The 54770-nt window shown below is 67.5% G+C and carries 59 protein-coding genes, 1 tRNA gene and 1 pseudogene (1 of these 61 running past the window's edge); 29 read left to right on the top strand and 32 right to left on the bottom strand.

All coding sequences use genetic code 11. The annotated features are described in order from the left end of the window. Positions 1–571 carry the 3' portion of a lytic transglycosylase domain-containing protein gene (locus JSE7799_RS03315; protein WP_083480210.1) on the top strand. 38 nt of this gene lie to the left of the window's left edge, so only the last 571 of its 609 coding nucleotides appear in the window; its start codon lies off the left edge, out of view; it ends in the stop codon at positions 569–571. Positions 572–632: 61 nt separating this feature from the next. On the opposite strand, the gene JSE7799_RS03310 is transcribed toward JSE7799_RS03315, so the two are convergent. From JSE7799_RS03310 to denD, 8 genes are all read right to left on the bottom strand, one after another. Further along, entirely contained in the window at positions 633–1412 is a 780-nt protein-coding gene (locus tag JSE7799_RS03310; protein WP_055662332.1) for a hydroxypyruvate isomerase family protein, read from the bottom strand. Further along, complete coding sequence (gene otnC / locus JSE7799_RS03305; RefSeq protein WP_055662331.1) at positions 1412–2056, bottom strand: 3-oxo-tetronate 4-phosphate decarboxylase; 645 nt, start codon at positions 2054–2056, stop codon at positions 1412–1414. Before otnC ends, JSE7799_RS03310 begins: the two co-directional genes overlap by 1 nt. Next, the gene (gene otnK, locus JSE7799_RS03300; RefSeq protein WP_055662330.1) at positions 2053–3300 is read right to left on the bottom strand and encodes a 3-oxo-tetronate kinase; all 1248 of its coding nucleotides are present in this window, start codon (positions 3298–3300) and stop codon (positions 2053–2055) included. The genes otnC and otnK overlap by 4 nt, the downstream gene beginning before the upstream one ends. Continuing rightward, positions 3300–4184 (bottom strand): L-threonate dehydrogenase, encoded by an 885-nt coding sequence (gene ltnD / locus JSE7799_RS03295; RefSeq protein ID WP_055662329.1) that lies wholly within the window; start codon positions 4182–4184, stop codon positions 3300–3302. Before ltnD ends, otnK begins: the two co-directional genes overlap by 1 nt. A 3-nt stretch (positions 4185–4187) precedes the next feature. Further along, entirely contained in the window at positions 4188–5468 is a 1281-nt protein-coding gene (locus tag JSE7799_RS03290) for a TRAP transporter large permease (RefSeq protein ID WP_055662328.1), read from the bottom strand. After that, a complete protein-coding gene (locus tag JSE7799_RS03285; RefSeq protein ID WP_055662327.1) occupies positions 5465–5968 on the bottom strand; it encodes a TRAP transporter small permease in 504 nt (167 codons plus the stop codon). Before JSE7799_RS03285 ends, JSE7799_RS03290 begins: the two co-directional genes overlap by 4 nt. Positions 5969–6045: 77 nt before the next feature. Next, on the bottom strand, positions 6046–7014 hold the full coding sequence (locus tag JSE7799_RS03280; protein ID WP_055662326.1) for a TRAP transporter substrate-binding protein: 969 nt from the start codon (positions 7012–7014) through the stop codon (positions 6046–6048). 61 nt (positions 7015–7075) lie between these two features. Further along, complete coding sequence (denD, locus tag JSE7799_RS03275) at positions 7076–8068, bottom strand: D-erythronate dehydrogenase (protein ID WP_055662325.1); 993 nt, start codon at positions 8066–8068, stop codon at positions 7076–7078. Between the two features lie 397 nt (positions 8069–8465). Between denD and JSE7799_RS03270 the strand changes: the two genes are divergently transcribed. Beyond that, a complete protein-coding gene (locus JSE7799_RS03270; RefSeq protein WP_055662324.1) occupies positions 8466–9212 on the top strand; it encodes a FadR/GntR family transcriptional regulator in 747 nt (248 codons plus the stop codon). 195 nt (positions 9213–9407) lie between these two features. Here the strand turns inward: JSE7799_RS03270 and JSE7799_RS03265 are convergent. Further along, positions 9408–9484 (bottom strand) — tRNA-Lys (locus tag JSE7799_RS03265). 131 nt (positions 9485–9615) lie between these two features. Between JSE7799_RS03265 and dapF the strand changes: the two genes are divergently transcribed. The 3 genes from dapF to JSE7799_RS03250 are packed head-to-tail and all read left to right on the top strand — an operon-like array spanning position 9616 to position 12224. Beyond that, on the top strand, positions 9616–10434 hold the full coding sequence (dapF, locus tag JSE7799_RS03260; RefSeq protein ID WP_055662345.1) for a diaminopimelate epimerase: 819 nt from the start codon (positions 9616–9618) through the stop codon (positions 10432–10434). Beyond that, positions 10427–11680: a tRNA (N(6)-L-threonylcarbamoyladenosine(37)-C(2))-methylthiotransferase MtaB gene (gene mtaB / locus JSE7799_RS03255; protein WP_055662323.1), complete on the top strand. Its 1254-nt coding sequence runs from the start codon at positions 10427–10429 to the stop codon at positions 11678–11680. Before dapF ends, mtaB begins: the two co-directional genes overlap by 8 nt. Before the next feature lie 40 nt (positions 11681–11720). Further along, entirely contained in the window at positions 11721–12224 is a 504-nt protein-coding gene (locus tag JSE7799_RS03250) for a fasciclin domain-containing protein (RefSeq protein WP_055662322.1), read from the top strand. Positions 12225–12249: 25 nt separating this feature from the next. Here the strand turns inward: JSE7799_RS03250 and JSE7799_RS03245 are convergent, their stop codons facing one another. Continuing rightward, positions 12250–13593, bottom strand: a complete 1344-nt coding sequence (locus JSE7799_RS03245) for a sodium:calcium antiporter (protein WP_306455390.1) — start codon at positions 13591–13593, stop codon at positions 12250–12252. A 92-nt stretch (positions 13594–13685) separates the two neighbouring features. On the opposite strand from JSE7799_RS03245, the gene JSE7799_RS03240 reads away from it, so the two are divergent. From JSE7799_RS03240 to JSE7799_RS03215, 6 genes are all read left to right on the top strand, one after another. After that, positions 13686–14288 (top strand): glutathione S-transferase, encoded by a 603-nt coding sequence (locus JSE7799_RS03240; RefSeq protein WP_055662321.1) that lies wholly within the window; start codon positions 13686–13688, stop codon positions 14286–14288. A gap of 38 nt (positions 14289–14326) precedes the next feature. Continuing rightward, on the top strand, positions 14327–14758 hold the full coding sequence (locus JSE7799_RS03235) for a GNAT family N-acetyltransferase (RefSeq protein WP_055662320.1): 432 nt from the start codon (positions 14327–14329) through the stop codon (positions 14756–14758). A 187-nt stretch (positions 14759–14945) separates the two neighbouring features. After that, positions 14946–15527, top strand: coding sequence for a ubiquinol-cytochrome c reductase iron-sulfur subunit (gene petA, locus JSE7799_RS03230; RefSeq protein WP_055662319.1), 582 nt, complete (start codon positions 14946–14948; stop codon positions 15525–15527). Between the two features lie 12 nt (positions 15528–15539). Next, positions 15540–16901 (top strand): cytochrome b, encoded by a 1362-nt coding sequence (locus JSE7799_RS03225; protein ID WP_055662318.1) that lies wholly within the window; start codon positions 15540–15542, stop codon positions 16899–16901. A gap of 14 nt (positions 16902–16915) precedes the next feature. After that, the gene (locus tag JSE7799_RS03220; RefSeq protein ID WP_055662317.1) at positions 16916–17704 is read left to right on the top strand and encodes a cytochrome c1; all 789 of its coding nucleotides are present in this window, start codon (positions 16916–16918) and stop codon (positions 17702–17704) included. Between the two features lie 115 nt (positions 17705–17819). Continuing rightward, positions 17820–18263, top strand: a complete 444-nt coding sequence (locus JSE7799_RS03215) for a hypothetical protein (RefSeq protein WP_055662316.1) — start codon at positions 17820–17822, stop codon at positions 18261–18263. Between the two features lie 54 nt (positions 18264–18317). Here the strand turns inward: JSE7799_RS03215 and infB are convergent, their stop codons facing one another. The 4 genes from infB to rimP all read right to left on the bottom strand — a co-directional run bounded on the left by infB (position 18318) and on the right by rimP (position 23802). Next, a complete protein-coding gene (gene infB / locus JSE7799_RS03210) occupies positions 18318–20792 on the bottom strand; it encodes a translation initiation factor IF-2 (RefSeq protein ID WP_055662315.1) in 2475 nt (824 codons plus the stop codon). Next, the gene (locus JSE7799_RS03205) at positions 20789–21370 is read right to left on the bottom strand and encodes an RNA-binding protein (RefSeq protein WP_370736638.1); all 582 of its coding nucleotides are present in this window, start codon (positions 21368–21370) and stop codon (positions 20789–20791) included. Before JSE7799_RS03205 ends, infB begins: the two co-directional genes overlap by 4 nt. Positions 21371–21439: 69 nt before the next feature. Next, on the bottom strand, positions 21440–23215 hold the full coding sequence (gene nusA / locus JSE7799_RS03200) for a transcription termination factor NusA (protein WP_055662313.1): 1776 nt from the start codon (positions 23213–23215) through the stop codon (positions 21440–21442). A gap of 2 nt (positions 23216–23217) precedes the next feature. Then, positions 23218–23802: a ribosome maturation factor RimP gene (gene rimP, locus JSE7799_RS03195; RefSeq protein WP_055662312.1), complete on the bottom strand. Its 585-nt coding sequence runs from the start codon at positions 23800–23802 to the stop codon at positions 23218–23220. Positions 23803–23969: 167 nt separating this feature from the next. Between rimP and JSE7799_RS03190 the strand changes: the two genes are divergently transcribed. Beyond that, positions 23970–25508, top strand: coding sequence for an FAD-dependent oxidoreductase (locus tag JSE7799_RS03190; protein WP_055662311.1), 1539 nt, complete (start codon positions 23970–23972; stop codon positions 25506–25508). Positions 25509–25512: 4 nt separating this feature from the next. On the opposite strand, the gene JSE7799_RS03185 is transcribed toward JSE7799_RS03190, so the two are convergent. Further along, positions 25513–25776 carry an I78 family peptidase inhibitor gene (locus JSE7799_RS03185; protein ID WP_222101697.1) on the bottom strand — a complete coding sequence of 88 codons (264 nt, stop codon included), beginning with the start codon at positions 25774–25776 and terminating at the stop codon, positions 25513–25515. Between the two features lie 61 nt (positions 25777–25837). Here JSE7799_RS03185 and JSE7799_RS03180 point away from each other — a divergent pair, with 61 nt between their 5' ends. From JSE7799_RS03180 to JSE7799_RS03170, 3 genes are read left to right on the top strand one after another with little or no spacing between them, the layout of a single operon-like run. Continuing rightward, positions 25838–26950, top strand: coding sequence for an S-(hydroxymethyl)glutathione dehydrogenase/class III alcohol dehydrogenase (locus JSE7799_RS03180; RefSeq protein WP_055662309.1), 1113 nt, complete (start codon positions 25838–25840; stop codon positions 26948–26950). Continuing rightward, on the top strand, positions 26947–27309 hold the full coding sequence (locus tag JSE7799_RS03175; protein ID WP_055662308.1) for a hypothetical protein: 363 nt from the start codon (positions 26947–26949) through the stop codon (positions 27307–27309). Before JSE7799_RS03180 ends, JSE7799_RS03175 begins: the two co-directional genes overlap by 4 nt. 34 nt (positions 27310–27343) lie before the next feature. Next, entirely contained in the window at positions 27344–28048 is a 705-nt protein-coding gene (locus tag JSE7799_RS03170) for an NYN domain-containing protein (RefSeq protein ID WP_055662307.1), read from the top strand. A 77-nt stretch (positions 28049–28125) separates the two neighbouring features. On the opposite strand, the gene arsC is transcribed toward JSE7799_RS03170, so the two are convergent. The 5 genes from arsC to JSE7799_RS03145 are packed head-to-tail and all read right to left on the bottom strand — an operon-like array spanning position 28126 to position 30854. Continuing rightward, complete coding sequence (gene arsC, locus JSE7799_RS03165) at positions 28126–28521, bottom strand: arsenate reductase (glutaredoxin) (RefSeq protein ID WP_055662306.1); 396 nt, start codon at positions 28519–28521, stop codon at positions 28126–28128. A 54-nt stretch (positions 28522–28575) separates the two neighbouring features. Beyond that, positions 28576–29031, bottom strand: a complete 456-nt coding sequence (locus tag JSE7799_RS03160; protein ID WP_055662305.1) for a MarR family winged helix-turn-helix transcriptional regulator — start codon at positions 29029–29031, stop codon at positions 28576–28578. Beyond that, a complete protein-coding gene (locus JSE7799_RS03155) occupies positions 29028–29858 on the bottom strand; it encodes a carbon-nitrogen hydrolase family protein (RefSeq protein WP_055662304.1) in 831 nt (276 codons plus the stop codon). Before JSE7799_RS03155 ends, JSE7799_RS03160 begins: the two co-directional genes overlap by 4 nt. Further along, positions 29858–30115, bottom strand: a complete 258-nt coding sequence (gene grxC, locus JSE7799_RS03150; RefSeq protein WP_055662303.1) for a glutaredoxin 3 — start codon at positions 30113–30115, stop codon at positions 29858–29860. The genes JSE7799_RS03155 and grxC overlap by 1 nt, the downstream gene beginning before the upstream one ends. Positions 30116–30155: 40 nt before the next feature. Further along, entirely contained in the window at positions 30156–30854 is a 699-nt protein-coding gene (locus tag JSE7799_RS03145) for a ComF family protein (protein WP_055662302.1), read from the bottom strand. Between the two features lie 55 nt (positions 30855–30909). On the opposite strand from JSE7799_RS03145, the gene JSE7799_RS03140 reads away from it, so the two are divergent. Beyond that, on the top strand, positions 30910–31743 hold the full coding sequence (locus JSE7799_RS03140) for a methyltransferase domain-containing protein (protein ID WP_055662343.1): 834 nt from the start codon (positions 30910–30912) through the stop codon (positions 31741–31743). 2 nt (positions 31744–31745) lie between these two features. Next, positions 31746–32804 carry a ferrochelatase gene (gene hemH, locus JSE7799_RS03135; protein WP_055662342.1) on the top strand — a complete coding sequence of 353 codons (1059 nt, stop codon included), beginning with the start codon at positions 31746–31748 and terminating at the stop codon, positions 32802–32804. A gap of 37 nt (positions 32805–32841) precedes the next feature. Here the strand turns inward: hemH and JSE7799_RS21945 are convergent, their stop codons facing one another. The 4 genes from JSE7799_RS21945 to JSE7799_RS03115 form a co-directional block, all read right to left on the bottom strand. Then, positions 32842–32970, bottom strand: coding sequence for a hypothetical protein (locus JSE7799_RS21945; protein WP_055662301.1), 129 nt, complete (start codon positions 32968–32970; stop codon positions 32842–32844). Positions 32971–33102: 132 nt separating this feature from the next. After that, the gene (gene mutT / locus JSE7799_RS03125) at positions 33103–33510 is read right to left on the bottom strand and encodes an 8-oxo-dGTP diphosphatase MutT (protein WP_055662300.1); all 408 of its coding nucleotides are present in this window, start codon (positions 33508–33510) and stop codon (positions 33103–33105) included. Next, positions 33507–34844, bottom strand: coding sequence for a bifunctional glutamate N-acetyltransferase/amino-acid acetyltransferase ArgJ (gene argJ, locus JSE7799_RS03120; RefSeq protein WP_083480206.1), 1338 nt, complete (start codon positions 34842–34844; stop codon positions 33507–33509). Before argJ ends, mutT begins: the two co-directional genes overlap by 4 nt. 3 nt (positions 34845–34847) lie before the next feature. Further along, on the bottom strand, positions 34848–35687 hold the full coding sequence (locus JSE7799_RS03115) for a peptidylprolyl isomerase (RefSeq protein WP_055662299.1): 840 nt from the start codon (positions 35685–35687) through the stop codon (positions 34848–34850). Positions 35688–35868: 181 nt separating this feature from the next. On the opposite strand from JSE7799_RS03115, the gene secA reads away from it, so the two are divergent. Then, a complete protein-coding gene (secA, locus tag JSE7799_RS03110; RefSeq protein ID WP_055662298.1) occupies positions 35869–38580 on the top strand; it encodes a preprotein translocase subunit SecA in 2712 nt (903 codons plus the stop codon). 16 nt (positions 38581–38596) lie between these two features. Here secA and JSE7799_RS03105 read toward each other — a convergent pair whose 3' ends face one another. Both JSE7799_RS03105 and leuC read right to left on the bottom strand, forming a co-directional pair. Beyond that, on the bottom strand, positions 38597–39490 hold the full coding sequence (locus tag JSE7799_RS03105) for an NAD-dependent epimerase/dehydratase family protein (protein WP_055662297.1): 894 nt from the start codon (positions 39488–39490) through the stop codon (positions 38597–38599). 4 nt (positions 39491–39494) lie between these two features. Beyond that, a complete protein-coding gene (gene leuC, locus JSE7799_RS03100; protein WP_055662296.1) occupies positions 39495–40898 on the bottom strand; it encodes a 3-isopropylmalate dehydratase large subunit in 1404 nt (467 codons plus the stop codon). A gap of 338 nt (positions 40899–41236) precedes the next feature. On the opposite strand from leuC, the gene JSE7799_RS03095 reads away from it, so the two are divergent. From JSE7799_RS03095 to JSE7799_RS03065, 7 genes are all read left to right on the top strand, one after another. Further along, complete coding sequence (locus JSE7799_RS03095; protein WP_055662295.1) at positions 41237–42574, top strand: mechanosensitive ion channel family protein; 1338 nt, start codon at positions 41237–41239, stop codon at positions 42572–42574. A 72-nt stretch (positions 42575–42646) separates the two neighbouring features. After that, positions 42647–43099, top strand: coding sequence for a ribosome silencing factor (gene rsfS, locus JSE7799_RS03090; RefSeq protein WP_503089878.1), 453 nt, complete (start codon positions 42647–42649; stop codon positions 43097–43099). A 7-nt stretch (positions 43100–43106) separates the two neighbouring features. Further along, positions 43107–43568 (top strand): 23S rRNA (pseudouridine(1915)-N(3))-methyltransferase RlmH, encoded by a 462-nt coding sequence (rlmH, locus tag JSE7799_RS03085; protein ID WP_055662293.1) that lies wholly within the window; start codon positions 43107–43109, stop codon positions 43566–43568. A 32-nt stretch (positions 43569–43600) separates the two neighbouring features. Next, positions 43601–45112, top strand: coding sequence for a 2,3-bisphosphoglycerate-independent phosphoglycerate mutase (gene gpmI, locus JSE7799_RS03080; protein WP_055662292.1), 1512 nt, complete (start codon positions 43601–43603; stop codon positions 45110–45112). Then, a complete protein-coding gene (locus JSE7799_RS03075; protein WP_055662291.1) occupies positions 45109–46227 on the top strand; it encodes a murein hydrolase activator EnvC family protein in 1119 nt (372 codons plus the stop codon). The genes gpmI and JSE7799_RS03075 overlap by 4 nt, the downstream gene beginning before the upstream one ends. Then, positions 46224–47564, top strand: a complete 1341-nt coding sequence (locus JSE7799_RS03070; protein ID WP_055662290.1) for a S41 family peptidase — start codon at positions 46224–46226, stop codon at positions 47562–47564. The genes JSE7799_RS03075 and JSE7799_RS03070 overlap by 4 nt, the downstream gene beginning before the upstream one ends. A gap of 37 nt (positions 47565–47601) precedes the next feature. Continuing rightward, the gene (locus JSE7799_RS03065; protein WP_055662289.1) at positions 47602–48078 is read left to right on the top strand and encodes an RNA pyrophosphohydrolase; all 477 of its coding nucleotides are present in this window, start codon (positions 47602–47604) and stop codon (positions 48076–48078) included. Between the two features lie 120 nt (positions 48079–48198). Here the strand turns inward: JSE7799_RS03065 and JSE7799_RS03060 are convergent, their stop codons facing one another. Next, positions 48199–48465 carry a hypothetical protein gene (locus JSE7799_RS03060; protein ID WP_055662288.1) on the bottom strand — a complete coding sequence of 89 codons (267 nt, stop codon included), beginning with the start codon at positions 48463–48465 and terminating at the stop codon, positions 48199–48201. 337 nt (positions 48466–48802) lie between these two features. After that, positions 48803–49111 (bottom strand): hypothetical protein, encoded by a 309-nt coding sequence (locus JSE7799_RS03055; RefSeq protein WP_055662287.1) that lies wholly within the window; start codon positions 49109–49111, stop codon positions 48803–48805. Between the two features lie 161 nt (positions 49112–49272). Here JSE7799_RS03055 and JSE7799_RS03050 point away from each other — a divergent pair, with 161 nt between their 5' ends. From JSE7799_RS03050 to JSE7799_RS03035, 4 genes are all read left to right on the top strand, one after another. Beyond that, complete coding sequence (locus JSE7799_RS03050; RefSeq protein WP_055662286.1) at positions 49273–50538, top strand: acetylornithine deacetylase/succinyl-diaminopimelate desuccinylase family protein; 1266 nt, start codon at positions 49273–49275, stop codon at positions 50536–50538. 38 nt (positions 50539–50576) lie between these two features. Further along, on the top strand, positions 50577–51212 hold the full coding sequence (locus tag JSE7799_RS03045) for an endonuclease III domain-containing protein (protein WP_055662285.1): 636 nt from the start codon (positions 50577–50579) through the stop codon (positions 51210–51212). Between the two features lie 60 nt (positions 51213–51272). Then, positions 51273–52727, top strand: coding sequence for an ABC transporter substrate-binding protein (locus JSE7799_RS03040; protein ID WP_055662284.1), 1455 nt, complete (start codon positions 51273–51275; stop codon positions 52725–52727). A 72-nt stretch (positions 52728–52799) separates the two neighbouring features. Then, entirely contained in the window at positions 52800–53507 is a 708-nt protein-coding gene (locus JSE7799_RS03035; RefSeq protein WP_055662283.1) for a TspO-related membrane protein, read from the top strand. 66 nt (positions 53508–53573) lie between these two features. Here the strand turns inward: JSE7799_RS03035 and JSE7799_RS20855 are convergent, their stop codons facing one another. The 4 genes and pseudogenes from JSE7799_RS20855 to JSE7799_RS03025 form a co-directional block, all read right to left on the bottom strand. Beyond that, positions 53574–53738, bottom strand: coding sequence for a hypothetical protein (locus tag JSE7799_RS20855; protein ID WP_186201829.1), 165 nt, complete (start codon positions 53736–53738; stop codon positions 53574–53576). Then, positions 53735–53854 (bottom strand): MrpF/PhaF family protein, encoded by a 120-nt coding sequence (locus JSE7799_RS21230; protein ID WP_222101696.1) that lies wholly within the window; start codon positions 53852–53854, stop codon positions 53735–53737. Before JSE7799_RS21230 ends, JSE7799_RS20855 begins: the two co-directional genes overlap by 4 nt. Beyond that, complete coding sequence (locus JSE7799_RS21520; protein ID WP_245624787.1) at positions 53833–54069, bottom strand: MrpF/PhaF family protein; 237 nt, start codon at positions 54067–54069, stop codon at positions 53833–53835. The genes JSE7799_RS21230 and JSE7799_RS21520 overlap by 22 nt, the downstream gene beginning before the upstream one ends. Positions 54070–54499: 430 nt before the next feature. Next, a pseudogene (locus JSE7799_RS03025) lies at positions 54500–54770 on the bottom strand (transposase); the annotation flags it as partial.

Raw genomic sequence — 54770 nt, 5'->3', positions numbered from 1 at the left:
CGCCTGCGCCGCGCCTCCCGAACCGCAGGTGAGCCGCGCCGCCACCGCGACCCATACCCTCTATCCCGGCGAGACGCCGGAGGTCCGCAAGCTGGTGAACAAGTGGGCGGATCACTACGCCATCCCGCGAAGCCTTCTGCACCGCGTCATCCAGCGCGAGAGCGACTACCGCCCCGGCGCGCGCAACGGCCCCTATTGGGGGATGATGCAGATCCTGCCCGCCACGGCGCGCAATATGGGGATGCGGGGCGATCCGGCGCAGCTTCTGGATGCCGATACCGCCCTCAAATACTCCGCCCGGTATCTGCGCGGGGCGTGGATGGTCTCCGATGGGGACGAGAAAGCGGCAATGATGTGGTACGCACGGGGCTTCTACTACGAGGCCAAGAAGCGCGGCCTGCTGCGTGCGACGGGCCTGCGCGGGGAGTTGTGGCAGAGCTACGACCAAGGCGCGGCGAAGATGCCGGCCATCGGTCCGCGCGGGCGTCTGTTGCCGGAGGCGCCGGCCGCGCCCGAATGCACGCGCGCCAGCGGTCTGGCCGGTCTGGTGGGCGCGAAGACCTGTTCCTGACCAGGCCCTGCTCTGTTGCGGACGAAGCCCGCGGCGGCTTCGTCCTCCGCGCTCCCGGCGTTCAGCCGTCGCGGAAGGCCGAAAGCCAACTCAGCCCCGCGGCGGTGCTTCCCGCCCCGGCGCGGGGTCTGTATTCGGCGCCGACATGCCCGCCATAGCCCATTTCTGCCAGTTCCCGCATCAGCCACGAATAATTCACCTCTCCCGCGTCGGGCTCCCCGCGATCGGGAACCGCGGCGATCTGGACATGGCCGATCCTCGGCATCAGGCGCCGGAGCGTGCGCGCCAGATCGCCCTGCATGATCTGCATGTGGTAGCAGTCGAACATGAGCCCGAGCGCGTCGTGCTGCACCGCATCGAGGACGCGTTCGGCATGATCCGTCCCCGACAGGTGATAGCCCGGCACGTCGCGCGTGTTGATCGGCTCGATCAGGATGCGAAGATTCCGCGCGGCGGCGAGGTCGCAGGCGAACCGCAGATTGGCGCAGAAGCAGGCATCGGCCGCCTCCCCGCCATCGGTGCGGCCCGCCATCACGTGGACGGCGTCCATGCCTGCGGCGGCGGCATAATCCACCGCCCGCGCGATTTCCCGGCGCGCGTCGTCCTGCCGGCCGGGCAGGGCGCAGAGGCCGAACTCCCCCGCGTCCCGGTCGCCGGGCCAGGTGTTGAGAGCAAGCATCCGCAGGCCGGTCTCATCAAGAGCCGCGCGCAGGTCGGCCACGGGCGTCTCGTAGGGAAAGTGACACTCGACGGCGTCGAAGCCCGCTTGCGCCGCGGCGCGCACCGCATCGGGCAAGGCGAGGTCGGTGAAGAGAAAGCCGAGATTCGCGGCGTAACGCATCAATCCCACTCCAGATCGTATCTGCGGATGACGGCGTCGATCTGCGCCGTGTCCAGAGGTCGCGCGCCGCTGCCCCGCAACAGAAGCGCCAGCTTTGCCGTCTCCTCCAGCTCCTCCATCGCGAAGACGGCCGCCTCGAGATCCCTAGAGGCGACGACGGGGCCGTGATTGGCCAGCAGGACGGCCGCCCGGCGCCCGGCCAGCCCGCGCACGGCATCGGCGGTCGCGGGATCGCCCGGCACGAAGAACGGCAAGAGCGCCACCTTGCCCACACGCATCACCGAATAGGCGGTCAGCGGGGGCAGCGCGTTGTCCGGATCCGTCTCCGGCAGCATCGACAGGGCGACCGAATGCGTCGAATGCAGATGCACCACCGCACCGGCCGACGCCCGCGTCTCGTAGAACGCGGCGTGGAGCGGCATCTCCTTGGTCGGCGCGTCGCCCGAGATGTGCCGGCCATCGGCGTCGAATTGCGACAGGCGCGCGGGATCCAGCCGCCCCATGCTCACGCCCGTGGGCGTCACCAACAGGCCCCCGTCTTCGGTCCGTGCCGAGATGTTGCCGGACGCGCCACCCGTCAGGCCCCGCTCGAAAATCGACGCGGCCCAGTGGCAGATGTCCTCGCGCAGCTTCGTGTCGTTCATGCGGCCTCCATCATGCGCACGGCCTTGGCGAAGAAGTCGGGGCTGCCGAAATTGCCGGATTTGAGCGCCAGGACCAGATCCGCGCCGGCGCGCATCATGGGCACGCCGGGGTCGATCTCGGGGCCGATTTCGAGCCGGTCGAGGGAGAGCCCCTCGACCACCGCGCCCGACGTCTCGCCCCCCGCCGTCACGAGGCGCGTCACCCCGGCCGCCACCAGCGCGCGGGCCGTCTCGGCGAAAAGGGCTTCGATCGCGCCGGCCACCGCCGCACGGCCATGGCGATCCTGCGCCGCGCGCACGGCATCGGGATCGGCGGAGGTGTAGATGAGCGGCACGCCTTCCTGCGTCCGCGCCCATTCCGCCAGCTCCGCCGGAGAGATCCGGCCCGCCATCACGTCGTCGGCGTGAACCTCGCGCGCGGGATCGGTCTCGGCATGGCGGGCCACCTGCGCCCGCGTGGCCCGGGAGCACGATCCCGACAGGATCGCCGCCGGCCCGCTCTGGCCGGACCACGCCCCGGCCGTGTCCGCCAACAGACCCGCATCGCGAAACACCCCCGGCAGGCCCAGAGCGATGCCCGAGCCGCCGGTCACCAGCGGCAGCCCGGCGGTCGCCCGGCCCAGCACCTCCAGATCCGCATCGCGGATGGCATCGGCCACCAGCAGGCGATGGCCCGCCGCATCCTCGGTCCGCATTCGGGCGCGAACGGCATCGGCGCCTGCGGCGACGTCGGCGAAGGGAACGTGGCCGACCGTTCCGCCGACTTGCCGCGACAGCCACCGGCGCAGGTCGGGATCGGTCATCGGCGTGAGGGGATGGGCCTCCATCCCGCTCTCGCTCAGGAGGCGGTCGCCGACGAACAGGTGCCCCTGATAGACGGAGCGTCCCGTGGCCGGAAATGCCGGACAGACGAGCACGCGGCGCGCGCCGAGGGCATTCGCCAAGGCCTCTGCCACGGGCCCGATATTGCCTTCGGGCGTCGAGTCGAAGGTGGAGCAATATTTGAACAGGAATTGCCGGCACCCCTGCGCCCGCAGCCAGTCGAGCGCGGCGAGCGACTGGCGCACGGCTTCGGCCACCGGCACGGAGCGGGATTTGAGCGCGACGATGCCCGCCTCCACATCCGCGGTGGCCGGTCCCTCCGGTACGCCCACATATTGCACGCACCGCATGCCCCGCCGCGTCAGTGTGTTGCCAAGGTCGGACGAGCCGGTGAAATCGTCGCCGATACAGCCCAGAAGCATCAGGCCTCTCCGGGCAGGATCACGCCGCCCTTCGCCGCGACATGCTTGGTCAGGGCGGCATCGTCTTCTGCACCCAGCCCCGCGGCCGAGGCATCCCGAAACTGCGCCAGCGCGGCCGCGGCCACCGGCAGGGGCAGCCCCGCTTCCGCCGCAATCGCCCCGACGATGCCGAGATCCTTGGGCCAGATATCGACACTGGAGCGCGGGGCGTAGTCGCCCTCGATCACATGCGGAGCGCGGTTCTCGAACATCCAGGACGTGCCGGCCGAAGCCGAGATCACTTCGAATGTGCGGCCGAGCTCCAGACCTTGCGACGTGGCGAAGGCCAGCGCCTCGGCCATGGCGGCGATATGGGTGCCCGCCAGAAGCTGGTTCACCGCCTTCATCGCCGAACCCGGTCCGGCGTGGTCACCCAGATCGTGAACCGTCTCGGCCATCGCGTCGAGCAGGGGCGCGGCCGCGCGGAACGCCGCGCGTCTGCCGGACGCCATGACCGACAGCCGTCCCTCGGCCGCCTTTGCCGCCCCGCCCGAGATCGGCGCGTCGAGATAGAGCAGGCCGGATCGCGCCGCCGCCGCCTCCATCTCGATCGCGAAGGCGGGGGCGACGGTTGCGCAGGACACGATCGCGCCGCCGGGCCGCAGGCGCGCGGCCAACCCGTCGGGCCCGAACAAAACGCCACGCGTCTGCTCGGCGTTCAGGACGACGCAGATCAGCGCATCGGCCGGACCGGATTCCGCCGTCAGCGCCCGACCGCCCGCCTCGGTCAGCCGGGCCATGCGGTCGTCGGAAAGGTCGGTGCCGTGCACCTCGTGCCCGGCCCGCAGGAGCGACAGCGCCATGCCCAGCCCCATCGACCCCAATCCGGCGAAATGAACGATCATGCGTCAGCCTCCCGTGATGAGTTGCACCGGCCAGAGCGAGACGGCGGGAACATAGGTGATGACCATCAGCGCGGCGAAGACCGTCAGGACGAACCACAGAAGCTGCGGGATGATCTTCTCGACCGGCAGGTTGGCGACCTGACAGGCGGCGAAGAGGTTCACGCCCAGCGGCGGCGTGATCATGCCAAGCGCCAGGTTGACCACGACGATCAGGCCGAAATGCACCGGATCGACCCCGTAGCCGACGGCGATCGGCGTCAGGATCGGCGCGAGCACGAGGATCGCCGCCGATGTCTCGATGAACATGCCCACGATCAGCAGCATCAGGTTCACGACCAGAAGAAAGGCAATCCTGCTTTCGAAGACGCCCTGAAACCACGAGGCGATGTCGTTGGGCAGGCCGGACCGGGTGATCAGGAACGAAAACAGCGCCGCCGCCGAAATGATGATCATGATGGCCGAGGTCGAGATCACCGTCTGCGTCAGGATCGCCGGCAGGTCGCGGACGCGAAGCTCCCGGTAAAAGGCCATTCCCACGACGAGGGCCGCCGCGACGGCCACGGCGCTGGCCTCGGTTGGCGTGAAGATGCCGGAATAGATCCCGCCAAGGATGACGACCGGCACCAAGAGCGCGGGCAGGGCGGCGGCGAACGCGCGCCCAAGGCCTTCGCGCCCCGCGCCGTCCTCGCGCCCGATCCCGCGTATCCGGCAGAGGATGAGCACCAGCGCCATCAGCGACGCCGCGATCAGAAGCCCCGGCCCGAGCCCGGCGATGAAGAGCTTGCCGACCGACGTATCGGTCGAGACGCCGTAGAGGATGAGCGGGATCGACGGCGGGATCAGGACGCCCAGTTCGGCCGACGACGCCTGGATCGAGGCGGCGAGCGGCCGGGGATAGCCATGCGTGACCATGGCCGGGATGAGGATCGCGCCGATGGCGAAGGTGGTCGCCACGCTGGAGCCCGACACCGAGGCGAAGAGCATGCAGGTCAGGACGCAGGTGCAGGCCAGCCCGCCTTGGACGCCGCCGACGATGGATTTCGCCAGCGCCACCAGCCGCTGCGAGATGCCGCCCGCCGACATCAGGTTGCCGGCGAGGATGAAGAGCGGGATCGCCATGAGCGGAAAGCTGTCGATGCCGGTAAACATCCGCTGCGCCACCAGAAGCAGCGGCAGGCGTCCCTGCGCCTCGATGCCGATGACCGAGGCTAGGCCGATCGCGACGGCGATCGGCACGCCGAGCAGGAACAGGATGGCCAGTGACAGGCCGAGCGCTGCGTTCATGCGTCCGCCCCGGCCGTCGCGGGCCAGTCGCCTCTGGCGCCGCGGATCATCGCGGCGACGATGGAGATCATGATGAAGGCGGATCCCGTGGGTAAAGCGGCATAGACCCAGGCGATCGAGATCTCGAGCGCGGCGAGGTTCTGAGACATCACGCGGCCCGTCATCAACCATCCCTGCCATGCGAGGATCGCGAAGAAGACGAGCGAGGCTCCGTGCGCCACCAGAAAAAACCCCAGCCCCAGCCGGCGCGGCAGGTTGTTCATGATGACGTCGACCGAGATCATGGCCCCGTGGCGGAACGCGGCGGCCACGCCCAGAAACACCGACCACACCATCGCCGACCGGGTGATGACCTCAGACCAGGTGGAGGGCGCGTCGAACACGAAACGCGTCACGACCTGATACAGGGCCAGACCCGCGGCGATCGCCAGAAAGGCGATGGCGGCGCGCAGGGCGATGCCGGTGGTGATGTTCTCGAGCCGCAGGAATATGCGCGTCATATCGGGTGCCGCCGTCGTGGTGTTCGAACCGGCCGGCGCGGGGGGGCGCGCCGGCCGGTCATCCTGTCAGCGTGCGATCACTCGAATGCCTTGATCCGGTCGACCATGTCGGTGCCGTATTCGTCGGTATAGATCGCGTAGGACGCTTCGGCCTTTTCGGCGAAGGGCGCCTTGTCGATATCGGTGATGACCTCCATCCCGTTCTCGCGCAGCAGGGCCACGCCCTCCGCCTCCAGCCGGTTGACCTCCGCGCGCGTGGCGGCGGCGCTGGCATCGGCGGCCTCCTGGAACCAGCCCTTTTCCTCCTCGCTCAACCCGTCGAACAGGATCGGCGAGGCCAGCACCACCGCCGGGGAATAGACATGTCCGGTCAGCGAGACGTGATCCTGCACCTCCCAGAATTTCGACGCGGAGATGACGGTGATCGGATTTTCCTGCCCGTCCACGACGCCCTGCTGCAGGGCGGTGAAGAGTTCGGGAAAGGCCATCGGCGTGGGCGCCGCGCCGAGATCGCTGAACGCCTCCATGTGAACGCGGTTCTCCATCGTCCGCAGCTTGAGGCCCTCGAGATCCTCGGGCGTCGTCACGGCACGCTGCGAATTGGTCACGTGGCGGAACCCGTTCTCCGTCCAGGCCAGTCCGACCAGTTCGTTCTCCCCGATCCTATCGAGCAGTTCCTGACCGATCTCGCCGTCGAGCACGCCGCGCGCGTGGTCGTAATCGCGAAACAGGAACGGCAGGTCGAGGACGTAGACCTCGGGCACGAAGTTGCCCAGAGGACCGGTCGAGGTGACGACCACGTCGAGCGAGCCGATCTGAAGCCCCTCGATCATGTCACGCTCGCCGCCGAGCTGGCCTGCGGGCGCCTGCTCGCCGGTCCATTCGCCGCCCGACAGCTCCTCCAGCGTGTCGATGAAGGCCTGCGCGCCGATGCCGTAATGCGATTGCGGCGACAGCGAATGGCCGACCACGATCGATTGCTGCGCCGTCGCCGTCCCCGCCGCGAGGGTGGCCGCCGCGGCAAGCCCGGTCATGAGATGTTTCATTGTGTTCTCCTCCCTTGGTTTCTTCGAAGCGTGGAGCGCGACAATGTCGCGGGTCCGCCGGTCATGCGGCCGGGGCTCCCGGTTCCCGGCCGCCCATCTCGTCCTCCAGATAGACGTCGATGATCTGGCGGAACGACGTCTCCGCGCGAAATCCGGCCTCGCGGGCGCGGGCCGTGTCGAAGTCGCGCGGCCAGCCGGCGACGATGCGAGCCACGTCGGGGTCGGGTTCGCGGCGGATACGTGCGATCGCGTCCTCCCCCGCGACCTCGCGTAGCGCCTCGATCTGGTCTGCGACGGTGGCCGACAGGCCCGGCATGGTCAAGCTGCGGCGTTGGCCCAAAACGGAGGTGTCCATCACAGCCGCATGCAAGATGAAATCCACGGCGGCGCGCGGGCTGGCGAACCAGTGGCGCACGTCGTCGCCCACCGGCAGCACCGCGTCCTGTCCGTTCAACGGCTCGCGCAGGATCCCCGAGAAGAAGGACGAGGCCGCCTTGTTCGGCTTGCCCGGACGGATGCAGATGGTCGGAAAGCGCAGGCCCACCCCATCGAGCATCCCGCGCCGGGAATAGTCGTCGAGCAGAAGCTCCCCCATCGCCTTTTGCGCGCCGTAGGAGGTGAGCGGCGTCAGGTGGAAGTCATCCGCGATACGCTCCGGAAAGGGGGCCCCGAAGACGGCCAGCGACGACGCGAAGACAACCCGCGGCATGTAATCTTCCGCCAACCGGATCGCGTCGAACAGCGCACGCGTCCCGTCGAGATTGACGCGGTAGCCCTTTTCCAGATCCGCCTCGGCCTCGCCCGATACCACCGCCGCCAGATGGACGATGACATCGGGGCGTTCCGCGATCAGGCGTTCCGCCGTCCCCGGCTGCGACAGATCGGCGGTGACGCAGGTGCGGGACCCGCCGAACCCGACCGCCACGTCCGGTTCAATCACATCCGCGAGGGTCATCGCGGTGACGGGCACGCCACCCGGCAGACCGCTTTCCGCGACCCGATCGAGAAGCTTGCGGCCGATCATCCCGGCGGCCCCGGTGACGAGAAGATGCATGTCAGCCTTTCGCGATGTGAAAGCGTGGCGCGGCCAAGCCGCCGAAGCGAAGATGCAGGGCGGCCGTCAGCGGATCGGCTGGACCGGACACGGGCTGGGATGGCGGCAACCCGCGCGCTTGCCGGGGCCGGCCGTGTCCGCCGATATCTCGATGTCGATTGTCTATCTCGTCCTCCCAAACGATCCAGCTTTTCCGGGCCGTACAACCGGAGCCGACGCCGCTGCGCCCGATCCATGGCCCCCGGCCGTTGCGGCCTCCCCTCCGCAACTGGTCCGCACGTTAGGCCAATGCGCGGCCCTGTCAACGCCCGGAAGCGGCGTGCACATAGCGGGCAAGCCTCCTGCCCCGCCTGTTGCGAAGTAGCGGGCTCTGCTAATCATGGCGCAGGAGGTGCGGATGGACGCAACGCAACGACAGCCCATGCAAAGCGCCAGCGCGTTGCTCGGCGACGTGCCGCGTCATTCGGTGCGCGAGGTCATCGCCGGCAAGATCGCCGCGCTGATCTCGTCGGGCATCCTGTCGGTCGGCGATGCCCTGCCCGGCGAGCGGGAGCTGGCGGTGTCCCTGTCTGTCAGCCGCGAGACGATCCGCGGCGCGATCGCCATCCTGGCCGAGCACGGCATCCTGCGCGTGGCGCAGGGCATGCGGACCGTCGTGGCGACCACCGACCTGTCGCGCATGGAAGCGCCCGTGCCGATGCCCCGCCTGGAGGGGCCCTACAGTCTCGCATCCGTCCACGAGACGCGGCTTCTCGTGGAGCGCCGGATCGCGGCCGAAGCGGCCCGCCGCGCCACGCCCGGCCTGATTTCCGCGATGCGGCGTTCGCTCGGCGCGCAGGAGGCCTGCGGCGACGATGCCGTCGGATTCCTGCTGGCGGATCGGGAGTTTCACGGACTGCTCTACCGGGCGTCGGAAAACGATGTGTTGGCGGATATCGCGCTGTCGCTGCACAACCACCTGCTCGATCACCGCCGCCGCATCGTCGCCCAGCCCGGCGCCATCGCGATCAGCATCGCCGACCATCAAGCCATCCTGTCGGGGATCGAGGCGCGCGATGTCGAGGCCGCCATCATCGCCGTCGCGACGCACACGACCCGCATCTACGACACCACCCGCAGCTTCCTTGAGGAGCGAACAGGCTGACCGCCCCTTTGCCCGGCGGCGGGCCTGATCCCTCCCCCCCCAAGAAGCATCAGTGCCTCGTGCAAGCCTACCGAGTCCCCGGACTGACTGGTCTTCCATGCAGACCAGCGCGGCGACGCGGCAGCTTGATCGCCGGTCCGAGCGACATGCTCTGCAGAAGCATGATGCCGCAATCCGACGATGATGTGGTGAAAGTGGTGAGCCGGCTCGGATTCGAACCGAGGACCTACTGATTAAAAGTCAGTTGCTCTAACCAACTGAGCTACCGGCCCACGCCGGGCGGCACCTATCGCTCGTCCGCCGGTGGGTCAAGACCATGATGCGCCTTAGCGTGACAGAGAGCGGCATTTTCACCCGCCGGATATCTATGGAAGCGGCGGCGCCTTCCCTATATGGCCGCGGCATGACCCAGCCCGTCCCCACCACCGGCCTGCCCTTCATGAAGATGCACGGGCTCGGCAACGATTTCGTCGTCGTGGATGAACGCCGCACCGGCCCGGCGGTCGACGCGGACCGCGCGCGCGCGCTGGGCGACCGCCACCGCGGCGTGGGATTCGATCAGCTTGCCGTGATCCGCGACGATGCGGAGGCCGATCTGGAGCTTCTGTTCTGGAACGCCGATGGCAGCATGGCGGGCGCCTGCGGCAACGCGACCCGCTGCGTCGCCGCGTGGGAAATGGCTCGGCGCGGGGCGGATTCGCTGACCCTGCGGACCGAACGCGGTCTGTTGCGCGCGGAGGCGCGGGCGGGCGGCCTCGTGGCGGTCAACATGGGCGCGCCGCTCCTCGACTGGCGCGACGTGCCGCTGGCGCGGGAGGTCGACACCCTGCACCTGCCCATCGAGGGCGACCCGGTGGCGACGGGAATGGGCAACCCCCATTGCACCTTCTTCGTGGAGGATGCGGAGACGGTGGACCTGCCCGCCTTCGGGCGCGCGCATGAGCATGATCCCCTTTTTCCCGAACGCACCAACGTGCAGGTCGCCCACCTTGTCGGCCCCGATCACCTGCGGATGCGGGTGTGGGAGCGGGGCGTGGGCGTGACGCTGGCCTCCGGCTCCTCGTCCTGCGCGGTCGCCGTGGCCGCGACGCGGCGGGGGCTGGCGGGGCAGGCGGTGCGCATCGACCTCGATGGCGGGCGGATCGACGTGGACTGGCGCGACGACGGCGTCTGGATGACGGGCGCCGTCGCGCATGTCTTCGACGGGGTCTGGCATGGCTAAGGCGCCGATCCTGTCGAATCACGGATGCCGCCTGAACGCCTACGAGGCCGAGGCGATGCGCGGCCTCGCGGGCGAGGCGGGGCTGGACGACGTGGTCATCGTGAATACCTGCGCCGTCACCGCCGAGGCGGTGCGCAAGGGACGGCAGGACATCCGGCGCCTGCGCCGCGACCATCCCGACGCGCGGATCGTGGTGACGGGCTGTGCCGCGCAGACGGATCCCGACGCCTTCGCCGCCATGGCCGAGGTCGATCATGTCGTGGGCAACGCCGAGAAGATGCGCGCCGCCACATGGCAGGGCCTCGCAACCGGCGCGACGGAGCCGGTGCAGGTCGACGACATCATGTCCGTGACCGAGACGGCCGGCCATCTCATCGACGGGTTTGGCACACGGTCGCGCGCCTATGTGCAGGTCCAGAACGGCTGCGATCACCGCTGCACGTTCTGCATCATTCCCTACGGGCGCGGCAATTCCCGATCCGTTCCCGCGGGCGTGGTCGTGGAGCAGATCGCCCGGCTGGTCGATCGCGGATTCGCGGAGATCGTACTGACCGGCGTGGATCTGACGTCGTGGGGCGCGGATCTGCCGGGGGCGCCGCGTCTGGGCGATCTGGTGGCGCGGGTGCTGAAGCTGACGGCGGTGGCGCGGTTGCGAATCAGCTCCATCGATTCGATCGAGGCGGATGACGCGCTGATGCGCTGCATCGCGGAGGAGGCGCGTCTGATGCCGCATCTCCACCTCTCGCTCCAGCACGGCTCCGATCTGATCCTCAAGCGGATGAAGCGGCGCCATCTGCGCGCCGACGCGATCGCCTTCTGCCACGAGGCACGTCGCCTGCGGCCCGACATGACCTTCGGCGCCGATATCATCGCGGGTTTTCCGACCGAGACCGAGGATCACTTCGCCGATTCGCTGCGGCTGGTGGAGGAGTGCGACCTCACCTGGCTGCACGTCTTTCCCTATTCCGCACGCACCGGCACGCCCGCCGCAAGGATGCCCGCCATCGATGGCGGCACGATCCGCGCACGCGCCGCCCGGTTGCGCGCCGCCGGGGACGCGGCCGTGGCGCGCCACTTGGCCGCACAGATTGGCCGCGATCATGCCGTGCTGATGGAAAACCCGCGCATGGGCCGCACCGCGCAGTTCGCCGAGGTGACGTTCGACGCCGATCAGCCCGAAGGCCGCGTGGTGCCCGCGCGGATAACCGGACAAGACGGAACGCAACTGCGCGGGGTCGCCGCCTGAGCCGCGCCCCGAATTCGCCGCCGCGCAGAGGGAGTGACGCATGACGCACCAAACGGACCGTCGCCATCTCCTGAAGCTCGCTGTCGGTGCCGCAAGCGTTGCCGCGCTTGCCGCCTGCACCTCCGCCTTCGGGGAGGAGGACCTTGTCGAGACCGCCGCCGCCACGGGCAACTTCACCGTCTTCACGGCCGCGCTCGAGGCCGCGGATCTCGCCCCGACGCTCGAGGGGGCGGGGCCGTTCACCCTGTTTGCGCCGACCGACGCGGCCTTCGCGGCGCTGCCCGAGGGGATGCTGGCAAACCTGCTGCGCCCCGAAAATCGCGACCGGCTCGTGGCGATCCTGACCGGTCACGTGGCGCCGGATTATTTCCCGGCCCCGACGCTCGCCGGCACGCGCGGCCGGGTGCCGACCATGGGCTGGGCGCCCCTGACGATCGACGGCACCGGGGGCGGCATCAATGTCCAGGGCGCGCGCGTCGTCATCCCCGACCTGAAGGCGTCCAACGGCGTCATCCACGGCATCGACAGCGTCCTCCTGCCGTAACGAAGCCAAGGCGCACGGGGGGCTGTCAGCGGAAAGCCTGCACCCCGACCGCCCCGAGATAGACCGCGATCAGGAGCACCGTCTCCACCCCGATCCCGCCGGGGCCCTGCTTCTGGCGCCGGATCAGGCCCGCGATGAGGATCGCGGTCATCAGAAGCCCCGTCGCCAGCCAGTACAGATCCTGCTCGTTCATGGCGTTGAAGATCGGCCCCTCGCGGTAGAACCCGTCGGAGATCACAAGGAACATCGTGTCGAACGTGTTGCCGCCGATGATCCCGCCGACCGCGAGCTGAAGCGCGCCGCGCCGCACGGCCGTGACCGTCGTCACCAGTTCCGGCATCGACGTCACCAGCGCCGTCGCCAGCGCCCCGACGAGCGAGGACGACATGCCGAACCGCTCCGTCGCGACCGACGCGGTCGAGGAGATCACCCAGCCCGACAGGGCAAGCAGAGCCGCCAGCCCCGCGAAGGCGAGGGCGGGGCCGCGCCAGTCCCGGCCTGGTTCCTCTTCGTCCTCCGGCTCGTCGGTGCGGGTCTCGGGCGTGCTGATGGGCTCCCACATCGGCGCTTCGCGGACCTGGTGAGAGACGCGGACGCCGTAGAGGTAGCCCGCGGCCATCACGACACTGACCGGATGTACGCCCCAGATCGACCAGGCCGGCATGGCAAAGGCCATCACCGGCAGCGTCAGGAGCGCCATCAGGAGCGCCGCCTGGAACAGGTTGGCCGGTTCGGCGGCGGCATGTTCCAGATTGGCCTTGCGAAGCGTCAGGTCCGCGACGGCCAGAAAGACCGTCTGCGCCGCGATTCCGCCCACGCCGTTCGATACGGCGAGCGAGGCATCCCCGCCCCAGGCCGCCGTCGCCGAGACCGTCAGCCCCGAAAGCGACGTCGCCGCCCCGAGAAAGACCCCTCCCGCGATCGCTTCGCCGAGGCCGGTGCGGTCGGCGATGATGTCCGCCAGCCGGGTCATCCGGAAGGAGGCGACGAAGACGACGATCGAGGCGGCGGCGAACAGGCCCAGCAGGATGGGGTTGGAAAGCTGCGCGAACATGGCGGTCCTCTTGGCGGTGCGGTTTTCCGGCTGGTGCGGAAGCTCGTGTATCCAAAGCCCGGCCGCCGCCAATGTTCCACGAACCGGCCGCGCGGCCTTGCGCGGGGAGGCGGTTTCGGCTCCCCGCGCGGGGCCGGACGCGTCCGGCGCGGTGCGCGATCCGGGCCGCCTTCTCCGGTCGTGGCGCGACGGGAGGGTTCCGGCCATGATGTCGGGGCCGAGGGCGACGCCTTGCAGGGCATCCGGCCCGACAGGCGCCGCGTCGGGCCGTCCGGTGCGGATGGCGGGGCGGGGCGGAAGCCCGTCGCGGCGCATCCGGCGGGGACCGCGTCGGTCGAAGGCTCTGGCATCGGGGCGAAGACCCTGCTTCTCTCGTGCCCGACGCAAAAACCGCCGGAGTGACCGCCATGCAACTTCTCAGCTCTCCCGCCTCGCCGTTCGCGCGCAAGTGCCGCGTCGTGCTTCTGGAGACCGCGCAGCACGACATCGACATCCGCGACGTGAGCGCGAGCCCGCTGGGCGGCGATGCCGACCTCAATGCCGCCAATCCGTCGGGGAAGATCCCCACATTGCTGCGCGAGGAGGGACCCGCGCTTTATGACAGCCGGGTGATCTGCCGGTTTCTCGACAACCGCGCGGGCGCGAGCCTCTACCCAGTGGGCCGCATGTGGGAGGTGCTCAGTCTCGAGGCCAATGCCGATGCGATCATGGAAGCCGCCGTCGGCATGACCTACGAGAAGCGGTTCCGCGGCGAGCGGGATCTGGTCTGGCCGGAATGGCTCGATGCGCAATGGGCCAAGATCGCCCGTTCGCTCGATGCGCTGGAGGCGCGGTCGATGCCGCTGCTGGAGGGGCCGCTCAACGTGGCGCAGATCGCGGTGGGGTGTGCGCTTGGCTATCTTGACCTGCGCCACGGGGACCGGGCCTGGCGCGACGGGCGCGATACCCTCGCCGCGTGGGAGGGTCGGTTCGCCGCCCGTCCGGCCATGGATGCGACGAAACCCGAGTGATTACCCATGGGTAATTCTCGCAAGCCACTGACATGATTATGAAAACTTATCCACAGAATGTAATCGAGCGGGTCGAGGACCTGACCGCGCCGCTGGCGATCCGGACCGAGGTCTTCGTGGAGGAGCAGGGGGTGAGCCTTGCCGAGGAGATCGACGGGCAAGACGGGGCGTGCGTCCACTGGCTTGCGCGGGACGATCGGGGGCCGGTCGCCACGCTGCGGGTCGCGCCGATGGGAACGACCGCCAAGATCCAGCGGGTCGCGGTGTTGCGGCGGGCGCGGGGCACCGGGCGCGGCGCGGCGCTGATGCGGCACGTGATGGCCGCGCTTGCCGCCGAAGGGTTCGTGCGCGCGAAACTCGGCGCGCAGGTCGACGCGATCGGCTTCTACGAGCGTCTGGGCTTCGTCGCGCAGGGGCCCGTCTACGACGATGCCGGCATCCCGCACCGCGACATGACGCGCGATCTCTGAGGGCGCGGCCGGGGCGGGGCGCGAGAAACTGCGATATTTCGCCACCCTGTGCGCGTTTGTCCGCTGGAACTTCCCTTCCCGATTGCGCTATGTGGCGAAGACGCGGGCTGCGGGATTCCCCCTGGCCCCCTCAGGGTAGTCCGAGATGGCGGCGCCGCCGCCGTGACCACGACCGGGAGAAGGCTTCTTGTCAAACGCCGAACATCATCATTCGGGCACGCGCCGCGATTTCCTTTATTACGCGACCGGTGGGGCCGCCATCGTCGTCACCGGCGCCGCCGTCTGGCCGCTGGTGAACCAGATGAATCCGTCCGCCGACGTGCAGGCGCTGGCCTCGATTCCGGTCGACGTCTCGGGCGTCGAGCCGGGGACGCAGCTGACTGTGAAATTCCTGGGCAAGCCGGTCTTCATCCGCCGCCGCACGGTCGAGGAGATCGAGGCGGCGCGTCTGGTCGACGTCGACGACCTGCCCGACCCCTACGCGTTCAACGCGAACATCGACGGGACCGCCCCCGCCCTTGACGTGAATCGCTCTCTCCCCGCCTTCGGTGAGGAGGAAACCACGGGCGAATGGCTCGTCATGGTCGGCGTTTGCACCCATCTGGGGTGTGTGCCGCTGGGCGATGCGGGCGATTTCGATGGCTGGTTCTGCCCGTGCCACGGGTCGCATTACGATACCGCCGGACGCATTCGCCGCGGTCCCGCGCCGCGCAACCTGCCGATCCCGGTGGCGTCGTTCATCGACGAAAACACGATTCAGTTGGGTTGAGGAGAGGCTGATATGGCTGGCATTCCACACGACCATTATGAGCCGAAGACCAGCGGAGAGAAATGGATCGAACGCCGTCTCCCGGTGATCTCGCTCCTCTACGACACGTTGATGATCCCGACGCCCAAGAACCTCAACTGGATGTGGATCTGGGGTATCGTTCTGACCTTCACGCTGGTGTTGCAGATCGTGACGGGCATCGTGCTGGTGATGCACTACACGCCGCATGTCGATCTGGCCTTCTCCAGCGTCGAGCACATCATGCGCAACGTGAACGGCGGATGGGCCCTGCGCTACATCCACGCCAACGGCGCGTCGCTGTTCTTCATCGCGGTCTATGCACACATCTTCCGCAACCTGTATTACGGTTCCTACAAGGCCCCGCGCGAGATCACGTGGATCCTCGGCATCATCATCTATCTGCTGATGATGGGCACTGCTTTCATGGGCTACGTTCTGCCCTGGGGTCAGATGTCCTTCTGGGGCGCGACCGTGATCACCGGCCTGTTCGGCGCAATTCCCTTCGTGGGCGAGTCGCTCCAATCCTGGCTTCTGGGCGGACCGGCGGTCGATAACGCGACGCTGAACCGTTTCTTCTCGCTTCACTACCTGATGCCGTTCCTCATCCTCGGCCTCACGATCGCGAAGATCTGGTCCTTCCACTCGACGGGTAACAACAACCCGACCGGGGTGGAGGTGCGCCGCACTTCGAAGGCCGAAGCCGAGGCGGACACGCTGCCGTTCTGGCCGTATTTCGTGATCAAGGACTTCTTCGCGATGGCCGTGATCCTGCTCGGCTTTTTCGCGGTGGTCGGCTTCATGCCGAACTATCTGGGCCACCCGGACAACTACATCGAGGCCAACGCCCTCGCGACGCCTGCGCACATCGTGCCGGAATGGTACTTCCTGCCGTTCTACGCGATCCTGCGCGCCTTCACGGCCGACGTCTGGATCGTGATTGCGGCGAACTGGCTGACCGGCGGCATCGTCGATGCGAAGTTCTTCGGCGTGCTGGCGATGTTCGGGGCGATCCTGGTCATGGCCTTCGCGCCGTGGCTCGACACGTCATCCGTCCGCTCGGGGCGTTACCGCCCGATGTTCAAGTGGTGGTTCTGGCTGCTCGTCGTCGATTTCTTCCTGCTGATGTGGCTGGGGGCGATGCCGGCGGAGGAGCCTTGGGCGTCGATCTCGCTGATCGCATCGGCCTACTGGTTCGGCTACTTCCTCGTGATCCTGCCGCTTCTGGGCGTGATCGAGAAGCCGCTGGCACGCCCGGCGACGATCGAGGAGGACTTCGTGGCCCATTACGGCGAGACGGGCAGCTTTGCCGGTCAGCGTCTGCCCGGTGAAAAAGCCGCGAGCCCGGCGGAGTGAAGGAGATGCGAGGCATGAAGATGATCAAGACCGCGCTGGCGGCACTCGCATTGTCCGGCACGGCCGCGTTCGCGGCCGAACTGGGCCACGTGACGGATTACGACTTCTCCTTCGAGGGGCCGTTCGGGACCTATGACCAGAACCAGCTCCAGCGCGGGCTGAAGGTCTACACGGAGATCTGCTCCGCCTGTCACGGCCTGAAGTTCGTCCCGATCCGGACGCTGGGTGATGGTGGCGGCCCGGGCTTCTCCCCCGAGCAGGTGCGCGCATACGCATCGCAGATCGAGGTCTTCGATCCCGAACTGGGCGAGCAGGGCGACTTCCGCGATGCCGCGCCGACGGACAACTTCCCGGCGAACAACGCCGTGGGCGCGCCGGACCTGTCGCTGATGGCGAAGGCACGGGCCGGCTTCCACGGCCCGGCCAATCTCGGGATCAACCAGATCGTGAAGGGCATGGGAGGCGCGGAATATATCGCCTCCCTCCTGACCGGCTATACCGGCGAGGAGATGGAGCAGGCGGGCACTGTTCTTTACGAGAACGAGGCCTTCCCAGGCCGCTGGATCAGCATGGCGCCGGTTCTGGGCGACGATTACGTCGAGTTCGACGATGGCGCACCGAGCGATATGGAGAGCGCCGCGAAAGACGTCGCCGCGTTCCTCATGTGGACGGCGGAGCCGAAACTCGCCGCGCGCAAGCAGATGGGCCTGACGGCTGTCATCATGCTCGCCGTGCTGTCTGTGCTGCTCTACCTGACGAACAAGCGGATCTGGGCGCCGGTCAAGGGCCGCAAGGGCGAGTGATCCGCCAGCCGCGTGAATGATCGGGCCGCTCCTTCGGGGGCGGCCTTTTTCGTTGTGGCGACGCGCCGGTCGGGACATATCGGCCGCGCCAGCTCCCAAAGGAGGATCCGCGAAGATGGCCGAGTTCAAACGTACCTACACGACAGGCCGCATGATGGTCGGTGTGGCCGGCTTTGTCGGCTGGATCGTGACGGGGATCGGGCTGCTGACGGTTGCATCGGGCGCGGTTTCCGTCCTCGCCATCGGCAGTGTGACGGGACTGGAGGCGGTGACGGCACTTAGCGGGCTGGCGACCGGAGCGGCTGTCGCGCTTATCGGCTCGTCCGCGATTGCCGGGGCACAGGTCATGCGCGCCGTGTTCGACATCGCTGATATCAGCCGAGCGTCCCTTGCCGCGGGGCAGGGGAGCGTGGGGAGGCCGTCAGCCGCGCCGCTTGGGGCCGGCTTGGCCGGATCGCGGGAAGAGGGCGCAGTCCGCAGCGCTCCCTTTGTCGCGGCGGACAAGCCGGAGCGCGAGGCGCGGCGCGATCCGGTCATCAAGGTCAGAGCGATACGCTGAAACGAGAACGGGGGCCGCGAGGCCCCCGTTTGTTCATTCGCAGCAAGTTGCGGATCAGGCGAGGCTGCGCTCCACCTCTTCACGCTCGAAGATCTCGATCACGTCGCCCTTGCGGACGTCGTCGTAGTTCTCGAACGCCATGCCACATTCCTGGCCCGACTGGACCTCCTTCACTTCGTCCTTGAAGCGCTTGAGCGTCTTCAGCGTGCCCTCGTGGATCACGACGTTGTCGCGAAGCAGGCGAACGCCCGCCGACCGCCGGGCAATGCCTTCGGTCACGAGACAGCCCGCAACGGTGCCCACGCCGGTGACGCGGAAGGTGTCGCGGATTTCGGCGTAACCGATGAAGGTTTCCTTGATCTCCGCCGAGAGCAGACCACTGGCCGCCTTCTTCACGTCGTCCACCAGATCGTAGATTACCGAGTAGTACCGGATTTCGACGCCCTTCTGGTTGGCCGCGGCGCGCGCGGGCGCGTTGGCGCGGACGTTGAAGCCGATGACCGGCGCGCCGGACGCTTCGGCCAGGGTGATGTCGCTCTCGGTGATGGCGCCGACACCGGAATGGAGCACGCGGACGCGCACCTCCTCGTTGCCGACCTTCTCCATCGCCTGCACGATCGCCTCGGCCGAACCCTGCACGTCGGCCTTGACGAGGATCGGCAGCTCGCTGACGCCCTGATCCTCCTTGGCCTTCGCCATCATCTGGTCGAGGGTGGTCGCGGCACCGGCCGCCGCACGCTTGTCCTTGGCGGCGTTGGCGCGGTACTCGGCGATTTCACGGGCCTGCGCCTCGGTCTCGACGACGTTGAGCACGTCGCCCGCCTCGGGCGTGCCGTTGATGCCCAGCACCTCGACGGGGAAGGACGGTCCCGCTTCCTTCACGCGATTGCCGTGATCGTCGACCAGCGCGCGGACCTTACCCCATTGCTCGCCGACGACGAAGATATCGCCCTGACGCAACGTACCGGTCTGCACCAGAACGGTCGCAACCGGTCCGCGGCCCACGTCGAGCTGCGCCTCGATCACCGCGCCCTGGGCGGCCCGCTTCGGGTTCGCCTTCAGCTCCAGGATCTCGGATTGCAGCGCGATCGCCTCGAGCAGCTCGTTGAGGCCCTTACCTGTATGGGCCGAGACCTCGACGTCCTGCACGTCGCCGGACATCTCCTCCACCACGACCTCGTGCTGGAGCAGGGACGTCCGCACGCGATTCGGATCCGCCGCCGGCAAGTCGACCTTGTTGATCGCCACGATCATCGGGACCCCCGCCGCCTTGGCGTGGTTGATGGCCTCGATGGTCTGCGGCATCACCGCGTCGTCCGCCGCCACGACCAGAACCACGATATCCGTCACCTGCGCGCCACGGGCCCGCATCGAGGTGAAGGCTGCGTGGCCCGGCGTGTCGAGGAACGTCAGCATCGTGTCGTTCACTTCGACCTGGTAGGCGCCGATGTGCTGCGTGATGCCGCCGGCCTCGCCGGAGACGACCTTGGTCTTGCGGATCGCGTCCAGAAGCGACGTCTTGCCGTGGTCGACATGGCCCATGATCGTGATGACCGGGGCACGCGGCTCGAGATCCGCGGCAGTGTCCTCCTCGGTCCGGATCACCTGCTCCACGTCGGCCTCGGAGACGCGCTGCACCTTGTGGCCAAACTCCTCGATGATGAGCTCGGCAGTGTCGGCGTCGATCACCTGGTTCTGCGTGACCATCATGCCGTTCTGCATCAGCGCCTTGACGACGGCGGCGACGCGTTCGGTCATGCGGTTGGCCAGCTCGGAGACGACGATCGTCTCGGGAAGCTGCACCGTGCGCGCCACCTTCTCCTGCGGCTGGCTCGGGCCACCGCGGCGCTGACGCTCCTGCTTGCGGCGCATGGAGGCGAGCGAGCGCTGACGTCCGCCCTCGCCACCGCGAAGCGCCTGGTTCACGGTCAGCTTGCCCGACCGGCGATCGGCGTCGCCGCCCTTGGGCTTGCCACCCTCGTCGTCGCGGCGACGCGGGGCGTCGCTGCGGCCGGGGCGGGCGTCGGGGCCCATGTCGCGCTTGCGGGGTTCCGCCGCGGCGGTCGGCTCGGTCGCGACGGGCTCGGCGGGCGCGGGCCGCTCGCGGGCCTCCTGGGCCTCGCGCTGGCGACGCTCGTCCTCTTCGGCGCGCTGGCGAGCGAGCTGGGCACGCTCCTGCTCCTCGCGCTCCTTGGCCTCGATCTCGGCGCGACGGCGATCGCGCTCCTCCTGACGCTCGCGCTCCTCGCGCTCGCGGCGTTCGGTGTCCTCGGCCTCGCGGGCGCGGGCGGCCTGAAGCGCCTTGAGACGGCGTTCCATCTCGGCGTCGGTGGTGCCGCCCTTGGACTTGCCGCCCTGCGCGTTGACCGCAGCCGCCGATTGCGCCTGGGGCTTGGGTACCGAGACGCGCTTGCGCTTCGTCTCAACGACCACGTTATTGGTGCGCCCGCGGGCGAAGCTTTGCTTGACCGTGCCGCTACGCGCGCCGCCGGAAAGGCCGAGGGGTTTCTTGCCGTCCTGATCGCTCATGCGTTTTTCGTATCCTTCTGGACGGCCGATGCGCCGTCCTCGCTGTGTCTGATGCCCTGAAGCCTTGTGGCTTCCTCTACAATACGCCGGGCCAAGGTTCCAGCGGCCACGGCCGCATGCACCACACGCTCCCGCCCGAAGGCGAGGCCCAGCTCGTCCATGGTCAGGAAGCCGATCCAGCGGCCTCCTTGCGGGGTCGAGAGCTTGCCCTTGCCCCGCTCCGATCCGTCGCGGGCCTGGAGGAGAACCCGTGCCTCCTCCCGGTCGAGCATCGCCCTGACCTTCTCATAGCCCGAAACCGCCTGTCCGGCCTTGCGGGCCATGGCGAGCGCGTCCTGCACCCGTCGCAGCAATCCGGCTTCGACCAGATCGACCAGCCCGTCGGGCACCTGCACCTGCCGCTTGGCTCCACGCGAAAATATGCGCTTTGCCACCGCCTTTTCCAAGGGGGCACGTGCGGCCGTGACATAAATTCCCCGTCCGGGAAGCTTTCCGGCGAGGTCGGGATAGATTTGATCGTCAGGACCGACCACGAAACGGATCAGCCCCTCCTTGGGGCCGGTTTCGCCGGTGACGATGCAGCGACGTTCAGGCTCGTCGCGCGATTTTTCTCTGCCGCCGCGGGTCAGGGGAACATACCGGGGCGATCACGCCCCGGCCTCCTCTGGCTGGAGCGCGGCTTCGTCTTCGTCCTCGGCCGGACCGACGACGTCTTCGGGCTCGACCCATCCCAGCATCACGCGGGCGGTCATGATCATGTCCTGTGCCTCCTCCAGCGTGATGCCGAAAGGCTCCAGCAGGCCGTCATCCTTGGTGCGCTCGCCATTCTCGACGGTCCAGCCGCCGGCCAGTTCCCAATCCGCACACGTGGCGAATTCCTCAAGCGTGGTCACGCCATCCTTCGTCAGCGCCTCAAGCATCTGCGGCGACAATCCTTCGAAATTCGCCAGATCGTCCTGCAGGCCGTTGGCACGCGCCGTCTCCAGCGCCTTGGCGTTCTGCGCCTCGAGGTAGTCGCGGGCACGGGCCTGAAGCTCGGTGGCCGTATCCTCGTCCACGCCGTCGATCACCAGAAGCTCGTCGCTCTCGACATAGGCGACTTCCTCGAGATTGGTGAACCCTTCGGAGACGAGGAGCTGCGCGAAGAACTCGTCGAGGTCGAGCGTGTCCATGAAGAGCTTCGTGCGCTCCTCGAACTCGGCCTGGCGGCGCTTCGATTCCTCTTCCTCGGTGAGGATGTCGATGTCGAGACCGGTGAGCTGGCTCGCCAGCCGCACGTTCTGGCCCCGGCGGCCGATGGCGAGCGACAGCTGCTCCTCCGGCACGACGACCTCGATCCGCTCGGCCTCCTCGTCGAGGACGACCTTCGTCACCTCCGCGGGCTGCAGCGCGTTGACGAGGAAGGTCGGCGCATCGTCGTTCCACGGGATGATGTCGATCTTCTCGCCCTGAAGCTCGTTGACCACCGCCTGCACGCGGGAGCCCCGCATGCCGACGCAGGCGCCGACGGGGTCGATCGAGCTGTCGTAGGAAATCACGGCGATCTTGGCGCGGCTTCCCGGATCGCGGGCGCAGGCCTTGATCTCGATGACGCCGTCGTAGATTTCCGGCACTTCCATGCGGAACAACTCGACCATGAACTCGGGCGCCGTGCGGCTGAGGAAGACCTGCGGGCCGCGCTGCTCGCGGCGCACGTCCTTGATGTAGACGCGGACGCGGTCGCCGGGGCGATAGGTCTCGCGCCCGATCTTGTCGTTGCGGCGCAGCGAGCCTTCGCCCGGATTGAGGTCGACGATGACGTTGCCGTATTCTTCACGCTTGACGGCCACGTTGACGATTTGGCCCACGCGGTCCTTGTATTCCTCGAACTGCTTGTCGCGCTCCGCCTCACGGACCTTCTGCAGGATCACCTGCTTGGCCGATTGGGCGGCGATGCGGCCCATATCCACCGGCGGAACCTGGTCGGACAGAAGATCGCCGAGCTGCGGGGGCGTGTCCTGATCCACGCCATCCATGCGCTTGCGGTCGGCCTCGGTCGGGCGGCGCAGGTTGAACACGCGCACCTGGTGCGTTCCGGTCTGCTGGCCTTCCTCGCCGTAGACGGGGACCTTGGTCTGGGTGACGAACATGTCGTTCTTGGAACCGGCGACCGTCTGCTGCGCCGCCTTGGGCGAGATCTCGGCCTTCTCGTTCTCGATCAGGTCGTCTTCGGTGACGGCGCGCACACGGGTGAACGTGGGCTGACCGGTCCTGCGGTCGATGGACACGCGGATGTCCATCTCGCTGCCGTAGCGGGACTTCGCCGCCCGCGCGAGGCTCTCCTCCATGGCCTCGATCACGAGGCCCGGGTCGATCATCTTCTCGCGCGCGACCGCGTCGGCGATCTGGAGCAACTCCAGCTGGTTCGCGGATGTGATGGCCATGGTCAGTCTTCCTCACCGTCCAGATGTGTCTGCACTTCGTCGAACCGGGTCTCGTCGATCTGGCCCGCGTCTTTTCTGTTCTTCAGGACCTCGCGGATCAGATCGTCCGTGAGGATCAGCTTGGCATCCGACAGCCAGTCGAACTTGAGCCCGATCACCGGAGTCTCGGCGCCCCGCTCGATCTCAATCAGGATCTCGTCATCCTCGACACCCTGCAGGACACCCTTGAAGCGTCGCTGCCCGTCAATCAACTCGGTTGTCTCGACGCGTGCCTCGTGACCGGCCCAGGCCTCGAAATCCTTCAGCCGCGTCAGAGGGCGGTCGATCCCGGGCGAGGAAACCTCGAGCGCGTATTCGTCCACGATCGGATCCTCGACATCGAGAACCGCCGAAAGGTCGGTCGAAATCCGGGCGCAATCGTCGACTTCGATGCCGCCCTCGGGCTTGTCCGCCATGACCTGAAGCGTGGCGGTCTTGCCCGCCATCAGCCGCAGGCGCACCAGCTCGAAGCCCATGTCTTCGACGACCGGAGCGGCGATCTCGGCGAGGCGCTTGTCGAGCGCGGTCTTGGCGATGAGGTCGGACATGATTCCCCAGAAGTCAGTCGAGGCACAAAAAAACGGGCGCGCGGCCCGTCGATCTTTCCCGGTGGAGCCCGTCGGGCGCCGCTGTCGAGAGGCGATATAGGCAAGGCGTCCGGAACATGCAAGCGCTGCGGATCGTTTGACCGTCGCACACCCCGCAGGAGCTCCCCATGCCGCAATACGACGTCGCCGCGCTGTCCGACATTCCCGAGGCCACGCCGCATGCCGCGCAGGCCGGGGAGCGTACGATTCTGCTGATCCGCAGGGGAGGGGACGTGACCGCGCTGACCCACGAATGTCCGCATCTGGGCCTGCCGCTCTCGAAGGGCGCGCTGGACGGAGACCGGGTGATCTGTGCCTTCCACCATGCCTGTTTCGATACCGCGACCGGGCGTCAGATGCAGCCGCCCGGCCATGGCGACCTGCAGCGTTTCGACGTGGAGATCCGCGATGGTCGCGTGCTGGTGGATCTGCCCGACGACGCGCCGGCCCATGTCGTGCCGGACCACACGCGCCAGAAGATCGACACGCGCCGCGTCGTGCTGATCGGTGCGGGCGCGGCGGCCGAGGCCTGCGCGCTGCGGCTGCGCGAGGCGGGGTTCGAGGGGGCGGTCGAGATGATCTCTCCCGAGGAACGTGCGCCCTACGACCGCACGATGCTGTCGAAGGGGGTGCTGGCCCGCGGCACGGATCCCGCGAGCCTGACCACGACGGATGCCGACGGGCTGGCCGCGCGCGACATCACGCCGATCAAAGGCACAGTCGCCGCCGTCGAGCCCGGCCGCGTCACGCTCGCCGACGGCACCATCCGGCCCTACGACGCGCTGCTCGTGGCGCCGGGCGGTGCGCCGAACCGGCCGGACCTGCCGGGGGGCGACCTTCCGGGCGTCCATCTCCTGCGCTCCGCCGCCTCCGCGGCCGGGCTTTCCGCGGCGGCGGACGCGGCAAAGCGGGCGGTTCTGATCGGGGGCGGCTTCATTGGAATGGAGGCGGCCCTGTCGCTGACGAAGCGCGGCCTCGACGTCACGCTGATCGTGCAGGAGGACCTGCCGCTGTCGAAAGTGGTCGGAGAGCGGGTCGCCCGCGCCATCCTTGCCGAACATAAAGCGGCGGGTGTCGATATCCGCACCGGCGCTTCGGTCGAGGCGTTCACGGGCGAGGGCCACGTCGCGGCCGTGCGCCTGAAGGACGGCACGGAAATCGAGACCGACCTCGTCCTGCTCGCTATCGGGGTCACTCCCGTCACCGGCGACATCGCCGGGCTGGCTGCGGGAGAAGATGGCGGCGTTGCCGTTGGTCCCGATCTTGGCGTGCCGGGTCTCGATTCTGTCTTCGTCGCCGGCGATTGCGCCCGTGCGCCCACGCCGTTCGGTCCCGCCCGGATCGAGCATTGGCGGGTCGCGCGCCAGCACGGCATTCGCGCCGCCGATGCGATGATGGATCATCTCGGGATCGCCCGCCCGGAGCCTGCCGAGGTCGAGCCCGACATCCCGTTCTTCTGGACCGCGCTCGCCCGGCAATACCGTTACCTCGGACATGCGGAGGGATGGGATGACGTCCTGTTCGACGGCGACCCGGCGGAGGGTCCGTTCCTTGCCCGCTACGTGAAGGACGGCCGTGTCATGGCCGCCGTGACCGCCGGCAAGGATCACGACCTCGCCCGCCTGCATCACCAGATGATCGCGGCGGGCGGCCCGGTCCCGGCGTGACGTGTCAGCCGCAGTAGAGTTCCACGATCCGGCCATCCTCGTCCACGCGGATATTGAGCCGCGTCGGATCGTAATCCATCGTCACCATCGTATCCGGCCCGATCACGCGGTCGTTGAGTTCGGCGGGCAGGGTGACCGCCGCGATATTCGCGCCGACGAGGCCGCGGTAGCCGTCGGCGCCGCATTCGTCGCCGGATTTCCCGGTGGCCTCGTTGCAGGCCCCCAGCATGAGCAGGATCACCATCATTCGCCGCATCGGCACCTCCATCCATTGCATTCGAGGAGGACATGCCGGACGTTGCAAGGCAATAGCACGAAGGAGAATTCCCATGCGCACCAAGGCCGCCGTCGCGATCGAGGCAGGCAAGCCCCTCGAGGTTATGGACGTGGAACTTGACGGCCCGAAGGCCGGTGAGGTTCTGGTCGAGATCAAGGCCACGGGCATCTGCCACACCGATGAATTCACCCGCTCCGGCGCCGATCCCGAAGGGCTGTTCCCCGCCATCCTGGGCCATGAGGGTGCGGGCGTGGTGGTCGAGGTCGGGCCGGGCGTCACGTCGCTTCGCCCGGGCGACCACGTCATCCCGCTCTACACGCCCGAATGCCGGGAATGCGAATACTGCCTCAACCCCAAGACCAACCTTTGCCAGGCGATCCGCTCGACGCAAGGTCAGGGGGTGATGCCCGACGGCACGTCGCGGTTCCGCATGACGGACGGCACGCCGATCCTGCATTACATGGGCTGCTCCACCTTCGCCAACCACACCGTCCTGCCGGAGATCGCGCTGGCCAAGGTCCGCTCCGACGCACCGTTCGACAAGATCTGCTATATCGGCTGCGGCGTCACGACCGGGATCGGCGCGGTGATCAACACCGCCAAGGTGGAGATCGGATCGACGGCCATCGTGTTCGGCCTCGGCGGCATCGGGCTCAACGTGATCCAGGGGCTGCGGCTTGCGGGGGCGGACCGGATCGTCGGCGTGGACCTGAACAATGACAAGAAGGCGATGGCGGAGCGGTTCGGGATGACCGACTTCGTGAACCCGAAGGAGATCGACGGCGATATCGTGCCGTATCTCGTCGCATTGACCGGCGGCGGCGCGGATTACACGTTCGACGCGACGGGCAACGTCACGGTCATGCGGCAGGCCCTCGAATCCGCGCACAAGGGCTGGGGCGAGAGCATCATCATCGGCGTGGCGCCGGCCGGGGCCGAGATCGCCACGCGGCCCTTCCAGCTCGTCACCGGGCGGGTCTGGCGCGGCACGGCCTTCGGCGGCGCGCGCGGACGGACGGACGTGCCGCAGATCGTGGACTGGTACATGGACGGCAAGATCGAGATCGACGCGATGATCACGCACACCATGCCGCTCGACGACATCAACAAGGGCTTCGACCTCATGCACAGGGGCGAGAGCATTCGGTCCGTCGTCGTCTATTGATCCGCATCGCCCTCCTGTCTGCCGCTCTCGCATCGCCCGTGGCGGCGGACGACCTGTTCACCGTCGGCACGGCGGAGGTGGTTCTGTCCTTCGCGCCGACGGATGTGGCGGCCGTCGCCGGGGGCCCCGGCGACGGAGCCGTTTCGGTTCAGTTGACCGAGGATGCGGCACTGCGGTTCGGGGCCTTCACGCGCGATCACCTGGGCGAGCGGATCCGGGTGACGCGCTGTGGCCGCACGATCATGCGGCCCGTGATCCACGATGCGATCTTCGGGGGCACCTTGCTCCTGACCGTGGCGGAGGGCATGTCGGCGCAAACGCTCCGCGACGAGATCGCCGGCGCGGCGCCCTGTCCCTGAAGGCGCCCGCCGCTCAACCGAAAGGCCCGCTACCGTGCCCCAACGCGACCGCCCCCTCCTCGCCGTTCTGATCGACGCCGACAACATTCCCGCCCGGTTCGCCGAAGGCATCCTCAAGGAGATCACCGGGCTGGGCGAGCCGGCCCTGCGCCGCGTCTACGGTGACTGGTCCTCCGGGCAGTTGCGCGGCTGGACGGACAAGGTGCTGGAGCTTGGTCTCGTCGCGCATCAGGAAACCGCCAATACCAAGGGCAAGAACGCCTCCGATATCGGTCTGGTGATCGACGCGATGGATATCCTGCATTCCGGGCGCTTCGACGGCTTCGTGCTGGTCTCCTCGGACAGCGACTTCACCCGCCTGGCCAGCCGCATCCGGGAGGAGGGGCTCGACGTCATCGGCATCGGCGAGGGCAAGGCGCCGGAATCGCTGCGCAACGTTTGCAACCGCTTCATCCTGATCGAGAACATCGTCGACGAGCCGGCCACCAGCAACGTCCCGCCCCCGAAAAAGCGCATGCCGCAGGATGCGCTGCCCCTGATCCTGCGGGCGATGGAGCGGATGGATCAGGACGACGATTGGTACGCGCTCGGGGCGCTGGGCAGCCAGATCGTCGCGCAGATGCCCGATTTCGACACCCGGACCTATGGCAAGCGGAAGCTCTCGGACCTCGTGGCCGATATCAAGCGGCTGGAGACCAAGAAGCAGGGCACGCAACTCATGGTCCGCCGCGTGGACTGAACCCGCTGAGGCGGAGACGGAAAAACCCGGCGCCTCATGGGGCGTCGGGTGTTCCATGCACAGACGAGGCAGGTTGCTCAGCGATGCACGGTCTCGCCGCTCTCCTTGGTGAAAGCGGCGACATCCGTGTCCAGAAGCGTCAGCACCTCTTCGGGCGGGCGGCAAAGTTTCGTCCCCTTCGGCGTGGCGACGATCGGCCGTTCGATCAGAACCGGATGTTCCGCCATCGCGTCGATGATCCGCTCATCCGGCATGTCCGGATCGTCCAGCCCGAGCGTGACATAAAGCGTCTCCTTCCGGCGCAGCAGGTCGCGCGGGCCGATCCGCATCGCCGCGATCAGCGATTCCAGTTCGGGCCGTGACGGCGGCGTCTCAAGGTAGAGGATCACCTCCGGCTCGATGCCGGTCTGACGGATCATCGAGAGCGCGTCGCGTGACTGGCTGCAATCGGGGTTGTGGTAGATCGTGACCATGCTGGCCTCCTGGGAATTGGCATTCAGGGGTCAACGCATGGCGGTGCGCAGGTTTCACTCCGTTTCGCCGAACCGCTGCCGAATCTCGCGCAGGACGGGAATGGCGCTGCGTGTCCGCTCGGTCCCGATCTCCTCCACCGCGTCGGTCAGGATCGGACGGATCGCGTTCAATGCGGCCTCGCGCGCCGCAAGACCGGCGCCGCTGATCGTCACGCGCTTGCGCCGGGCATCGTCCCAATCCGGGCGGACATGGACGTGGCCCGCCCATGCCAGTTTGGTCAACGTGTTCGTCATTGCCCCGCGCGACAGGTGGAAGATGCGGGCCAGTTCCGCCGGCGAACGCTCCTCGCGGTGCTGGGCGAGGTAATTGAGGACGATGAAATGGCTCAGCTCCATTCCCTTGGGCAGCGCCCGGCCAAGCCGTGCGCGCACAAGCTGATCCGCGGTGAGCATCTCGCTGAAGAGGGCGACGGCCAGCTTCGCGGCTTCCCCGTCACGCGCATCCGTCATGGGCCGTCCCAGTGCCGGTCGGCGCCAAGCGACGGCACCCGGGCGCGGGCGCGGGCGGCCTCCTCGGGATCGATCTCGGCGATATACACGCCCGGCTCGGTCCCGGCATCCAGCACGACTTCGCCCCAGGGCGCCACGATCATCGAATGTCCGTGGGTGCGCCGGGCGCGGCCGGAGGTTGCGGCATGCGTCCCCGTCTGGGCGGGCGCAAGGACGAAGCAGCCCGTCTCGATCGCCCGCGCCCGCAGCAGGATTTCCCAATGAGCCGCACCCGTTTCGGGCGAGAACGCCGCGGGGACCGACAGGAACACCGCTCCCCCCTGCGCGAGCCGCCGGTAAAGCGCCGGAAACCGCACGTCGTAGCAGATCGTCATGCCGAGCTTGCCCCACGGCGTCTCCGCCAGCGTCGCCCGCGTGCCGGGCCGGTAGCCTGCGGATTCGCGGTAGGTTTCGGTTTCGCTGACAGTCACGTCGAACATGTGGATCTTGTCGTAGCGCGCGGCGATCCGCCCCTCGGGGTCGATCAGGAAGGAGCGGTTGGCGAATCGCCCCTCGGGATCGGCCGTACGCAGCGCGAGGCTTCCGATCAGGATCCACGCCCCGTGCTGCGCCGCGGCCGCGCGCAATGCCGCCAGCGTCTGATCCCGCGCCTCGGGCAGCAGGACCTTGCGCTGATGGCTGCGGCTGGCCGAGACGCAGTTGCTGACTTCCGGCGTGGCGATGAACTTCGCCCCCCGCGCTGCCGCCTCGGCCACGAGATCGAGCATGACAGGCAGGCTGGCCGCCGGATCGTCGGTCACGTTCGACTGGATCAGGCCGACGCGCATCACTCCTGCAAGAGCGCGTCGAGCTTGCCCGTCCTTTCGAGCGCGAAGAGATCGTCGCAGCCGCCGACATGCGTGTCGCCCACGAAAATCTGCGGCGTCGTCCGGCCGCCATTCGCCCGCTGCGTCATCTCCGCCCGCTTGCCCGGCGTGGCGGCGACGTCGTGCTCGGTAATCTGCGCGCCCTTGGACGACAGAAGCCGGATTGCCGCCGTGCAAAAGCCGCAGAGCGGTTGGGTGTAGATCTCGACAGGTTTCATGGGGGCCTCATGCGAAAGTGTCGCACCACGATATATGCCGTCACTCTCCCTTCGCAACGCGAGCGAGCAGCAGCACCGTGATCCGCGCCGCCCCATGCGCGCGCAACACCTCGGCGCAGGCGGTGAGCGTGGCGCCCGAGGTCATCACATCGTCCACCAGCGCCACATGCGCGCCCGCGACCGTCGCCCCCGGCGTGAGCGAGATCGCATCCACCATGTTTTCGAAGCGGCTGACGGCCTCGTCCTGACGCTTCGTCTGCCGGTGGCGGGTGAGGAGTTGCGGCGCCGCCTGTCCGCCCGTCCGCCGCGCGAGCGCATTGGCCAGCAGGGCCGATTGGTTGTAGCGCCGCTTGAGCAACCGCCAGCGGTGGATCGGCACCGGCACGAAGATCGTCTCCGGCCCGATCAGATCGCGGGCGCGGCGATGCATCCAGGCCGCCGCGCCATGAGCCAGTTCCGTACGGTCACCGTGCTTGAGCGCAAGGACGAGCCGCCGAGCGCCGCCGGCATAGGCCAAGGCCGCACGCCCCTCGTCCCAGGGGCGGCCGCGCGACAGACATTCGTCGCAGTGGCTGGGCCCGTCCTCCGCGCCGGGCAGGGCCACGCCGCACAGATCGCAGCATGCGCCCGTCAGGAACGGTGTGTCGGACCAGCAGGCAGGGCAGAGCGCCCCGTCCTCCTGCACGCGGGTGTCGCACATCATGCAGGTCACCGGATAAAGCGCGTCGCGTAACGCCATGACCGTCCGCCGCAGCGGGCTTTTCAAGCCGCTCTCCAAGCCTTACCTCCGCCCCATGCAAATGCCGTCCCTGACCGACCGTCACGCCCTCGACCTGCACCGCGCCCGCGCGGACGACCCGCGCAGCGGGGCGTGGTTCCTGCATGCGGCGGCGATCGACGAGGTTCAGGAAAGGCTCAAAGACGTTAACAGGACGTTTACGGACCCGGCGATCGTGACCGGGCACCCCGAAATCTGGCGCAACGCGCTGCCCGGCGCGGCCTTGGTGGCCGATATCGAAACGCTCGGTCTGCAGACCTGCGCCCATGACCTCGTGATCCACGCGATGAGCCTGCACTGGGCCGACGATCCCGTGGGGCAGCTCATTCAGTGCCGCCGGGCGCTCCGCGAGGACGGACTAATGATGGTCGCCACGCTCGGCGGGGAAACCCTGACGGAGCTGCGGGCCGCGATGGGGCAGGCGGAGACCGAGATAACTGGCGGGCTGAGCCCGCGCGTCGCGCCGATGGGCGAGATTCGCGATCTCGGCGCGCTGTTGCAGCGTGCGGGGCTGGCCCTGCCGGTCGCGGACGTCACGCCACTGCGTGTGCGGTACCGCGATTTGTCGCACCTAGCGCAAGACCTTCGGGCCATGGGTGAAACCAACGCGCTCGCCGCCCGCCACCGCGTCGCGCCACGGCGCGGCCTGTTCGCGCGCGCCGACGCGCTCTATAGGAAAGCGTTCCCCGATGGGGACGGCATCGCGGCGACGTTCGAGATCGTGTTCCTGACCGGCTGGGCACCTTCGGAGACGCAGCAGAAACCGCTCAGGCCCGGTTCGGCTCAGGCGCGGCTGGCCGATGCGCTCGGCGTGCCGGAAACAGGATCGAAGGGGAAGACACCGGAATGAACATGATGAGCCAGACGCCCGAGACGCCGCTGCCCCACGCGCCTGAGGGCCACCCGAAGGTGCGGATGGGCAAGATCGGCCTGCTGATGGCCAATCTCGGCACCCCGGACGGCCACGATTACTGGTCAATGCGGCGCTATCTGGGTGAATTCCTGTCCGATCGCCGCGTCATCGACTACTCCCCCTTCCTGTGGCAGCCGCTCCTGCAGGGGATCATCCTGACCTCGCGCCCGTTCCGGTCCGGTGCGGCCTACCGCTCGATCTGGAACAACGAGGCGGGCGAAAGCCCCCTGGCCACGATCACCAAGGCGCAGGTCGCCAAGATGAAGACGCGGATGCGCGCGCGCTTCGGGGATCGGGTGATGGTCGATTACTGCATGCGCTACGGCAATCCGTCGACCATGACCAAGGTCGCCGAGATGCAGGCGGCGGGCTGCGAGCGTATCGTCTTCTTCCCGCTCTATCCGCAATACGCCGGGGCGACGTCGGCGACGGCCAACGATCAGTTCTTCCGCGCGCTGATGAAGCTGAAATGGCAGCCGTCGTCGCGCACGGTGCCTGCCTATTTTGAGGATCCGCGCTATATCGAGGCGCTCGCGCAATCGGTGGAGCGGGCCTATGCGGCGGCGGAGATCGAGCCCGAGATCCTCGTCTGCTCCTATCACGGGGTGCCGAAGCGGTATCTGATGGAAGGCGATCCGTATCATTGTCAGTGCCAGAAGACGACGCGCCTGCTGCGTGAGCGTCTGGGCTGGGACAAGGATCGGATCACGACCACATTCCAGTCGAAGTTCGGCCCCGAGGAATGGCTCAAGCCCTATACGGTGGAGGAGGTAGCACGGCTGGCGCGCGAGGATGGCAAGCGCAACATCGCCGTCATCGCGCCGGCCTTCAGTTCGGACTGCATCGAGACGCTCGAAGAGATCAACGAGGAGATACGGGAGAGCTTCGAGGAAGCGGGCGGCGAGCGCTTCGCGTACATCCCGTGCCTGAACGACGACGAGGCGCACATGGATGCGTTGGCCGATATCGCGGCGGAGAATCTGGCGGGCTGGATATAGCCGGCCAGTTCTCAGTCAGTCGATCAAACCGGCCGGATCAGCCCCCGATCAAGCGGCCGGTGAACAATTGCGTGCCGACGCGGACCTGGCCCAAGCCATCGGCCAGATTCTGCACGAAGATGCCCTGAATCGACAGGTACTTTCCAATGGATACGGTTCTAAGCATGGCATGTCCCTCTCTTGCCCTGCATGTTTGTCGGGCTTCCGCCCGACATCATGACGGTACAGTGACATTATTCAGGCTAAAAGATAAACGGCGCGTTAAGAATGGCGCGGCTTTTTTACGCAGCGTGGGAATTCAGAGCCAATCGCGCAACACCGGAATCAGGGGCAGATCGGCCGGCGGCATCGGGTAATCTCTTAAGTCGCGCGGCCTGACCCAGCGGAGTTCCTGCCGTTCGCGAGCCATCGGCTGCCCCTCCCATTTCCGGCAGGCAAAGAGTGGCATCAGAAGGTGAAACCCTTCGTAGGCGTGCGATGCGAACGTCAGCGGCGCGAGGCAGGAGGCCCAAGTGCCGATTCCCAGCTCCTCCTCCAGCTCGCGGATCAGGGCGGCCTCCGGTGTCTCGCCCGCCTCGACCTTGCCGCCGGGAAACTCCCACAGGCCAGCCATCGTTTTCCCCTCGGGACGTCGCGCGAGCAGGACGCGCCCGTCCGCATCGATCAGCGCGACGGCGGAGACGAGGACGACGGGCTTGCCGCTCAAGAACGGTAATCCGCGTTGATCTCCACGTAGCGGTAGGTGAGGTCGCAGGTCCACATTGTGTCCTCCGCTTCGCCAAGCCCCAGATCGACGGACAGCGTGATGCGGTCGCGCGTCATGTAGGCGGCGCCGGCCTCCTCGCGGTAATCGGGGGCGACCTGTCCGTTCTCCGCCACGAGGATGTCGCCAAAGCGTATGGTCAGGCGGTCCCGGTCCGCCTTCGCGCCGGATTTTCCCACGGCCATCACGACGCGGCCCCAGTTCGGATCCTCGCCGGCCGCGGCGGTCTTGATGAGCGGCGAATTCGCGATGGACGACGCGACGCGCCTGGCATCGGCGGCATTCGCGGCCCCAGAGACCCGGACCTCGATCAGCTTGGTCGCGCCCTCGCCATCCATGACGATCTGGAGCGCAAGATCGCGCAGAACCTCGTGCAAAGCCGCCTTGAAGTCGCGCCCGGCCTTCGTGCGCGCGGACGTGATCTCCTCGTTTCCGGCCCGCCCGGTCGCCGCAACGATCACCGAATCGGAGGTGGAGGTGTCGCCATCCACCGTGACCGCGTTGAACGTCTGCTGCGTCAGGTCCGACATCATCGCCTGAAGCGCGTCGTCGGTGATCTTCGCATCCGTGAAGACATAGGCCAGCATCGTGGCCATGTCGGGCGCGATCATCCCCGATCCCTTGGCGATGCCGGCAATCGTCACCTCCTTGCCATCGAGATCGACGCGCCGGACTGCGCCCTTGGGAAAGGTGTCGGTCGTCATGATCGCACGCGCCGCATCGCCTATTCCTTCCGGGGCGAGGTCGGTGGCGAGCGTGTCCATCGCGCCCGTGATGCGCTCATGCGGCAGCGGCTGCCCGATCACCCCGGTCGAGGAGGTCAGCACCCGCGCCGCTGGCGTGCCGAGAGCCTGTCCGACGGCGGCGCAGATCGCCTCCACCGAGGCCGCGCCCGCCGCACCCGTGAAGGCGTTGGCATTGCCCGAATTGACCAGGATCGCCCAACCGCCGGAGCCGCCGCGCGCCGCGAGCTTCTCCTGGCAATCGAGGACCGATCCCGACCGCGTGGCCGAGCGCGTGAACACCCCCGCCACGGCCGAGCCTGCCGCGATCTCCACGAGCATCACGTCGGTCCGGTTCGCCTGTTTGATGCCCGCCTGCGCGGTGGCGAAGCGGATGCCGTCGATGGCGGGCAGGTCCGGGAAGTCCGGCGCAAGCGGCGAAACGAGCGGACCCCGCGGCCCCTCGAGCCGCGCCTCGAGTTCCGAGACGCGCTCCTTGAGGCGGTCGCGCTTCTTCTTCAGTTTCTTGAGCTTCTTTTTCGCCGACAACGCCATTTCTTACTCCGCGAACAGGGAATCGTCGCGCATCGCGGACGGATCGACATCGACGCCCGCACGCTCGACCTCGGCCGCTTCCATCAGCTGCGCGATCTCGGCCTCAAGCCGTTCGTTGCGAAGTTGCGCCTCGATCTCGGGGCGAAGCGCCTCGAGCGAAGGAGCCTCCGCGTCCCGCATCTCGTTGAGCTTGACGACGTGCCAGCCGAACTGCGTCTGGACGGGGGCGCTGATCTCGCCCGGCTCCAGCTCGGTCACGGCCGCCTCGAATTCCGGGACCATCATGCCGGGGCCGAACCAGCCGAGTTCACCGCCATTCGGGCCGGAGGGGCCGGTGGAGCGCTCCCGCGCCAGCTCGGCGAAATCGGCCCCGCTCTCCAGCTCCGCCACGATCTCGCGCGCCGCTTCCTCGGTCTCCACGAGGATGTGGCTGGCGTTGAACTCGGTCTGGGCATCGGCATCGCTGAACCGTGCGTCGTAGATGGCCTGCACCTCGTCATCGTCGAGCGGTTCGCTCGTCAGCTCCTCGAGCTTGCGCGTCGCCAGAAGGGCGCGCGTCTCGTTCTCGATCGCGGCCTCCTCGGGCGCGCCGCGCGCGATGGCGTCGGCCAGGACCTGCTGCTGGATCAGCTGGTCGAGCATCGCCTCGTAGAGCACGTCGTCGGGAAGCTGCTGGTACTGCTCGGGCAGGCGGTCGCGCAGGACGATCAGGTTGCCGAGCGTGATCTCGGTCCCGTTCACCGTCGCCAGCACGGTCGCGGCGTCCGGATTGCCCTGCGTCTGGGAGAGAGCCGGGCCGGCGAGGACGAGCGCGGTGGCCGCGCCGATCAGGAGATGTCGCATCAGATGTTCCTTTCCGGCCCAAGGCCGTTCTCGATAAGTGAGCCGAGGCGCCTTCGTTGACACGCGTCAGGCCGGGACGTAAGTGCGGCGGAAGCTTATTTTCACTGCGTCCGCCCGTGATTTCCCCCTCGTGATATGGGGCCTTCGAACAGTCGGCAAGGGCGCGAGGCAGGGACGACGTATGCTGGGACTCGGTGCGATTGCGAAGAAGGTGTTCGGAACACCGAACGACCGCAAGGTGAAGGCGACGCTGAAGGCGGTCGAGGCCATCAATGCGCTGGAGGCGGAATTCGAAGCCCTCACCGATGCGCAGATCATGGACCGCACCGAGGCGCTCAAGGCCCGCGCCCAGAAGGGCGAGAGCCTCGACGACCTGCTGCCCGAGGCCTTCGCCAATTGCAGGGAGGCCGCGCGCCGCGCCCTCGGCCTGCGGGCGTTCGACGTGCAACTTCTCGGCGGCATCTTCCTGCATCAGGGCAACATCGCCGAGATGAAGACGGGCGAGGGCAAGACCCTCGTGGCGACCTTCCCAGCCTATCTCAACGCGCTGTCGGGCAAGGGCGTCCATATCGTCACGGTCAACGACTACCTCGTGCGCCGCGACGCGGAATGGATGGGCAAGGTCTTCGCCGCGCTCGGCATGGACACCGGCGTCGTGGTCCCCGGCCAGTCCGACGCCGAAAAGCGCGCGGGCTACGCCGCCGACGTGACTTATGCCACCAACAACGAACTCGGCTTCGACTACCTGCGCGACAACATGCGGGCCTCGCGCAAGGAGATGGCGCAGCGCGGTCACAACTTCGCGATCGTCGACGAGGTCGACTCGATCCTCATCGACGAGGCGCGCACGCCGCTGATCATTTCCGGACCCTCCGAGGACCGCAGCGACCTCTACACGCAGGTTGACCGCCTCATCCCCGAGATCGAGGACGAGCATTTCACCCGCGACGAGAAGGCCCGCTCCGTCACCTTCACCGACGAGGGCAACGAATGGCTGGAGGAGCGGCTGGTCGCGGCCGGCATCCTCCCCGAGGGGCAGAGCCTCTACGACCCCGAGAGCACCACGATCGTCCACCACGTCAATCAGGGCCTGCGTGCGCACAAGCTGTTCCACAAGGATCAGAACTACATTGTCCGCAACGACGAAGTCGTCCTGATCGACGAGTTCACCGGCCGCATGATGGCCGGCCGCCGCCTGTCGGACGGCCTCCATCAGGCGATCGAGGCCAAGGAGGGCGTGTCGATCCAGCCCGAGAACGTCACCCTCGCCTCGGTCACCTTCCAGAACTACTTCCGCCTCTATTCCAAGCTCGCCGGGATGACCGGCACGGCCGCGACCGAGGCCGAGGAATTCGGGTCGATCTACGGGCTCGGCGTGGTCGAGGTGCCGACCAACCGCCCGATCGCGCGGCAGGACGAACACGATCAGGTCTACCGCACGGCCGCCGAGAAATACGGCGCCATCGTCGCGGAAATCCGCAAGGCGCACGAGAAGGGGCAGCCGGTCCTCGTCGGCACGACCTCGATCGAGAAGTCCGAAATGCTCAGCCAGATGCTCACTCAGGAGAAGCTGGAGCACAACGTCCTCAACGCCCGCCAGCACGAGCAGGAGGCCCAGATCGTCGCCGATGCCGGCAAGTTCGGCGCGATCACCATCGCCACGAACATGGCCGGACGCGGCACCGACATCCAGCTTGGCGGCAACGTGGAGATGCGCGTCCTGCAGGCGCTGGACGCGACCCCGGATGCCGACCCCGAAGAGGTCCGCGCGCGCATCGAGGCCGAAGTGGCCGAGGAGCGCGCCAAGGTCCTCGAGGCCGGCGGCCTCTTCGTGCTGGCCACGGAGCGGCACGAAAGCCGCCGCATCGACAACCAGCTTCGCGGCCGCTCGGGCCGTCAGGGCGATCCGGGCCGGTCCGCGTTCTTCCTGTCGCTCGACGACGATCTGATGCGCATCTTCGGGTCGGAGCGTCTGGAGAAGGTCCTCTCCGGTCTCGGCATGAAGGAAGGCGAGGCGATCGTGCACCCTTGGGTGAACAAGTCGCTGGAGCGCGCGCAGGCCAAGGTCGAGGGGCGCAACTTTGACATCCGCAAGCAGCTGCTGAAGTTCGACGACGTGATGAACGACCAGCGCAAGGCTGTGTTCGAGCAGCGTCTCGAAATCATGGAGGCCGAGGATATCGGCGAAATCGCGCAGGACATGCGCCATCAGGTCGTCGACGATCTAGTGGACGAATACCTGCCGCCGAAGACTTATGCCGACCAATGGGACGTGCAGGGCCTCTATGCCGCCGTGATCGAGACGCTGAACCTCGACGAGCCCGTAATCGCATGGGCCGAGGAGGAAGGCGTCGATCAGGAGGTTATGCGCGAACGGCTCTACGAGGCGAGCGACAAGCACATGGCTGAAAAGGTCGAGGCCTTCGGCGAGCCGCAGATGCGGCAGGTCGAGAAGCAGTTCCTGCTGTCGACCATCGACGCGAAATGGCGCGAGCATCTGCTGACGCTGGAGCATCTGCGCTCCGTCATCGGCTTCCGCGGCTACGCGCAGCGCGATCCGCTCAACGAGTACAAGACCGAGGGCTTCCAGCTTTTCGAGTCCATGCTCGACAGCCTGCGCCTCGAAGTGACCAAGAAGCTGGCCCGCATCCGCCCGATCTCGCAGGAGGAGCGTCAGGCCGTCCTCGACCAGCTCGCCACACAGCAGGCGGCGCAGCAGAAGACGGTGAACGCCGCCGCGCCCCAGCCCGTCGATCAGCCCGTCGCGGCGGCCGATGGCGCCGAACCCGGCTTCCGGGAGGACGACCCCTCCACCTGGGGCAACCCGGGCCGCAACGATCCGTGCCCCTGTGGCTCGGGCCGCAAGTTCAAACATTGCCACGGGGCCTATTGAGGCCCCGCCCAGCGACCTAGCGGGCGCCGGCCAGCCGCGCGATCCCTTCGTCCAGAGGGATCCGCGGCGCCCAGCCCAAGACGGTGTTGATTCGGTCGATCGAGAGGACGCTCGATCCGACATCCGCGGGGGCGAAGCGGTAATCGACCGCGCGTCCCACGGCCGCTTCCACCAGTGCGATGATCTCGGGCAGGGTCGTGCCGGTCCCGGAGCCCAAGTTGAGGATACGGGGCGACCCCGCCTCCGGGGGGCGGTCGATCGTGGCGCGGAATGCCGCGCACAAATCATCGACATGCAGGTAGTCCCGCATCTCCCGCCCCGTCCCGTTCACGGTGAAGCGTGTGCCGCGCTGGGCCGCGTCGATCACCAGCGGGATCACCCCCCGGTCCCGCCCGGCCGTCATCCCGTAGGGATTGGCCACCCGCAGAATCGTCAGCGCGCGTCCCTCCGCCGCCGCGGCTTCGGCATGCGCGGCCTCGAGCGCGATCTTCTGGCGGCCGTATTCCGTTTCGGCGGCAAGCGGCGCATCCTCCGCAATCGGTAGCCGCGCGTCCGGGGCATAGACCGCCGCCGAAGAGACATAGACCATGTGCCCGCGCCAGCCGCGCGTGGCCAGCCCGTCGAGCATCCCGACCTGAGGCGCGATCTCCGATCGCTCGAGCGTATCCCAATCGGCAAAACCGTGCGCCACGCGCGACAGGCCGGCGAAATGGACAATGGTGGCGTCCTGCGCCGCGACCCAATCAGGGATCAGCGGGTCCGCCGTGAGGATACGGCGCAGCCCCCCCGGTACAGGACCGGGCAGGGGGCTGCGGGTGATCGCGGTGACGTCGCGCCCCCGGCGGGCCAGATCCCCGGCCAGCGCATAGCCGAGGATGCCCGACGCGCCGGTGACGAAGATCGCCGTCACGCGGTCACATCATTTCCCGCACGTCGGTGAGATGGCCGGTCACCGCCGCCGCCGCCGCCATGGCGGGTGACATGAGATGCGTGCGCCCGCCGCGACCCTGCCGGCCCTCGAAGTTGCGGTTCGACGTGGCCGCGCACCGCTCACCGGGGGAAAGCTGGTCGGGATTCATCGCCAGACACATCGAGCAGCCGGCGAGGCGCCATTCGAAGCCGGCATCGCGGAAGATGTCGGCCAGCCCTTCTTCCTCGGCCTGCTTGCGCACCAGACCGGATCCGGGGACGACCATGGCACGCATCCCGTCCTTGATCTTCTTGCCCTTCAGGACGGAGGCCGCGGCGCGCAGATCCTCGATCCGCCCGTTGGTGCAGGAGCCGATGAAGACGGTGTCGATGGCGATTTCGCGGAGCGGCGTGCCGGGCTGGAGGCCCATATATTCGAGCGCCCGTTTCGCCGCATCCACCTTGCCGCCGTTGAAATCGCCCGGTGCCGGAACGGATGCGGTGATCGGCAGGACGTCCTCCGGCGAGGTGCCCCAGGTGACGACGGGCGCGATCTCGTCGCCGGCGATGGTGACGACCTTGTCCCAATGGGCATCGTCGTCGGAATGAAGCGTCTTCCACCATTCCAGCGCGGCATCCCACTGCGCGCCCTCGGGCGCGTGGGGACGGCCCTTGACGTATTCGTAGGTCTTCTCGTCCGGCGCGATCAGCCCGGCGCGCGCGCCGCCCTCGATCGCCATGTTGCAGACGGTCATGCGGCCTTCCATCGACAGGTCGCGGATCGCCTCGCCGCAATATTCGATCACGTAGCCGGTGCCGCCGGCGGTGCCGGTGCGGCCGATCACCGACAGCGTGATGTCCTTGGCCGTGACGCCGGGCCGCAGCTTGCCCGTGATCTCGACCTTCATGTTCTTGCCCTTGCGCTGGATCAGGGTCTGGGTGGCCAGCACGTGCTCCACCTCCGACGTGCCGATCCCGTGGGCCAGCGCGCCGAAGGCCCCATGCGTCGCGGTGTGGCTGTCGCCGCAGACGATGGTCATGCCGGGCAGGGTCCAGCCCTGTTCGGGGCCAATGATGTGCACGATCCCCTGCCGGACGTCCGAGACGGGATAGTAGTGGATCCCGAATTCCTTGGCATTGCGGTCCAGCGCCTCGACCTGGATGCGCGATTCCTCGTTCATGCCGCCGGATGCGCGGTCTGGCGTGGTCGGCACGTTGTGGTCGGGCACCGCGATGGTTTTCTCGGGCGCCCGAACGGTGCGGTTCGCCATGCGCAGGCCCTCGAAGGCCTGGGGGCTGGTGACCTCGTGGACGAGGTGGCGGTCGATATACAGAAGACAGGTGCCGTCCTCGGCCTCGTGGGCCAGGTGGGCGTCCCAGATCTTGTCGTAGAGCGTCTTGCCGGTCATGGCGGCCTCGCACGGTCAGGAGTTTCGTACAAATTGGGGTGAAGGGGCCCCGAAAAGGACCCCAAATTCTGAATAGGCGCCGATCAGCCGCGCGCCGTCACCCCGAAGGCACGACCGAAGAACCGCCAGGGCAGGAAGGCATGATCGGAAAGGTCGTGCACGCGTCTCATCGCGCCGGGGATAATCCCTGTCCGCATCCGCCACAAGATGTTCCCGCGTCCCTTCGCCCGCGGCAGGCCCGTTATCTATGCCGGCCGCTCCCGGCTGCATCGTCGCAGCCGCCGTTTACCCCGCCCGCGTCGATTGCGTTGCACGGCCTTTGCCGCCCATAAGGCGACATGGATGAAGAAGGCCCGTTCGCCATCCCTCTGGAAAGGGAATTCCTGTCGCTCTGGGGGCAGGTGACGACCTATTCGCAGGATGTGCTTCGGCCCGGCTGGAAGCTGTGGCAGGTGCTCATCGTCATCGGCCTGATGCTCGCCGCCTGGCTTCTGCGGCGTTGGATCGCGGCACGGATGACGGCGTGGATGCGCAAGCAGACGGGACGGCCGAAATGGCAGCTCCGCCTTCTCGTCATCTTCCGCAATCGCTTGGGTTTGGTTCTTTTCGCCGCATTCGCCTGGGGCACCTGGTTCGTGATGCAGCAGGCGACCTGGCCCTCGCGCAGCTACCTCGTGGGGTTGGCCGCGACGATCGGGACCGCATTGATGGTGGTCAGCTTCCTCGCGCGCCTGATCCGCAATCCGTTCCTGCGCAAGATCGTGAGCTGGGGGCTGTGGATCTACGTCACGCTGTTCTACCTCGGGATCTGGTCGCAGACGCGCGTCGCGCTCGACCGGGTCGCGATCGAGTTCGGGGAGTTCCGGATCTCCATCCTCGGGATCCTCTCGGCGACGGTCGTGATCGGGGTTCTGTTCTTCGTGGCGCGATTCCTGTCCGCCACGGCGTCCTCGCGCATTTCGCACAACGAGGATCTCAGTCCGTCGATGCGGGTGCTGCTCGTCAAGCTGATGCAGATCACGCTCTATGCCGGAGCGTTCTTCATCGGCCTCAAGGCCGTCGGCTTCGACCTGACCGGCCTTGCGGTGCTTTCGGGGGCGATCGGCGTGGGCCTCGGGTTCGGCCTGCAGAAGGTCGTGTCGAATCTCGTGTCGGGCGTCATCATCCTGCTCGACAAGTCGATCAAGCCCGGCGACGTCATCTCTCTGGGCGAGACATTCGGGTGGGTGACGGCGCTGACCTCGCGCTACGTGTCGATCACCACGCGCGACGGCAAGGAGTTCCTCATCCCCAACGAGGACCTGATCACCGGGCAGGTGGTGAACTGGTCCCATTCCAACAGCTTTGTGCGGCTCGATATCTTCTTCGGCACCGCCTATGGCGACGATCCGCATCTGGTGCGGCGCGTGGCGATCGAGGCGGCGTCCGGCACCAAGCGCGTCCTGTCCTCGAAGCCGCCGGTCTGCCACATCGTGGGCTTCGGCGATTCCTCGGTGGATTACATCCTGCGGTTCTGGATCAGCGATCCGACCGCGGGCCTGACGAACATCCGCGGCAACGTCTATCTCGCGCTGTGGGATGCGTTCAAGGAACACGGCATCTCCATCCCGTTCCCGCAACGGGAGGTCCGCATGCTTGGCGGTGCCGCGCAGATCGAGGCCCAGGCGGCGGAGTAACACCCTTGGATCCGCGCGGCGGAGCGCCCACATGGGACGTGACCGTTGTAGGGTTCGCGCCGGCGCGTTACCCTGCGAAATCCGCACCGATGCGGATGCCCACTTTTCCGGAGGATCGGACCCCTGACTGCCGAACCCATTGCGCCCGCTGCAACGGACGCCCCGAATGGCACCGAGGCCAGCGACGCGACCTTGGCGCTGATCGTCTCGACACTTGACGCCGAAAAGGCCGAGGATATCGTCCAGATCGACCTGCGCGGGAAAACCGCCGTGGCCGACCACATGGTTGTTTGCTCCGGACGCTCGACCCGACAGGTCAGCGCTTTGGCCGAAAAGCTCTCCGAGCGGCTCAAGGACCGGCTCGGCCGGTCGGCGCGCGCCGAGGGCAAGGGACAGGGCGACTGGGTTCTGCTCGATGCGGGCGACGTGGTCGTCCATATCTTCCGGCCCGAGGTGCGCGAGTTCTACCAGCTCGAGAAGATGTGGCAGGACGGCAGCCCCGCACCGGCGACCCGGCCGGGCTGATCGCCGCTTGCGGATCCATCTGATCGCCGTCGGCCGCCTGCGCAGGGGGCCGGAAAAGGCGTTGGTGGACGATTATCTCGACCGTTTCGCCAAGGCGGGGCGCGGGCTCGGCCTGCCCCCCGTCACGTTGCAGGAGGTCGAGACGCGCGGCGGCATGGCCGCGGAGGCCGGCGCGATCGCCAAGGCCCTGCCCGCCGGCGCAGCCTGCGTGATCCTCGACGAACGTGGCCGGCAATTGTCCTCGCCCGATTTCGCCGAGCGTATTGGTGCATGGCGCGATGGCGCACGGGACGTGGCCTTCGTGATCGGCGGGGCCGACGGTCTCGATCCGGCGTTGCGCGACGGTGCCGATCTCGCCATCAGCTTCGGGGCGATGGTCTGGCCGCACATGCTCGTGCGCGTCATGCTCGCCGAACAGCTTTACCGCGCCGCTTCCATCCTTGCGGGCGGCCCCTATCATCGGGTCTAGAGGCGGCGTCCCGACCCGGAGGAGCCAATTCCATGCACAAGAAACCCGTCGTCCTTTGCATCCTTGACGGATGGGGCATTTCCGACCGGCCGGAGCAATCCGCGCCCGATCAGGCGGACACGCCGAATTTCGACAGGCTCATGGCCACCTGCCCGAATGCGACGCTGACCACCTTCGGCCCGGCCGTGGGCCTGCCCGAGGGGCAGATGGGCAATTCCGAGGTCGGCCACATGAACATCGGCGCGGGCCGCGTCGTCTGGATGGATCTCGGTCTGATCGACAAGGCGATCGCCGACGACACCTTCGCCGACGAACAGGCGCTGCGCGACTGGATCGCCGACCTCAGGCAAAGCGGCGGGCGCGCGCATCTGATGGGCGTGATCTCCGACGGCGGTGTGCATGGTCATATCGAGCATCTGATGGCCGCCGCCCGGGCCATCGTGGCGGAAGGGATCCCGGTTCTGATCCATGCCATCACCGACGGCCGCGACGTCGCGCCCCGCTCCGCCGAGACGTTCGAGGAACATCTGCGTCGCGAGATCCCCGCCGGCGCAGAGGTCGTCACGGTGACGGGCCGCTACTTCGCGATGGACCGCGACAACCGCTGGGATCGGGTGGAGCGGGCCTGGGCCACGATGGTCTGGGGCGAGGGCGAGCATGTCGAAAGCGCCGCGGCCGCCATCGCCACCGCCCGCGAACTCGACCAGAGCGACGAGTTCATCGAGCCGACCGTCATCGGAGATTACGAGGGGATGCGCGACGGAGACGGGGTGTTCTGCCTCAACTTCCGTGCCGATCGCGCCCGCGAAATTCTGGCTGCCCTGGCCGATCCCGACTTCGACGCTTTCGAGACACGCGATCGCCCGAAGCTGCACATGCTTGGTATGGTGGACTACTCGACGCGGCACGAGACCTACATGCGCACGGTCTTCCCGAAGCAGACCATCCCGAACACGCTGGGTCACTGGGTCGCCGAAAAGGGCCTGACGCAGTTTCATTGCGCCGAGACCGAGAAATACCCGCACGTGACCTTCTTTCTCAATGGCGGGCGTGAGGATGCGGAGGCCGGCGAGGATCGCGTGATGCCGAAATCGCCCGATGTGGCGACCTACGACATGAAGCCCGAGATGTCCGCCGGGGAGGTCACGGATCACTTCGTCGAGGCCGTAGAAAAGGGTTACGACCTGATCGTCGTGAACTACGCCAATCCCGACATGGTCGGCCATACCGGCGATCTGGCCGCCGCGACCCGCGCCTGCGAGGCCGTCGATGCGGGTCTTGGCCGGGTGCTGGCAGCGTTGGAGAAGACCGACGGCGCGATGATCGTCTGCGCCGACCACGGTAATTGCGAGACGATGGTCGATCCGGAGACCGGCAAGCCGCACACGGCCCATACGCTGAACCCCGTTCCGGTGATCCTGTGGGGCGGGCCAGAGGGGGCGGCGCTGCATGACGGCAAGCTTGGGGACCTTGCGCCGACGCTTCTGGCGCTGATGGGCGTGGACAAGCCCAAGGAGATGACCGGGGAGAGCCTTCTGGAATGAGGGCGATCGCGCTCCTCATTCTGCTCGCGCTGCCGGCACAGGCGCAGGATGCGGCGCGATCGGCACGCATCGCGGCCGCCGATCTGGGGCGCGCGGCCGAGACGCTTCGCGTGGCCGAGGGGGCCAGCGCGCGGCTGCGGGCGCTGACGGCGGTGGTGCGGGCACAGGAGGCGGGTCTTGCGGCGTTGCGCGACGGGCTGCGGCAGGCCGCGACCCGCGAGGATGCGCTCTCCGCCGATCTGGCCGCGCGCGAGGTGGAGATCGGCCGTCTCGTTGCGGCGCTTCAGGCGATGGAACATGCGCCGGTGCCCCTGCTGCTGCTGCATCCGTCGGGCGCGGTCGGAACGGCGCGTGCCTCCATGACGCTGGAGGGGTTGGCCCCGCAGATGGAGGTGCAGGCCGCCGCCCTGCGTGCCGATCTCGACGTGCTCCGCCGGCTTCGCACGCTTGAAACCGCCGCCGCCGACGCGCTCGGGGGCGGGGTCGTCGCGGTGCAGGCGGCGCGTGCCGCCCTGTCGGAGGCGGTGGCGGAGCGGACGGACCTGCCCGCGCCGATGGGGGCGGACGACGCACAAATCGCCGCGCTCGTCAGTCTCGCCGATACGCTCACCGCCTTCGCGAACGGCTTGGGCGGCCTTCCGCCCGGCCCGGACGACGATCTCGTCCTGCCGCTTCCGGCGCCCGCGGCCGGTACGGTCCTGCGGAGCTTCGGCGATCGTGACGCCGCCGGCATCTCCCGGCCCGGTCTTGTTCTGACGGTTGCGCCTGAATCGCAAATCGCCGCGCCCGCCGCAGGCACGATCCGCCATGCCGGTCCGCTTCTGGATTACAAGAACGTGATCGTGCTGGAGCCGCGGCCCGGGACGCTGATGGTTTTCGCGGGCCTCGCCGAGGTCTATCACCCTGCCGGAACCATCGTCGAAGCAGGCGCCTCGCTCGGCCGTGTGGGGGGGCGGTTGCCCGGTCCGGTCGATTTTCTGCGGCAGACCGTCACCGGAGGTGGCGCTTCGCCGCCCGAGACGCTTTATATCGAAGTCAGAGAGGACGGCTCGCCCGTCGATCCGGCGGAGTATTTCGCCACCGATCAGGGCCGATCCAGAGGAGAACAGGAATGAAGAAGATCGCGATGGCCGCCGCCGGGGGGATTCTGGCCGGTATTATGGCCACAACGCAGGTCGCCGGCCCGCTCCTTGCGCAGGAGGCGCGGGGGGCGACGGTTTACGAACAGCTCGATCTCTTCGGGATCGTGTTCGAGCGGATCCGCAACCAGTATGTCGAGGATGTCGAGGAGGGCGAGCTGATCGAAGCGGCCATTAACGGCATGCTCACCTCGCTCGATCCGCACTCCTCCTACCTGCCGCCGCGCGATTTCGAGGACATGCAGACCGATACGCGCGGCGAATTCGGCGGTCTCGGCATCGAGGTCACGCAGGAGGACGGCTACGTCAAGGTCATCACACCGATGGACGGAACGCCGGCCTACGAGGCGGGCGTCGAGGCGGGTGATTACATCACCGCCGTCGATGGCGAGAACATCCTGGGCTATACGCTGGAAGAGGCGGTGGAGCTTATGCGCGGGCCGGTCGGGTCCGAGATCACCGTCACGCTCCTGCGCGAGGGGCTGGAGGAGCCGATCGACGTCACCATCACCCGCGACACGATCAAGCTGACCGCCGCGCGCGTGCGTCGTCAGGGGGACGTGGTCGTCATCCGTGCTTCCACCTTCAACGACCAGACCATGCCGAACGTTCGCGACGGCTTTACCGAGGTCGTCGAGGAGATCGGCGGTCTCGAGAATGTCGAAGGTGTCGTGCTGGACCTGCGCAACAATCCCGGTGGCCTGCTGACGGCAGGGGTCGATCTCGCCGACGCGTTTCTGGAGCAGGGCGAGATCGTCTCGACCCGGACCCGGAACGCCGCCGATGGCGACCGCTTCAATGCGGAAGCCGGCGATCTCGTGGAGGGCCTGCCAATGGTCGTCCTGATCAACGGCGGCTCGGCCTCGGCCTCCGAAATTGTGGCCGGCGCGTTGCAGGATCACCGCCGCGCGGTGGTCGTGGGCACCAAGTCCTTCGGCAAGGGGTCGGTCCAGACGATCATGCCGGTTCAGGGCGATGGTGCGATCCGCCTGACGACGGCGCGCTACTACACGCCGTCGGGCCGCTCGATCCAGGCGCTGGGCATCTCTCCCGACATCGTAGTCGTCCAGCCGCCGCGCGACCCGGATGCGGAGACCGACGAGTCCGAGGAGGAGACGACCACTCCGCGCCGCCGCTCGGAGAGTTCGCTGCGCGGATCGCTCGTCAACGACAGTCTGAGTGCCGACGAGCAGGAGCAGGTTCGCCAGGAGCAGGAGGCCGCGGAAGAAGCCGCCCGGCTTCGCGACGAGGATTACCAGCTCGCCTATGCGATCGACATCCTCAAGGGCCTCACTGCCATTAAGCTGCAATGACGAGGGAGGGGCGGCATTTGCGCCGCCCCGATGCAACATGACCCCCGACGAAATCGCCCTCCTGCCCTACCGACCCTGTGCCGGCGTCTGCCTGACCAATCCGGATGGGTTGATCTGGGTGGGAGAGCGTATCGATCGGCCCGGCGCCTGGCAGATGCCCCAAGGGGGCATCGATGCCGGGGAGGCGCCGCAGGCCGCCGCCCTGCGCGAGTTGCGCGAAGAGACCGGATTGCGTCCCGAAGCCGTTACGCTGATCACCGGTCTGTCGGACCCGATCGCTTATGACCTCCCGCATGACCTTGTCCCGGTACTCTGGAAGGGGCGCTATCGCGGGCAGATGCAGTACTGGTTCAACTTTGCCTATGACGGACCAGATGATGCCGTCGATCTGGATTACCACGTGCGCGAGTTTTCGGAATGGCGGTGGATGGCCCCTGCCGAGGTGCTCAAGGCGATCGTGCCGTTCAAGCGAGACCTCTACGCGGACGTCCTGACCGGGTTCGGGTTGCTCTGATCTCTGCAAAGGGTGTGGATGTGCCGGGACAAAGAAGCCGGGACATGGGCAACCCTCGGAAATGTCGTGCGGGAGATCGCCCGCGCGGATAGCCATGATGATGCCGATGCGCGGCTGGCCTCAGACCTCGTTCAGGACGTAGATGAGCAGACCGATCGCGGTGAGCGGCACGACGTAGACACCCCAGATAAGCTTCCGGTGCAGGTCGCCGACATAATCCCGCAATCCGATTTCGACATGGGTGTGCATGGGCAGGGGCGGCTGCTCCTCGCGCCATTCGGCCTCGAGCCGCGCACGCTCACCGGCGCGGAACCACAATACCAGAGACCAATAGACCGTCGTCAGCAGGATGAGCAGGAGCACAACCAGTCTCAGCAACCCGAGCATCGAGACCTCCTGACTTCTGAAGGCCGGAAATTGCCGCGATTTCCGGCATCGGGCCCGGCAGCCTCGTTAGGTGGAGAGGCACTGCGTCGGCGGTGGCCGGTTCTTTGTGCCAAGCGGCGGGGTGTTCCGGGCGTGAAGCGGGATCCAGCGGCCGTCGCGTCACCCGGGCCGGGTTCGCTCCGTCCACCGATAGCGGCGGCTTGCAACGAGAAATCTGCCTCCGTGCGCAACGCTTTTGTACGGGATCCGATGTTCAACCGAAAGATCGAAGCGGCAAGCGTAGGCATGAACCGTACCTCGTGACTGCGCCGCATGGTGTGTGGCTCACGGACTCTGCTTACCATTGCACATTCCGCCATCCACGCGGCAGGTTCGCAACCGAGAGCACCATGATCGGGGCCCAGACGAGCGCTGCCCGTGCCGCGAGGGCGACGAAATGCCCAGGCGTTTCCGCCAGCACCGCATCCCCCGCCTTGCCGTAGAGCCACCAGAAGACCGCCGCCGAGAGCACCGTCAGCGAAGCCGCCGAGAGCAGGCCGATCGCGATGAGCCAAGGCACCCCCTCGGGGAGCAACTTGCCCAGAAGCCACGGGATGATCCAGGCCGCCAAGGCGAGCACGATCAGGGGCAGGATGATGCCGCTCATGCCTTATCCTCCACTTGCCGCCGCTTCGCCATTCGTCGCATGGCAGGCCCATCCTTGTCGATGGCGGCGGCGCTGGAGCGGACCGCAGGATTCTCCTCCGCGGGAGTGGTGTGCACCGGGTTTTCCCGCCAGTGTGGCCCGGTCAAGACGAGGGGAATGGAATGGACCGATTGCTGACGGAGATCACGGCGCGCGAAGGAGAGCTGATCGCGCTGACCCAGGAGCTGATCCGCATCCCCACCCTGAACCCGCCGGGCCTGCATTACCGCGAGGTCTGCGAGATGGTGGGCGGCCGGCTCGGCGCACGCGGCTGGAATGTGCAGATGGTCCGCGCCGAAGGGGCCCGCGGTGACAGCGACGTGCATCCCCGCTGGAACGTCGTCTGTCGGCTGGAAGGGGCGGCGCCCGGCGAGACCGTCCACTTCAATGGCCATCACGACGTCGTCGCCGTCGGCGAGGGGTGGACCCGCGATCCGTTCGGCGGAGAGGTGGCGGACGGACGGGTCTATGGCCGCGGGGCTTGCGACATGAAGGGCGGGATCGCCACATCCATCATCGCCGCCGAAACCTTCGCCGATCTCAACCCCGATTTTCGCGGCGCCATCGAGATTTCCGCCACGGCGGACGAAGAATCGGGCGGCTATGGCGGGGTCGCCTATCTGGCCGAAAAGGGGCGGTTCGCCCATGTCGACCACGTCATCATCCCCGAGCCGCTCAACAAGGATCGCATCTGTCTGGGGCATCGCGGTGTCTGGTGGGCGGAGATCGAGACCAAGGGCCGCATCGCCCACGGCTCCATGCCGTTCCTCGGGGATTGCGCGGTTCGCCATATGGGCGCCGTCATCGAGGAGATGGAGCACACGCTGTTCCCGCTTCTGGCGGGCCGGCGCACCGACATGCCTGTCGTGCCCGAGGGCGCGCGGCAATCGACGCTCAATCTCAATTCCGTCCATGGTGGCGAGCCGGTGCAGGACGCCGATTACACCGGATTGCCCTCGGCTTGCGTGCCCGACCGGTGCGTGCTGACGATCGATCGCCGCTTCCTGATCGAGGAGGACATCGCGCAGGTGAAGCGCGAGGTGACGGAGATGATGGAGCGTATCCGCGCCGAACGCCCGGAATTCCGCTACGAGATCCGCGACCTCTTCGAGGTGTTGCCGACGATGACCCCCGAGGACGCCCCGGTCGTGCGCGTCGTGCAGGAGGCCGTCCACGAGGTCATGGGCAAATCGGCGGAATTCGTCGTCTCGCCGGGAACGTACGACCAGAAGCATATCGACCGGATCGGGCGGCTGCGAAACTGCATCGCCTACGGACCCGGTGTGCTCGACCTCGCGCATCAGCCGGATGAATGGATCGGGATCGCCGACATGGTCGATGCCGGGGGGGTGATGGCGCTGGCGCTGCAGCGGCTGCTCGGGCGCTGACGCTTGCCCGGCGGGGCGGCTCGGCTAGATGAGTTCCCATGCTCGACCCTGCCGCCCTGCGCGAGACCATGGAACTTCTGCGCGCCGCCTATCCGCAGGCCAAGGCGCCCGATACCAAGGGCGGACGCGATCCGTTCCGCTCCGTCGTAGGCTGCATGCTCTCGGCGCAGTCGCGCGACCGGAACACGATGGCCGCGTCGAATGCGCTTTTCGCGCTGGCCGACACGCCGGAGGGGATCCTTGCCCTGAAGGACGAGGAGATCGTCGCGGCGATCCGGCCCTGCGGCCTTTACAACATGAAGGCGCGCAATCTGCGCAAGATGTGCCGATATCTCCTTGATGAGCTGGACGGGGAGGTGCCGCGCACGCGTGCCGGGCTGATGGCGCTCCCCGGGGTGGGGCGCAAATGCGCCGACATCGTGCTGCACTTCACGTTCGGTGAGGCGGTGATCGCGGTGGACACGCATGTCCACCGGGTCTGTAACCGGACGGGGTTGGCCGCGGGCCGGACCGAGGAACAGACGGCGACGTCCCTTGAGGCGCGCATTCCCGATGATTTCCGCAAGGATGGCCACGTGCTGATCCTGACGCATGGCAAGACGATCTGCCGCGCGCGGGCGCCGCGCTGCGATGTCTGCCCCGTTGCCGCGTTTTGCGAGGCCTTGGCCGCTTGATCCGCTTGCCGAAGGTCCGCTCCGCCGCCTAGGCTGCGGCGGACGAAGGGGAGGAAACCCATGCTCATCAGAACCGCCGCCACGCTGGCCCTCATGACGACAACCGCCATGGCGCAGCAGACCGACATCACCATCGGGATGCAGCTCGAGCCGCCGAATCTCGACCCGACAGCCGGGGCCGCCGCCGCGATCGACGAGGTGGTTTATGCCAACGTCTTTGAGGGGCTGACGCGATTCGGCCCCGACGGCACGGTACAGCCCGCCCTGGCCGAAAGCTGGGAGGTCAGCGAGGACGGGAAGGTCTGGACGTTCGACCTGCACGAGGGCGTCACCTTCCATGACGGCACCGCGATGGATGCCGAGGATGTGGTCTTCACGCTCGACCGCGCCCGAAGCGAGGACTCCACGAACGCGCAGAAGGTCCTTTTCGAGAATATCGAGACGGTCGAGGCCGTGGATCCCGGGACCGTGCGGATCACGCTGGCCGAAGCGGATGGCAACCTGCCGTTCAACCTCGCTTGGGGCGATGCCGTGATCGTCGCGCCCGAGAGCGCGGAGACCAACGTGATCGAACCGGTCGGCACCGGCCCCTTCGCCTTCGAGGACTGGGTGCAGGGGGATCGCGTGGAGATCGCCCGTTACGAGGATTACTGGGGCGAGGCGCCGGCGCTGGAGCGCGCAACCTTCAAGTTCATCTCTGACCCGAACGCCGCCTTTGCGGCGGTGATGGCCGGCGACATCGACGCTTTTCCCAACTTTCCCGCTCCGGAGACCCTGTCGAGCTTCGAGTCCGATCCCCGCTTCGAGGTCATCGTCGGCTCCACCGAGGGGGAAACCGTTCTGGCGATGAACAATGCCGTCCTGACGGACAAGAGGCTGCGGCAGGCCATCGGGCATGCCATCGACCGGCAGGCGGTGATCGACGGGGCGATGTTCGGCTACGGCACGCCGATCGGCACCCATTTCGCGCCGCACAATCCCGACTACGTGGACCTGACGGAGATGTCGGCCTACGACCCCGACCGCGCGCGGGAATTGCTGACGGAGGTGGGCGAGGTGCCGACGCTGCGCCTGATGCTGCCGCCGCCGGCCTATGCGCGACGCGGCGGCGAGATCATCGCCAGCCAGCTGCGCGAGGTCGGCATCGAGACGGAGATCACCAATCTCGAATGGGCCCAGTGGCTTGAGCAGGTGTTCAACAACAAGGATTTCGACCTGACCATCGTCAGCCACACGGAACCCGCGGACATCAACATCTACGCGCGTCCCGACTACTACTTCCAGTACGACAACCCCGAGTTCCAGTCGCTGATCGAGGAGGCGGGCCGCGTGACCAGCGCCGAAGAGCGCGGCGCCCTGCTGCAGCGCGCGCAGGAGACGATCGCCGAGGATGCCGTCAACGCCTACCTCTTCCAGCTCGCCAAGACCGGCGTGGCTGATGCCCGGATCGAGGGTTTGTGGGAGAACGCGCCGACCCAAGCCAACGACCTGACCGGCGTGCGCTGGACCGAGTGAGCCGCACGTGATGGATTGCGAAGCCTCCGGCGGGCCTCCTCGGGGCGCGTTCCAACCGAAAGGGCAGGGCGCATGAGGCCCGCGCCGGTTCTCGTGCTCGTGGCCGCGCTCGCTTTCGCGGCGTCGCCGCTATTCGTGCGCGATTTTGCAGGCTTCGATACGTCGCAATTTCCGGTTCGTATCCCGGAGCCGCCGGTGCAGCCTGCGGGCTACGCCTTCGCGATATGGGGCGCGATCTATCTCTGGCTGATCATCATGGCGGGGTTCGGGCTGTGGCGGCGCGCGGCGGCGCCCGGCTGGGCGCGGACGCGCTGGCCGCTGATCGTGAGTTTCGGGGTCGGCGCGATCTGGTTGCCGGTTGCGGTGGCCTCGCCGGTCTGGGCGACGGTGCTGATCTGGGCGATGCTCCTTGCCGCGCTCGCGGCGCTACTGCGTACGCCCGACCGCGATCGGTGGCTCTTGCGGGCGCCGGTCGGCCTTTATGCCGGATGGCTGACGGCCGCCTCCTGCGTCTCGCTCGGGGTGGTTCTGCCGGGCTACGGGATCGGCCCTTTCGGCGCGGAAGGTTGGGCGATTGCGGCGCTGTCTCTGGCGCTAGCGATTGCGTTGGCGATCCTGCGCGCGCGGCCGACGCTGATGTACGGGGTGGCCCTTGTCTGGGCGCTTCTGGCGGTGCTGGTGGCCAACGGTGCAAACCTCGTGGGTCTCTTCGCTCTCGGCGCCGCGCTGGTCATCGGGGCCGTAACGCTGTGGCGAATGAGGCGCGCGCGCGGCGCTTAGCTCTCCTCGGGGCCGCCCTTCGTCGACGTTCAAAGCAGCCCCCCGCACGGAAGGCCGTCAGTTCGATCATGTGCCCCCACCGGCGCCGTCAGCAACAGGACGATCGCGGTGACCCGCGCCTCCGTCGGCCATTCCCGAAGCCAACCGCGACGGCAGAATGATGAGGCCGGCGACGAAGGCGAAGAATCCGCTTGGCAGCACTTTAACCGAGAGGAAAGTTTCGGGGATCATCCCTTATCCTCCATGTTGTCACGCGTCTTCGGCCTTGGCAGCCGGCTTGCGCGCTCCGTGAAGCGGGCGAAGGCGACGGTGGCGATGAACCCGATCAGCGCAGGAACCACGGCCACGGCGAGGAGGGCTGCGATCCGGTGTCGAGCATGAAGAGGCCGCAGAAGCCGACCACCAGCGCCGTCATCGTGCCGAGCGCCACGACCCGGTCCGGCGGGCTCGGCACCTTGATAAGCCGGAAAACCGCGAGGATGACGTCAAGAAGCACCAGGCTAAGGGCCACCTGAACCGCGGTGGCCAGAATTGGCTTCGCATTGGTCAGGCTGCCGGTCATCACAGCGACTCCGCATCCATTTTCCATGCCGCTCTCGTTCTGGGACGCGATTACCTTCGGGTCCTCGGCGAACACCGCGTGGACGACGACCGTTCTGTTATCATCGCTCACGTCGAGGCTGAGCGTGGCGGGCGTGAGCGAAGGAGTACCTCCGCCTCGCTCCGGGTGTTCAGCGAGGCCGCTATGATGTTCGGTCGCGTGCGGTGGCGCGGGGTCAGTACGTCCCAAGCCAATGAAAGGAACGAAACGATGAGCTCGTAGTTTAACCCGGATAATTCATGAAGCCGTATTCTTCTGCTTAGGGGGCCGGTTACTTGGGTCTCGGGCTTGTCGCGCGCACCCGGTGTTTGCGTCCGGTTGGCAGGCCGGCCGGTGACTTGGGTCTTGGGCGATACGGGTTGATGTTTCTGGGTTTTTCGGGGCGCATGCGTCAGGCTGTTTTCGGTGGGGCGAGGGCGTCGAAGAGAAGGAGGAGAAGTCCCTTTCGGGGACACGATGCCGGCAGGGTCACGATGATCCGGGTCTTCTTTTCGACGATGGTGGCGGCCAGCTTGACGAGATGCAGCCGCAGCGTGTCGAACTGGGCGCGGCGCCACGGTGAGGCTTCGGGCAAGCCGCGCGAAGCTTCCACCAGACCCAGTAGGCGCAGCCGTGCAGCATCAGACGCATCTGATTGGCGTTGGCTTTCGAGCACGACGTCC

The organism is Jannaschia seosinensis, assembly GCF_001408515.1.
Taxonomy (GTDB): domain Bacteria; phylum Pseudomonadota; class Alphaproteobacteria; order Rhodobacterales; family Rhodobacteraceae; genus Jannaschia; species Jannaschia seosinensis.
The sequence above is the reverse complement of the archived record's forward strand: the minus strand, read 5'-3'. Positions and strand labels throughout refer to the sequence as shown.

Coding starts and splice junctions, on each gene's coding strand:
- JSE7799_RS03310 (WP_055662332.1), bottom strand. CDS start 1,412: ATGCGTTACGCCGCGAATCTCGGCTTTCTCTTCACCGACCTCGCCTTG.
- otnC (WP_055662331.1), bottom strand. CDS start 2,056: ATGAACGACACGAAGCTGCGCGAGGACATCTGCCACTGGGCCGCGTCG.
- otnK (WP_055662330.1), bottom strand. CDS start 3,300: ATGCTTCTGGGCTGTATCGGCGACGATTTCACCGGCTCGTCCGACCTT.
- ltnD (WP_055662329.1), bottom strand. CDS start 4,184: ATGATCGTTCATTTCGCCGGATTGGGGTCGATGGGGCTGGGCATGGCG.
- JSE7799_RS03290 (WP_055662328.1), bottom strand. CDS start 5,468: ATGAACGCAGCGCTCGGCCTGTCACTGGCCATCCTGTTCCTGCTCGGC.
- JSE7799_RS03285 (WP_055662327.1), bottom strand. CDS start 5,968: ATGACGCGCATATTCCTGCGGCTCGAGAACATCACCACCGGCATCGCC.
- JSE7799_RS03280 (WP_055662326.1), bottom strand. CDS start 7,014: ATGAAACATCTCATGACCGGGCTTGCCGCGGCGGCCACCCTCGCGGCG.
- denD (WP_055662325.1), bottom strand. CDS start 8,068: ATGCATCTTCTCGTCACCGGGGCCGCCGGGATGATCGGCCGCAAGCTT.
- JSE7799_RS03270 (WP_055662324.1), top strand. CDS start 8,466: ATGGACGCAACGCAACGACAGCCCATGCAAAGCGCCAGCGCGTTGCTC.
- dapF (WP_055662345.1), top strand. CDS start 9,616: ATGACCCAGCCCGTCCCCACCACCGGCCTGCCCTTCATGAAGATGCAC.
- mtaB (WP_055662323.1), top strand. CDS start 10,427: ATGGCTAAGGCGCCGATCCTGTCGAATCACGGATGCCGCCTGAACGCC.
- JSE7799_RS03250 (WP_055662322.1), top strand. CDS start 11,721: ATGACGCACCAAACGGACCGTCGCCATCTCCTGAAGCTCGCTGTCGGT.
- JSE7799_RS03245 (WP_306455390.1), bottom strand. CDS start 13,593: ATGCGCCGCGACGGGCTTCCGCCCCGCCCCGCCATCCGCACCGGACGG.
- JSE7799_RS03240 (WP_055662321.1), top strand. CDS start 13,686: ATGCAACTTCTCAGCTCTCCCGCCTCGCCGTTCGCGCGCAAGTGCCGC.
- JSE7799_RS03235 (WP_055662320.1), top strand. CDS start 14,327: ATGAAAACTTATCCACAGAATGTAATCGAGCGGGTCGAGGACCTGACC.
- JSE7799_RS03225 (WP_055662318.1), top strand. CDS start 15,540: ATGGCTGGCATTCCACACGACCATTATGAGCCGAAGACCAGCGGAGAG.
- JSE7799_RS03220 (WP_055662317.1), top strand. CDS start 16,916: ATGAAGATGATCAAGACCGCGCTGGCGGCACTCGCATTGTCCGGCACG.
- JSE7799_RS03215 (WP_055662316.1), top strand. CDS start 17,820: ATGGCCGAGTTCAAACGTACCTACACGACAGGCCGCATGATGGTCGGT.
- infB (WP_055662315.1), bottom strand. CDS start 20,792: ATGAGCGATCAGGACGGCAAGAAACCCCTCGGCCTTTCCGGCGGCGCG.
- nusA (WP_055662313.1), bottom strand. CDS start 23,215: ATGGCCATCACATCCGCGAACCAGCTGGAGTTGCTCCAGATCGCCGAC.
- rimP (WP_055662312.1), bottom strand. CDS start 23,802: ATGTCCGACCTCATCGCCAAGACCGCGCTCGACAAGCGCCTCGCCGAG.
- JSE7799_RS03190 (WP_055662311.1), top strand. CDS start 23,970: ATGCCGCAATACGACGTCGCCGCGCTGTCCGACATTCCCGAGGCCACG.
- JSE7799_RS03185 (WP_222101697.1), bottom strand. CDS start 25,776: ATGGAGGTGCCGATGCGGCGAATGATGGTGATCCTGCTCATGCTGGGG.
- JSE7799_RS03180 (WP_055662309.1), top strand. CDS start 25,838: ATGCGCACCAAGGCCGCCGTCGCGATCGAGGCAGGCAAGCCCCTCGAG.
- arsC (WP_055662306.1), bottom strand. CDS start 28,521: ATGGTCACGATCTACCACAACCCCGATTGCAGCCAGTCACGCGACGCG.
- JSE7799_RS03160 (WP_055662305.1), bottom strand. CDS start 29,031: ATGACGGATGCGCGTGACGGGGAAGCCGCGAAGCTGGCCGTCGCCCTC.
- JSE7799_RS03155 (WP_055662304.1), bottom strand. CDS start 29,858: ATGCGCGTCGGCCTGATCCAGTCGAACGTGACCGACGATCCGGCGGCC.
- grxC (WP_055662303.1), bottom strand. CDS start 30,115: ATGAAACCTGTCGAGATCTACACCCAACCGCTCTGCGGCTTTTGCACG.
- JSE7799_RS03145 (WP_055662302.1), bottom strand. CDS start 30,854: ATGGCGTTACGCGACGCGCTTTATCCGGTGACCTGCATGATGTGCGAC.
- JSE7799_RS03140 (WP_055662343.1), top strand. CDS start 30,910: ATGCAAATGCCGTCCCTGACCGACCGTCACGCCCTCGACCTGCACCGC.
- hemH (WP_055662342.1), top strand. CDS start 31,746: ATGATGAGCCAGACGCCCGAGACGCCGCTGCCCCACGCGCCTGAGGGC.
- JSE7799_RS21945 (WP_055662301.1), bottom strand. CDS start 32,970: ATGCTTAGAACCGTATCCATTGGAAAGTACCTGTCGATTCAGGGCATC.
- argJ (WP_083480206.1), bottom strand. CDS start 34,844: ATGGCGTTGTCGGCGAAAAAGAAGCTCAAGAAACTGAAGAAGAAGCGC.
- JSE7799_RS03115 (WP_055662299.1), bottom strand. CDS start 35,687: ATGCGACATCTCCTGATCGGCGCGGCCACCGCGCTCGTCCTCGCCGGC.
- secA (WP_055662298.1), top strand. CDS start 35,869: ATGCTGGGACTCGGTGCGATTGCGAAGAAGGTGTTCGGAACACCGAAC.
- leuC (WP_055662296.1), bottom strand. CDS start 40,898: ATGACCGGCAAGACGCTCTACGACAAGATCTGGGACGCCCACCTGGCC.
- JSE7799_RS03095 (WP_055662295.1), top strand. CDS start 41,237: ATGGATGAAGAAGGCCCGTTCGCCATCCCTCTGGAAAGGGAATTCCTG.
- gpmI (WP_055662292.1), top strand. CDS start 43,601: ATGCACAAGAAACCCGTCGTCCTTTGCATCCTTGACGGATGGGGCATT.
- JSE7799_RS03075 (WP_055662291.1), top strand. CDS start 45,109: ATGAGGGCGATCGCGCTCCTCATTCTGCTCGCGCTGCCGGCACAGGCG.
- JSE7799_RS03070 (WP_055662290.1), top strand. CDS start 46,224: ATGAAGAAGATCGCGATGGCCGCCGCCGGGGGGATTCTGGCCGGTATT.
- JSE7799_RS03065 (WP_055662289.1), top strand. CDS start 47,602: ATGACCCCCGACGAAATCGCCCTCCTGCCCTACCGACCCTGTGCCGGC.
- JSE7799_RS03060 (WP_055662288.1), bottom strand. CDS start 48,465: ATGCTCGGGTTGCTGAGACTGGTTGTGCTCCTGCTCATCCTGCTGACG.
- JSE7799_RS03055 (WP_055662287.1), bottom strand. CDS start 49,111: ATGAGCGGCATCATCCTGCCCCTGATCGTGCTCGCCTTGGCGGCCTGG.
- JSE7799_RS03050 (WP_055662286.1), top strand. CDS start 49,273: ATGGACCGATTGCTGACGGAGATCACGGCGCGCGAAGGAGAGCTGATC.
- JSE7799_RS03045 (WP_055662285.1), top strand. CDS start 50,577: ATGCTCGACCCTGCCGCCCTGCGCGAGACCATGGAACTTCTGCGCGCC.
- JSE7799_RS03040 (WP_055662284.1), top strand. CDS start 51,273: ATGCTCATCAGAACCGCCGCCACGCTGGCCCTCATGACGACAACCGCC.
- JSE7799_RS03035 (WP_055662283.1), top strand. CDS start 52,800: ATGAGGCCCGCGCCGGTTCTCGTGCTCGTGGCCGCGCTCGCTTTCGCG.
- JSE7799_RS20855 (WP_186201829.1), bottom strand. CDS start 53,738: ATGATCCCCGAAACTTTCCTCTCGGTTAAAGTGCTGCCAAGCGGATTC.
- JSE7799_RS21520 (WP_245624787.1), bottom strand. CDS start 54,069: ATGACCGGCAGCCTGACCAATGCGAAGCCAATTCTGGCCACCGCGGTT.